Annotated in this window: 57 protein-coding genes and 1 riboswitch (1 of these 58 only partly in view); of the genes, 37 read left to right on the top strand and 20 right to left on the bottom strand. The window is 71.0% G+C overall.

Annotated elements, in window-relative coordinates; all coding sequences use genetic code 11:
• Positions 1-157: the end of a hypothetical protein gene (locus ITP53_RS13925; RefSeq protein WP_195895789.1), read on the top strand. The gene continues 209 nt to the left of window position 1, outside the view; the window shows 157 of its 366 coding nt (coding positions 210-366); its start codon lies beyond the left edge, outside the window; it ends in the stop codon at positions 155-157.
• 3 nt (positions 158-160) lie between these two features.
• On the top strand, positions 161-2,275 hold the full coding sequence (locus ITP53_RS13920) for a carbon starvation CstA family protein (protein WP_195895788.1): 2,115 nt from the start codon (positions 161-163) through the stop codon (positions 2,273-2,275).
• Here the strand turns inward: ITP53_RS13920 and ITP53_RS13915 are convergent.
• On the bottom strand, positions 2,272-2,949 hold the full coding sequence (locus ITP53_RS13915) for a TenA family protein (protein WP_195895787.1): 678 nt from the start codon (positions 2,947-2,949) through the stop codon (positions 2,272-2,274). The genes ITP53_RS13920 and ITP53_RS13915 overlap by 4 nt on opposite strands.
• Entirely contained in the window at positions 2,936-3,763 is an 828-nt protein-coding gene (gene thiD / locus ITP53_RS13910; protein WP_195895786.1) for a bifunctional hydroxymethylpyrimidine kinase/phosphomethylpyrimidine kinase, read from the bottom strand. Before thiD ends, ITP53_RS13915 begins: the two co-directional genes overlap by 14 nt.
• A riboswitch (TPP riboswitch) is annotated at positions 3,755-3,850 on the bottom strand. It overlaps the preceding gene by 9 nt.
• A gap of 52 nt (positions 3,851-3,902) precedes the next feature.
• Here thiD and ITP53_RS13905 point away from each other — a divergent pair.
• Positions 3,903-4,889, top strand: coding sequence for a DNA polymerase domain-containing protein (locus ITP53_RS13905; protein WP_236050786.1), 987 nt, complete (start codon positions 3,903-3,905; stop codon positions 4,887-4,889).
• 7 nt (positions 4,890-4,896) lie between these two features.
• Here the strand turns inward: ITP53_RS13905 and ITP53_RS13900 are convergent, their stop codons facing one another.
• A complete protein-coding gene (locus tag ITP53_RS13900) occupies positions 4,897-5,502 on the bottom strand; it encodes a hypothetical protein (protein ID WP_195895785.1) in 606 nt (201 codons plus the stop codon).
• Between the two features lie 112 nt (positions 5,503-5,614).
• On the opposite strand from ITP53_RS13900, the gene ITP53_RS13895 reads away from it, so the two are divergent.
• The 6 genes from ITP53_RS13895 to ITP53_RS13870 all read left to right on the top strand — a co-directional run bounded on the left by ITP53_RS13895 (position 5,615) and on the right by ITP53_RS13870 (position 10,825).
• Positions 5,615-6,850, top strand: a complete 1,236-nt coding sequence (locus ITP53_RS13895) for an MFS transporter (RefSeq protein ID WP_328814404.1) — start codon at positions 5,615-5,617, stop codon at positions 6,848-6,850.
• Positions 6,851-7,060: 210 nt separating this feature from the next.
• A complete protein-coding gene (locus ITP53_RS13890; protein ID WP_195895783.1) occupies positions 7,061-8,311 on the top strand; it encodes a hypothetical protein in 1,251 nt (416 codons plus the stop codon).
• Between the two features lie 21 nt (positions 8,312-8,332).
• Positions 8,333-8,476 carry a hypothetical protein gene (locus ITP53_RS13885; protein WP_195895782.1) on the top strand — a complete coding sequence of 48 codons (144 nt, stop codon included), beginning with the start codon at positions 8,333-8,335 and terminating at the stop codon, positions 8,474-8,476.
• A gap of 272 nt (positions 8,477-8,748) precedes the next feature.
• A complete protein-coding gene (locus ITP53_RS13880; protein WP_407941239.1) occupies positions 8,749-9,261 on the top strand; it encodes a sigma-70 family RNA polymerase sigma factor in 513 nt (170 codons plus the stop codon).
• Positions 9,258-9,953 (top strand): anti-sigma factor family protein, encoded by a 696-nt coding sequence (locus ITP53_RS13875; protein ID WP_195895781.1) that lies wholly within the window; start codon positions 9,258-9,260, stop codon positions 9,951-9,953. The genes ITP53_RS13880 and ITP53_RS13875 overlap by 4 nt, the downstream gene beginning before the upstream one ends.
• 17 nt (positions 9,954-9,970) lie before the next feature.
• Positions 9,971-10,825: a PHP domain-containing protein gene (locus tag ITP53_RS13870; protein ID WP_195895780.1), complete on the top strand. Its 855-nt coding sequence runs from the start codon at positions 9,971-9,973 to the stop codon at positions 10,823-10,825.
• Here the strand turns inward: ITP53_RS13870 and ITP53_RS13865 are convergent.
• The 5 genes from ITP53_RS13865 to ITP53_RS13845 form a co-directional block, all read right to left on the bottom strand.
• Positions 10,811-13,090 (bottom strand): hypothetical protein, encoded by a 2,280-nt coding sequence (locus tag ITP53_RS13865; RefSeq protein ID WP_195895779.1) that lies wholly within the window; start codon positions 13,088-13,090, stop codon positions 10,811-10,813. The two genes, ITP53_RS13870 and ITP53_RS13865, sit on opposite strands and share 15 nt — an antisense overlap.
• Positions 13,087-14,883: an ABC transporter permease subunit gene (locus ITP53_RS13860; protein WP_195895778.1), complete on the bottom strand. Its 1,797-nt coding sequence runs from the start codon at positions 14,881-14,883 to the stop codon at positions 13,087-13,089. Before ITP53_RS13860 ends, ITP53_RS13865 begins: the two co-directional genes overlap by 4 nt.
• Positions 14,884-14,914: 31 nt before the next feature.
• Complete coding sequence (locus ITP53_RS13855; RefSeq protein ID WP_195895777.1) at positions 14,915-16,150, bottom strand: hypothetical protein; 1,236 nt, start codon at positions 16,148-16,150, stop codon at positions 14,915-14,917.
• Entirely contained in the window at positions 16,134-16,772 is a 639-nt protein-coding gene (locus ITP53_RS13850) for an ATP-binding cassette domain-containing protein (protein ID WP_195895776.1), read from the bottom strand. The genes ITP53_RS13855 and ITP53_RS13850 overlap by 17 nt, the downstream gene beginning before the upstream one ends.
• A 148-nt stretch (positions 16,773-16,920) precedes the next feature.
• Positions 16,921-17,529, bottom strand: a complete 609-nt coding sequence (locus tag ITP53_RS13845; protein WP_328814403.1) for a dienelactone hydrolase family protein — start codon at positions 17,527-17,529, stop codon at positions 16,921-16,923.
• A gap of 80 nt (positions 17,530-17,609) precedes the next feature.
• On the opposite strand from ITP53_RS13845, the gene ITP53_RS13840 reads away from it, so the two are divergent.
• Positions 17,610-18,812 (top strand): FUSC family protein, encoded by a 1,203-nt coding sequence (locus ITP53_RS13840; RefSeq protein WP_195895774.1) that lies wholly within the window; start codon positions 17,610-17,612, stop codon positions 18,810-18,812.
• Between the two features lie 266 nt (positions 18,813-19,078).
• Complete coding sequence (locus ITP53_RS13835) at positions 19,079-19,633, top strand: TetR/AcrR family transcriptional regulator (RefSeq protein ID WP_236050784.1); 555 nt, start codon at positions 19,079-19,081, stop codon at positions 19,631-19,633.
• 6 nt (positions 19,634-19,639) lie between these two features.
• Here the strand turns inward: ITP53_RS13835 and ITP53_RS13830 are convergent, their stop codons facing one another.
• Positions 19,640-20,638, bottom strand: a complete 999-nt coding sequence (locus ITP53_RS13830) for a phosphotransferase (RefSeq protein WP_195895773.1) — start codon at positions 20,636-20,638, stop codon at positions 19,640-19,642.
• A gap of 46 nt (positions 20,639-20,684) precedes the next feature.
• Here ITP53_RS13830 and ITP53_RS13825 point away from each other — a divergent pair, with 46 nt between their 5' ends.
• Positions 20,685-21,338, top strand: coding sequence for a 2'-5' RNA ligase family protein (locus ITP53_RS13825; RefSeq protein WP_195895772.1), 654 nt, complete (start codon positions 20,685-20,687; stop codon positions 21,336-21,338).
• A 239-nt stretch (positions 21,339-21,577) separates the two neighbouring features.
• On the opposite strand, the gene ITP53_RS13820 is transcribed toward ITP53_RS13825, so the two are convergent.
• The 3 genes from ITP53_RS13820 to ITP53_RS13810 all read right to left on the bottom strand — a co-directional run bounded on the left by ITP53_RS13820 (position 21,578) and on the right by ITP53_RS13810 (position 26,298).
• On the bottom strand, positions 21,578-21,937 hold the full coding sequence (locus ITP53_RS13820; protein ID WP_195895771.1) for a hypothetical protein: 360 nt from the start codon (positions 21,935-21,937) through the stop codon (positions 21,578-21,580).
• Positions 21,938-22,041: 104 nt separating this feature from the next.
• A complete protein-coding gene (locus ITP53_RS13815; protein WP_195895770.1) occupies positions 22,042-25,488 on the bottom strand; it encodes a tetratricopeptide repeat protein in 3,447 nt (1,148 codons plus the stop codon).
• Between the two features lie 117 nt (positions 25,489-25,605).
• Positions 25,606-26,298: a response regulator transcription factor gene (locus ITP53_RS13810; RefSeq protein ID WP_195895769.1), complete on the bottom strand. Its 693-nt coding sequence runs from the start codon at positions 26,296-26,298 to the stop codon at positions 25,606-25,608.
• Positions 26,299-26,473: 175 nt separating this feature from the next.
• Here ITP53_RS13810 and ITP53_RS13805 point away from each other — a divergent pair, with 175 nt between their 5' ends.
• The 12 genes from ITP53_RS13805 (at position 26,474) to ITP53_RS13755 (ending at position 33,983) form a co-directional block, all read left to right on the top strand.
• A complete protein-coding gene (locus tag ITP53_RS13805) occupies positions 26,474-26,725 on the top strand; it encodes a MoaD/ThiS family protein (RefSeq protein ID WP_195895768.1) in 252 nt (83 codons plus the stop codon).
• 70 nt (positions 26,726-26,795) lie between these two features.
• Entirely contained in the window at positions 26,796-27,461 is a 666-nt protein-coding gene (locus tag ITP53_RS13800) for an LmeA family phospholipid-binding protein (RefSeq protein ID WP_195895767.1), read from the top strand.
• Between the two features lies 1 nt (position 27,462).
• Complete coding sequence (locus tag ITP53_RS13795) at positions 27,463-28,011, top strand: sigma-70 family RNA polymerase sigma factor (protein WP_456238099.1); 549 nt, start codon at positions 27,463-27,465, stop codon at positions 28,009-28,011.
• Positions 28,011-28,802 carry an anti-sigma factor family protein gene (locus ITP53_RS13790; RefSeq protein WP_236050787.1) on the top strand — a complete coding sequence of 264 codons (792 nt, stop codon included), beginning with the start codon at positions 28,011-28,013 and terminating at the stop codon, positions 28,800-28,802. Before ITP53_RS13795 ends, ITP53_RS13790 begins: the two co-directional genes overlap by 1 nt.
• Before the next feature lie 81 nt (positions 28,803-28,883).
• Entirely contained in the window at positions 28,884-29,348 is a 465-nt protein-coding gene (locus ITP53_RS13785; protein WP_195895765.1) for a TlpA family protein disulfide reductase, read from the top strand.
• A 32-nt stretch (positions 29,349-29,380) separates the two neighbouring features.
• A complete protein-coding gene (locus tag ITP53_RS61050; RefSeq protein WP_407941240.1) occupies positions 29,381-29,464 on the top strand; it encodes a putative leader peptide in 84 nt (27 codons plus the stop codon).
• A 59-nt stretch (positions 29,465-29,523) separates the two neighbouring features.
• Complete coding sequence (locus ITP53_RS13780) at positions 29,524-29,958, top strand: DUF4395 domain-containing protein (RefSeq protein WP_195895764.1); 435 nt, start codon at positions 29,524-29,526, stop codon at positions 29,956-29,958.
• Entirely contained in the window at positions 29,955-30,794 is an 840-nt protein-coding gene (locus ITP53_RS13775) for a sulfurtransferase (protein WP_195895763.1), read from the top strand. The genes ITP53_RS13780 and ITP53_RS13775 overlap by 4 nt, the downstream gene beginning before the upstream one ends.
• Positions 30,794-31,096: a DUF1416 domain-containing protein gene (locus ITP53_RS13770; RefSeq protein ID WP_195895762.1), complete on the top strand. Its 303-nt coding sequence runs from the start codon at positions 30,794-30,796 to the stop codon at positions 31,094-31,096. The genes ITP53_RS13775 and ITP53_RS13770 overlap by 1 nt, the downstream gene beginning before the upstream one ends.
• Positions 31,097-31,186: 90 nt before the next feature.
• Complete coding sequence (locus ITP53_RS13765) at positions 31,187-31,747, top strand: RNA polymerase sigma factor (RefSeq protein WP_328814402.1); 561 nt, start codon at positions 31,187-31,189, stop codon at positions 31,745-31,747.
• Positions 31,744-32,475 carry a methylated-DNA--[protein]-cysteine S-methyltransferase gene (locus ITP53_RS13760; protein WP_195895761.1) on the top strand — a complete coding sequence of 244 codons (732 nt, stop codon included), beginning with the start codon at positions 31,744-31,746 and terminating at the stop codon, positions 32,473-32,475. Before ITP53_RS13765 ends, ITP53_RS13760 begins: the two co-directional genes overlap by 4 nt.
• 263 nt (positions 32,476-32,738) lie before the next feature.
• Positions 32,739-33,983: a hypothetical protein gene (locus ITP53_RS13755; protein WP_195895760.1), complete on the top strand. Its 1,245-nt coding sequence runs from the start codon at positions 32,739-32,741 to the stop codon at positions 33,981-33,983.
• A gap of 90 nt (positions 33,984-34,073) precedes the next feature.
• Here the strand turns inward: ITP53_RS13755 and ITP53_RS13750 are convergent, their stop codons facing one another.
• The 3 genes from ITP53_RS13750 to ITP53_RS13740 all read right to left on the bottom strand — a co-directional run bounded on the left by ITP53_RS13750 (position 34,074) and on the right by ITP53_RS13740 (position 36,989).
• Positions 34,074-34,769: a hypothetical protein gene (locus tag ITP53_RS13750; RefSeq protein ID WP_195895759.1), complete on the bottom strand. Its 696-nt coding sequence runs from the start codon at positions 34,767-34,769 to the stop codon at positions 34,074-34,076.
• A gap of 907 nt (positions 34,770-35,676) precedes the next feature.
• Positions 35,677-36,330 carry a hypothetical protein gene (locus ITP53_RS13745; protein ID WP_195895758.1) on the bottom strand — a complete coding sequence of 218 codons (654 nt, stop codon included), beginning with the start codon at positions 36,328-36,330 and terminating at the stop codon, positions 35,677-35,679.
• On the bottom strand, positions 36,327-36,989 hold the full coding sequence (locus ITP53_RS13740; RefSeq protein WP_195895757.1) for a hypothetical protein: 663 nt from the start codon (positions 36,987-36,989) through the stop codon (positions 36,327-36,329). Before ITP53_RS13740 ends, ITP53_RS13745 begins: the two co-directional genes overlap by 4 nt.
• 143 nt (positions 36,990-37,132) lie before the next feature.
• Between ITP53_RS13740 and ITP53_RS13735 the strand changes: the two genes are divergently transcribed.
• Together ITP53_RS13735 and ITP53_RS13730 are read left to right on the top strand one after the other, a co-directional pair.
• On the top strand, positions 37,133-39,100 hold the full coding sequence (locus tag ITP53_RS13735; RefSeq protein ID WP_207755940.1) for a hypothetical protein: 1,968 nt from the start codon (positions 37,133-37,135) through the stop codon (positions 39,098-39,100).
• A gap of 74 nt (positions 39,101-39,174) precedes the next feature.
• Complete coding sequence (locus ITP53_RS13730) at positions 39,175-42,150, top strand: ATP-binding protein (protein WP_195895756.1); 2,976 nt, start codon at positions 39,175-39,177, stop codon at positions 42,148-42,150.
• A gap of 83 nt (positions 42,151-42,233) precedes the next feature.
• Here the strand turns inward: ITP53_RS13730 and ITP53_RS13725 are convergent, their stop codons facing one another.
• Positions 42,234-42,659 (bottom strand): YjdF family protein, encoded by a 426-nt coding sequence (locus tag ITP53_RS13725; RefSeq protein WP_195895755.1) that lies wholly within the window; start codon positions 42,657-42,659, stop codon positions 42,234-42,236.
• A gap of 170 nt (positions 42,660-42,829) precedes the next feature.
• On the opposite strand from ITP53_RS13725, the gene ITP53_RS13720 reads away from it, so the two are divergent.
• The 3 genes from ITP53_RS13720 to ITP53_RS13710 all read left to right on the top strand — a co-directional run bounded on the left by ITP53_RS13720 (position 42,830) and on the right by ITP53_RS13710 (position 45,646).
• Positions 42,830-44,059, top strand: a complete 1,230-nt coding sequence (locus ITP53_RS13720) for a MurT ligase domain-containing protein (protein ID WP_195895754.1) — start codon at positions 42,830-42,832, stop codon at positions 44,057-44,059.
• Entirely contained in the window at positions 44,049-44,762 is a 714-nt protein-coding gene (locus tag ITP53_RS13715) for a type 1 glutamine amidotransferase (protein WP_195895753.1), read from the top strand. Before ITP53_RS13720 ends, ITP53_RS13715 begins: the two co-directional genes overlap by 11 nt.
• A gap of 95 nt (positions 44,763-44,857) precedes the next feature.
• Positions 44,858-45,646, top strand: coding sequence for an ArsR/SmtB family transcription factor (locus ITP53_RS13710; RefSeq protein WP_195895752.1), 789 nt, complete (start codon positions 44,858-44,860; stop codon positions 45,644-45,646).
• A gap of 52 nt (positions 45,647-45,698) precedes the next feature.
• Here the strand turns inward: ITP53_RS13710 and ITP53_RS13705 are convergent, their stop codons facing one another.
• The gene (locus ITP53_RS13705; protein ID WP_195895751.1) at positions 45,699-46,061 is read right to left on the bottom strand and encodes a DsrE family protein; all 363 of its coding nucleotides are present in this window, start codon (positions 46,059-46,061) and stop codon (positions 45,699-45,701) included.
• Positions 46,062-46,313: 252 nt separating this feature from the next.
• Here ITP53_RS13705 and ITP53_RS13700 point away from each other — a divergent pair, with 252 nt between their 5' ends.
• The 6 genes from ITP53_RS13700 to ygfZ all read left to right on the top strand — a co-directional run bounded on the left by ITP53_RS13700 (position 46,314) and on the right by ygfZ (position 50,448).
• Entirely contained in the window at positions 46,314-46,673 is a 360-nt protein-coding gene (locus tag ITP53_RS13700) for a transposase (RefSeq protein WP_195895750.1), read from the top strand.
• A 13-nt stretch (positions 46,674-46,686) separates the two neighbouring features.
• Entirely contained in the window at positions 46,687-47,850 is a 1,164-nt protein-coding gene (locus ITP53_RS13695; RefSeq protein ID WP_207755939.1) for an RNA-guided endonuclease InsQ/TnpB family protein, read from the top strand.
• A 50-nt stretch (positions 47,851-47,900) separates the two neighbouring features.
• On the top strand, positions 47,901-48,389 hold the full coding sequence (locus ITP53_RS13690) for an FABP family protein (RefSeq protein WP_195895748.1): 489 nt from the start codon (positions 47,901-47,903) through the stop codon (positions 48,387-48,389).
• Positions 48,386-48,682 carry a DUF2470 domain-containing protein gene (locus ITP53_RS13685; protein ID WP_195895747.1) on the top strand — a complete coding sequence of 99 codons (297 nt, stop codon included), beginning with the start codon at positions 48,386-48,388 and terminating at the stop codon, positions 48,680-48,682. Before ITP53_RS13690 ends, ITP53_RS13685 begins: the two co-directional genes overlap by 4 nt.
• A gap of 403 nt (positions 48,683-49,085) precedes the next feature.
• Positions 49,086-49,499 (top strand): Fur family transcriptional regulator, encoded by a 414-nt coding sequence (locus ITP53_RS13680; protein WP_195895746.1) that lies wholly within the window; start codon positions 49,086-49,088, stop codon positions 49,497-49,499.
• Positions 49,500-49,509: 10 nt separating this feature from the next.
• Positions 49,510-50,448: a CAF17-like 4Fe-4S cluster assembly/insertion protein YgfZ gene (ygfZ, locus tag ITP53_RS13675; RefSeq protein WP_195895745.1), complete on the top strand. Its 939-nt coding sequence runs from the start codon at positions 49,510-49,512 to the stop codon at positions 50,446-50,448.
• A 128-nt stretch (positions 50,449-50,576) separates the two neighbouring features.
• Here ygfZ and dtd read toward each other — a convergent pair whose 3' ends face one another.
• Positions 50,577-51,002 carry a D-aminoacyl-tRNA deacylase gene (gene dtd / locus ITP53_RS13670; RefSeq protein ID WP_195895744.1) on the bottom strand — a complete coding sequence of 142 codons (426 nt, stop codon included), beginning with the start codon at positions 51,000-51,002 and terminating at the stop codon, positions 50,577-50,579.
• A 60-nt stretch (positions 51,003-51,062) separates the two neighbouring features.
• Between dtd and ITP53_RS13665 the strand changes: the two genes are divergently transcribed.
• Positions 51,063-51,971, top strand: coding sequence for an asparaginase (locus ITP53_RS13665; protein WP_195895743.1), 909 nt, complete (start codon positions 51,063-51,065; stop codon positions 51,969-51,971).
• 14 nt (positions 51,972-51,985) lie between these two features.
• Here the strand turns inward: ITP53_RS13665 and ITP53_RS13660 are convergent, their stop codons facing one another.
• Positions 51,986-53,593 carry a DUF2207 domain-containing protein gene (locus ITP53_RS13660; protein ID WP_195895742.1) on the bottom strand — a complete coding sequence of 536 codons (1,608 nt, stop codon included), beginning with the start codon at positions 53,591-53,593 and terminating at the stop codon, positions 51,986-51,988.
• A 28-nt stretch (positions 53,594-53,621) separates the two neighbouring features.
• Positions 53,622-54,719 (bottom strand): FAD-dependent monooxygenase, encoded by a 1,098-nt coding sequence (locus ITP53_RS13655; RefSeq protein ID WP_207755938.1) that lies wholly within the window; start codon positions 54,717-54,719, stop codon positions 53,622-53,624.
• On the opposite strand from ITP53_RS13655, the gene ITP53_RS61045 reads away from it, so the two are divergent.
• The coding region (locus ITP53_RS61045; protein WP_407941238.1) for a GntR family transcriptional regulator at positions 54,691-55,218 on the top strand (528 nt) is incomplete at its 3' end. The genes ITP53_RS13655 and ITP53_RS61045 overlap by 29 nt on opposite strands.

The following is a 55,218-nucleotide window of genomic DNA, read 5'->3' as shown; positions in this document are numbered from 1 at the left end:
GGCCGAGCTCCCGGTCACGATCGACTGCCGTCCGCTGTGGCGCTGGCGGCGCTTCACCACCGATCTGCCGCCGGACGCCGGGCTCCGCTGCTGCCTCGGGCGCCCACTCAGCGGCCCCGCCTCTGACTCCGTATCTGGCCCTGTACCTGGGAGGTAACCGGTGAAGGTGCGTTCCATCATCATCTGGACGGCGGTGGCCCTGGTCGGTGCTGTGGGGTGGGGGGTGCTCGCCCTGTCCAGGGGTGAGAACGTCAACGCGGTGTGGCTCCTGTGCGCCGCCCTCGGCTCGTACGCCATCGCCTACCGGTTCTACGCCCGTTTCATCGTGCGCAAAGTCCTGCGCGTCGACGACCGCAGGGCCACGCCGGCCGAGCGGCTGAACAACGGCATCGACTACCACCCGACCGATCGGCGGATCCTGTTCGGCCACCACTTCGCCGCCATCGCCGGCGCCGGGCCGTTGGTGGGGCCGGTGCTGGCCGCCCAGATGGGCTACCTGCCCGGCACCATCTGGATCATCGCTGGCGTGATCTTCGCCGGGGCCGTGCAGGACATGGTGGTCCTGTTCTTCTCCATGCGGCGCAACGGCCGCAGCCTCGGCCAGATGGCCCGCGAGGAGATCGGCCCCGTCGGCGGGGCGGCGGCGCTCATCGCGGTCTTCGCCATCATGATCATTCTGCTGGCCGTGCTGGCGCTGGTCGTGGTCGGCGCGCTGGCGCAGTCGCCGTGGGGTGTCTTCTCCATCGCGATGACCATCCCGATCGCCCTGTTCATGGGCTTCTACATGCGGGTGATCCGGCCGGGCAAGGTCGTCGAGACCACGGTGATCGGGGTGGCGCTGCTGATCCTGGCGATCGTGGCCGGCGGCTGGGTGCAGGAGTCGAGTCTGGCGCCGTTCTTCACGCTGAGCCAGTCGACACTGGCGCTGTGGCTGATCGCGTACGGGTTCGTCGCCGCGGTGCTGCCCGTGTGGATGCTGCTGGCGCCGCGCGACTACCTCTCGACCTTCATGAAGATCGGGACGATCGCGCTGATCGCGATCGGCATCGCCGTCACGATGCCGCCGATGCAGACGACCGCGTTCACCGACTTCGCCTTCAGTGGGGACGGGCCGGTGTTCGCCGGGTCGCTGTTCCCGTTCGTGTTCATCATCATCGCGTGCGGGGCGTTGTCGGGGTTCCACTCGCTGATCTCCTCGGGCACGACGCCCAAGATGATCCAGAAGGAGTCGCAGGTCCGGATGATCGGCTACGGCTCCATGCTGATGGAGTCGTTCGTCGCCGTCATGGCCATCACCGCGGCCTGCGTGCTGAGCCCCGGACTCTACTTCGCGATGAACTCCCCGGCGGGCGTCGTCGGCGCCACCGTCCAGACCGCCGCTGAGGCGGTCACCAACATGGGCTTCGTGATCACGCCCGAGCAGTTGCAGGCCGCGACGACGGCCGTGCAGGAAGAGACGCTGATCGCCCGTACGGGAGGCGCGCCCACGCTGGCCGTGGGCATCTCGCAGATCTTCTCCGGCTTCCTCGGAGGAGCGGGGCTGCAGGCGTTCTGGTACCACTTCGCGATCATGTTCGAGGCGCTGTTCATCCTCACCACGGTCGACGCGGGGACGCGGGTGGGCAGGTTCATGCTCCAGGACACACTGGGCAACCTGTGGAAGCCGATCGCCCGGGTGAGCTGGTGGCCTGGGCTGCTCGCCTCGAGCGCGGTCGTCGTGGCGGCCTGGGGATACTTCCTCTACCAGGGCGTCAACGACCCGCTCGGCGGCATCAACCAGCTCTTCCCGCTCTTCGGCATCGCCAACCAGCTGCTCGCCGCCGTGGCGCTCACCGTGGCCACGACCCTGCTGATCAAGAGCGGCCGGCTGAAATGGGCCTGGGTCACGGCGGTGCCGCTGGCCTGGGACGTCGCGGTCACGCTGACGGCCAGCTACCAGAAGGTGTTCTCGCCCGACCCGGTGCTCGGCTTCTTCGCCCAGCGCGACCTCTACCAGGCGGCGCTGGACCAGGGGCGGATCCTCGGGCAGGCCGAGACCGAGGACGAGATGCGGCAGGTCGTGCTCAACTCGACCGTGGACGGCATCCTGGCCGCGCTCTTCGCGATTCTGATCATCATCGTGATCGTGGACGCCGCGCGGGTGTGGATCAAGGCGATCAGGATGCGCGAGCCGCTGCCGAGCACCGAGGCGCCGTTCGAGGAGTCGCAGATCCATGCGCCGGCCGGGCTCATCGCCACCCGCGAGGAGCGGGACCTGATGGCGAAGAGCCCCTAGGACGCCGCCAGCCACCGCGTGGTCGGCCAGCTCTCGCGGTGCCAGGCGCTGTCCCAGAACATCCACTCGTACGCCGCCGCCCGGCAGTAGGCCTCACCCATGGCCGCCCGGATCGCCGGGCCTGCCGCGGCGGCGAGCCGGTCGGCGATCGCCTTGGCCTGCTCGACGGAGGCCGCGAAGGCCGGATCGGAGTAGGTGGAGATCCACTTCCTGTAGGGGTGGCCGGGCACGTCGCCGGTGCGCCGCAGCAGCGCCAGGCCGACGTCCTGGTAGATCCAGAAGCACGGCAGCACCGCGGCCACCAGCACGGGGTAGGGCGCGGTCAGCGCCGTGGCCTGCAGGTAGGACGCGTACGCCAGGCACGTCGGCGAGGTGGTGATGCCCGCCGTGTCCGCGCCCAGCTCCTCGACGTAACCGGCGTGCAGCAGGCGTTCCGCGGCCAGCGCGGTGTGCGCGCTCTGCGCGAAGAACGCCGCATCCGCGGGGTCGCCGGCCCGCGCCGACGCCGTGGCCAGCGCCTTGGAGAACGCCTCCAGGTAGCGGCCGTCCTGCACGATGTAGAAGGCGAACCTGTCGCGGTCCAGCGTGCCGTCGCCGAGCGCGACGTTGAACGGGTGCTCGTGGATCGCGGTCATCAGCTCGGCCGTGCGCAGCCACATGTCATCGCAGAACATCGGCGTCCTTTCCCCAGACGGCGTGGAAGTGGTGCACCGGGCCGTGGCCGTGCCCGACCCCCAGCGTGTCGGCCGCGCGCAGCGCCTCGGTCAGGTAGTCCTTGGCCGCGCGTACGGCGTCCGGCCAGTCGTCGTGGCGCGGCCGCAGCGCCGCGATGGCCGACGACAGCGTGCAGCCGGTGCCGTGGGTGTTGCGGGTGGCGACGCGCGGCGCGCTCAGCTCGATCGAGCCGTCGGGGGTGGCCAGCACGTCCACGCAGGTGTCGCCGTCGAGGTGGCCGCCCTTGAGCAGCACCTGGCGGGCGCCGAGCGCGCGCAGCCGGAGCGCCTGCGCGTGCATCTCGCTCAGGGTCTCCGCGGGCGGCTCGCCGAGCAGGTCCGCCGCCTCAGGCAGGTTGGGAGTGATCAGGTCCGCGCGCGGCAGCAGCTCCTCACGCAGCGCGGTCACCGCGTCGGCCGGGAGCAGCCGATCACCGCTCTTGGCCACCATCACCGGGTCCAGCACGACGTACGGCGGCCGGTACGTGTCCAGCGCGGCGGCGACCGCCTTGATCAGCGCCGCGTCACCGAGCATGCCGATCTTCACGGCGTCGGCCGGCACGTCGGTCAGCAGCGTGTCGAGCTGGCTGGTGACGAACGCCGCCGGAACCTCGTGGATGCCGGTCACGCCCGTGGTCGTCTGCGCCACCAGCGCCGTGACGACCGTCATGCCGTACGCGCCGAGCGCGGAGAAGGTCTTCAGATCGCCCTGGATGCCCGCGCCGCCGCTGGGGTCGGTGCCGGCGATGGACAGGACCTTGGGTACACCGCTCAACGATGACGTCCCTTCGCTAGTCCGAACTAGATCAGGTTCGACGGGTGTGATCTCAGCCCGGCCTTCCAGGCACCCCGCGTCGCCGCCCACTGTAACAGGGCACCCCGACCAGAGACGCAGCCCCGGGTGGTTGTGTCCGATGTTGACCTGGTGGGCTGCGATGGGCATCGTGGGGCGGGTGGGCGGCGATGAGATGATTGACGGGGTGGCGTTGTCCAACCTCGACCAGCCGTTGTTCGACGGGGCGGGCGCCACCAAGCGCGACCTGGTCGGCTATCTCGACGCGGTCAGTGACCGCATCCTGCCGGTCCTGCGCGGCCGCGCGCTGTCCGTCATGCGGATCCGCCCAGGACAGCCCGCCTTCATGCAGAAGAACCTGCCCAAGTACGCCCCGGACTGGGTGAAGTCGATCTCCGTCTGGGCCGAGTCGTCACAACGGCAGGTGACGTACGCGCTGTGCGACGACCGGCGGACGCTGCTGTGGTTCGCCAACCAGCGGGCGGTGGAGTACCACCCGTCGCTGTTCGCCGGCGACCGGCCCACGCACATGGTGCTCGACCTCGACCCGCCCGCCGACGACGGCGCGTTCGAGCTGGCCGTGCGCGCGGCGTTCCTGGTCAGGCAGGCGCTCGACGACGCCGGGCTGACCGGCGCGGTGAAGACCAGCGGGGCGAAGGGCGTGCACGTGTTCGTGCCGGTGGTGGAGGGGACCGCGGTGGACGACCTGGCCGCGGCCACCCGGGCCGTGGCCGCCCGCGCCGAGCGGGTGGACCCGGCGCTCACCACCACGGCGTTCATCCGCGAGGACCGGGCGGGCAAGGTCTTCATCGACTCCACCCGGGCGGGCGGCGCCACGGTGGTGGCCGCCTACAGCCCCCGCGTACGCCCAGGGGTCCCGGTCTCCTTCCCGGTGGCCTGGGAGGAGCTGGACCGGGTGGCGCCGGGCGACTTCACCGTGCACACCGCGCCCGGCCTGCTCAAGGGCGCCGATCCGTGGGCCGGGCAGATGCCGGAGCCGCAGCGGTTGCCCGACGACCTGGTGGCGGAGGGACACACGATCCCGGTCGCCCGCGTACAGGCGATGCACGAGGGCAAACGCCGCGCCCGCGCCCGCCGGGAGGGGTGATCCGCGCTCACTCCGCCGCCGAGGGTGCCAGGCGGGCGGCCAGGAGCGCCTTCGGGTCGTCGGCGAAGAAACGGATCGAGGTGGCCTCCGCCCTGGCGCCGAACGGCCGGACGAAGGTGATCGGCTCGGTCAGCTCGATCGTCACGTTGGTCCGCGAGGAGACCGCCACGCTGACCCGGCCGTCCTTGAGGGTGACCATGCTGCCGTCGTGGTAGCCGTCGCTCGTGCGTACGGACGCGATCTGGTCGAGGGGCACGCGCAGGTCGAAGTAGGCGGCGTACCTGATGCGCAGTTCGTCGGAGGTGAGGACGTGGGGGCGGGTGACGGAGGCGGCGGCGAGCATGACGGCGAACAGCAGCCCGTAGAGGTCGGCGATCAGCACCGTGAAGCGCACCCAGTCCGGCACGCCGAGCCCCACCAGCAACAGGTCCACGACGATGGTCTCGACCGTCATCGCGAACAACATCAGCGAGAGCACGAACGTCTGCTCCTTGGTGTACGTCACGACTGTCGCGCCCGGGGGCACGCCGTGGCGGCGGCGCACGATCCACAGACCGATGCTCGCCAGGCCCTTCAGCTCGAATCCCAGCACCCGAAGCGCGGCACGGACCATGGGGCTCCTTCCCTCTGCTTGATCGCCTCCCAGTAGACACGTTGACGTCGCGTCAAGGTCAAGCCGGTATTGGGCCCGATATTTCCTTCGCCCGAAATCGGCGAACCAGGTAGTGTGCCCGCTCGTGGCCATTGGACAAAAGAGAGATCTCGCCCCCCGACTCTGGTCCCCGGATTTCACTCGGTTCTTTGTCGCACGTACGACGTCGACCATCGGCGACATGATGCTTCCGGTGGCGCTCACCGCCGCCATGCTGGAATCCGGGTACGGGGCCAGCGGCGTCGGTTATGCGCTGGCCGCCCATATCACGCCGCTGGCGATTTTCGTGGTATTCGGCGGCGTTCTTTCTGACCGATTCGGCGCGCGGCGGATGATGATCGGCGCCGACGCCGGCCGCCTCGTCTTCCAGGGCCTGCTGGCCACCGCCTTCTTCGTGACCACGCCACCCCTCTGGGTCGTGCTCGTCCTGCTGATGTCCGTCGGCCTCGGTACGGCCGCGTTCCAGCCCGGCGTGGCCACGGTCATCCCGCAGATCGCCAAGGACGTGCAGGCGGCCAACGCGACGCTGCGGGTGTCCGAGTCGATGATGACCGTGCTCGGCCCGGCGTTCGCCGGACTGCTGCTCGCCGTGTCGTCCCCGGCCGTCGTCCTCGCCGTCGACGCGGCGACCTTCGGCATCAGCGGCATCTGCCTGCTGGGGCTGCGCGGCATCGTGCACACCCGTCCGGAGGTGCGGACGTCGCTGCGCAGGCAACTCGTCGAAGGCTGGCAGGAGTTCCGGTCCCGTACGTGGCTCTGGGGCGTCATCGCGATCTGGATGCTGGGCGCGCTGACGGTGTTCGGCCCCAACCAGACCCTCGGCTTCAGCACGATCGCGGCCCAGCACGGCTCCTTCGTGTTCGGTCTGGTCATGTCCGCGATGGGCGTCGGCAGCGTCGTCGGCGGCCTGCTGGCCACCCGGGTCCGGCCCCGCCACCCCTTACGCGCCGGCTCCTTGAGCATGTCCATGTTCCTGTTCGCGCCGCTCACGGTCGCCCTCGACCTGCCGGCGCCGCTGATCGCGACCGGCTACGCGTTGATGGGCGCGGGGATGGCCTTCTGGCTCGTCATGTTCCACACAAGCGTGCAGACGCACATCCCCGCGGCGCTGCTCGGCCGGGTGCACGCCTACGACGTGGCGGGCTCGTTCGTCATGCAGCCCGTCGGCCGGGCCATGGCGGGGCCGGTCGGCGAGCAGGTCGGCGCCCGGCCGTATCTCTTCTTCGCCTCGGCGATGCTGCTGGTCTGCTGCGCTCTGATGCTGTCGGTCCGCGCCATTCGCGACCTGCGGCGATCGGACGCTTCCTGACCTTTTTCCTGCGGCCGGTGGAATTTTCCTGAATCGAATTGAACCGTGAGCCCGCGGGCGGCGTACAACCTGACGGAAAACCGGCGGACGTGTATCAGCTGATCGGCTGTCATGGGGTTGGCTATGGAATTTCAGGGATGGAGTGCCGGGCTGGCTCTGAGGCCGCACGATTACCTGGGAGAAGGCCGGCCACTGGCGGAGGTCGTGAGGGTGGCCGGGCCATTCAGGGACGAGGCCCTTTATCTGCTCGCGCTGGGCAGCGCCACCACCATGGCGAGGCTGCACATGGCCGGGATCGCGGGGCTGCGGCTCAACCCCGGCAACGTCATGATCGGGCCGCGGGGGCGGGCGTTCTTCGCTCCCGGGCCGCGCGACAGCGAGTTCCCGTCGAACGACGTGCGCGACTGGGCCGGCGTGATCGTGTTCGCGGCGACCGGGTGCCAGGTGGACGAGGAGCCCGACTTCGACCGGCTGCCGCCGGCGTTGCGCGTCGTCGTCGACGAGTGCCGCCGCTCCGATCCCGCCGCCCGGCCCACCTCCGTCGACCTGGTACGCATCCTGCTCGGCCACTCCACGGCGGCCACCGCCGCCACCGTGGACGACCTGCTGTGCGAGGCCGAACACCGGACCAGCCCGGACGAGCCGGCGCCCTACGAGGAGGCGCTCGTGTCCATGCCGGTCTGGCGTAAGCCCGCGCCCTACGAGGAGGGGCTCGTGTCCGCGCCGGTCTGGCGCGAGCCGGCGCCGTACGCGGAGACGCTCGTGTCCACGCCGGTCTGGCGTAAGCCGGCGTACCTGGGCGGGGTCGCGATCGGTGTGCTGGTCGTCGCGGTGGCGGCGGGCGGGATCACGATGGTCTCCGCCCAGGCGGCGCGGCCGGACACGGGGGGCGTGCTCGAAGCCGTCGGCCGCCGCACCGCCGCCTTCCACCAGGAGGGCGAGTCGCCGAAGACGGGGGAGAGGTTCGCCGCCGACGGGCGGCTGAGCTTCGACGGGAACGCCGCGACGTCGTACGAGATGAAGATCGTCTGTGGGAACGCTCCAGATCCCGTCGACGTGTCGCTCGCGGGGAACGACGGCGTGGCCGACGGGGTGCCGTTCGCCGCCGACCGGCCGGACATCCAGGCGTGCGCGCAGTACCACGCGCCGTCGGTCAGGCGGTTCAGCTCGCCGTACACGATCAAGGCGCTGCTCGACGCGGCCGGGACGGGCGTGCGCGCGTCGGGGGACGGGCGGACGCTCACCGGGACCGCGCTGGCGCACCGGATCAGGGGCGCGGAGAGCGCCGACGGCGGGACGGCGGCGGAGGGGCCGATCCGGTTCTCGCTGCTGCTGGACGACGCCGGCCTGCCGGTACGGCTGCGGCTCGACATGACCAGCCGGGCGCACGGGCCGATGGTCGCCGACACGGTCTATCGGGATTGGCGCGCTCCAGCGGCCGGGGAGGTGCCGAATGGCTGACGAATCTGCCGGGGGTGCGTGATGAAGGCGCTCGGCCTCGGTGTGCTCACCGGCATCCTGCTCGCGACGATCGCGGCGTCGCTGTTCTTCTCCCTGACGGACACCGGGCAACCCGTCCCCGCGCCACCCGCCGTGGAGTCCGGCGTCTACCAGGCGCGCTCATGACCACCTCGCCGGGGGCGGGTACGACGCCCGGCGATCTTGCGCTCGTCGAATGCGCTGCCGCCGATCGTCAACCGAATGATCATAATCCCCTCTTCGGGACGACTGAAGCAGGATTTATCCATTAAATCTAGCTGGACGGTGAAGGCGGCAAAGTACCTTACCCTGGCCCCCGCAGGTAGCTAGAGTAACAATTCCAATCTGAGCGTCCAATCTGAGCGCGATATTTGATGATATCCGCAGCGCGCGCGAGGAGCCGCGAGGTGAATCACCGCGTGACCGACGAAGCCATGGTCCGAGCCCTCTACCGCGAATACGGCGCCTCCCTGATGGCCTTCGCCGTCAGGTTGACGGGCGGCGATCGCCGCTGGGCCGAGGACGTCGTACAGGAGACCCTGGTACGCGCCTGGCGCAACCTCCACGACCTGCGTACCGACTCGGGGTCCCTGATGCCCTGGCTGGCGACCGTGGCCCGCCGCGTCGTCATCGACGACCACCGCCGCTCCGGTGCGCGGCCCCTCGACACCATGGAAGAGGTGCCCGAGCGCGTCCAGCCGGCTCCGGCCGAGGACGAGCGACTGCTGCGCGAGATCGTGGTGACCGACGCGATGCTCTCCCTGTCGGCGGCCCATCGTCAGGTCCTCACCGAGACGTTCCTGCTCGACCGCACGGTCCAGCAGGCGGCGGAGACGATCGGCGTGCCGGTGGGCACGGTGAAGTCCCGCGTGTACTACGCGATGCGCGCGTTACGCGTCGCGCTGGAGGAAAGGGGGGTGACGCTGCCGTGACCGAGGTGCACCACGAGGACGTGGCCGCGTACGCGCTCGGCCTGCTCAGCGAGGATGAACGGGCCGAGTTCGAACACCATCTGGACGGCTGCGCCGTCTGCGCCGCCGAGGTGGGCTCGTTCGCGGCGATGGGGGAGCTGATCAAGGGTGTGCACCCGGACGACCTCCTGCCCAGCCCGCCAGAACCCCAGGTCGAATCCCTGCTGGTACGCCGCGCCGCCGCCGAACGCCGGCGCCGCCGCTTCCACCGTACGTTCATGACCGCCGCCGCCTGCCTCCTGGTCGCGGCCGGCGTCTTCCTCGGCGTCAACTCCCTGACCGGCGACCCGAACCCGGACAGCATCCACAGCCCGGCCCGCGCCCTGCTCATGACCGGCCGCACCTACAACGTCACCGACCCCGCGTCCGGCGTGTCCGGCGTCGTCGGCCTGGAGGACAAGGGCTGGGGCACCCACGTCGCGCTGGAGCTCAAGGGCGTCAAGGGCCCGCTGCAGTGCCGCCTGACGGCGGTGGGCGACGACGGCCGCTCCGAGGTGGTGGCGAGCTGGGGCGTACCGGAAAAGGGGTACGGCGTTCCTGGCTCCCCCGACCCCCTGCTGCTGCACGGCGGCACCAGCCTCCCTCAGTCCGACCTGAACCACTTCACGATCGAGACCCTCGACGGCAGGAGCCTGGCCACCGTGGCGGTGTGACGGCCTACCATCGGGCGATGCGCATAGACCTGCACAGCCACAGCACCGCATCTGACGGCACGCAGCCCCCGGCCGACGTGGTGCGCAGGGCCCGCGAGCGGGGGCTCGACGTGCTCGCGCTGACCGACCACGACACCGTCGCCGGGCACCGCGCGGCGATCGACGCGCTGCCCGACGGGCTGACGCTGGTGCCCGGCATGGAGCTGTCGTGCCGGCGCGGCGGGCAGAGCATCCACCTGCTGGCCTACCTCTTCGACCCGCTCGAACCCGAGCTCCAGGCCGAGTGCGCGCGCATCAGGCAGGCCCGCGAGGTGCGGGGCCGGCTGACCGTCGAGCGGCTGGTCGAGCTGGGCGTGCCGGTCACCTGGGAGCAGGTGGCCGCGCTGGCCGCGGGCGGGCCGGTCGGGCGGCCGCACATCGCCCGCGCCATGGTCGCGGCAGGCGCGATCGCCGAGCCTGCGCTCGCGTTCACCCCGGAGTGGATCGGCGCGGGCGGCCGCGCTCACGTCACCCGCTACGCCCTCGACCCCGAGCGAGCCGTACGCCTGGTACGGGCTGCAGGCGGGGCCCCGGTGCTGGCCCACCCGAAGGCGGCCAAGCGCGGCGAGGTCGTGCCCGACGAGTGGATCGCCGAGCTGGCGCGGGCCGGGCTCTTCGGCGTGGAGGCCGAGCACATGGACCACGACGCAGCGGCCCGTGCGCACCTGCACGGGCTGGCCGGCGACCTGGGGCTGGCCGTCACCGGCTCCAGCGACGACCACGGCGACCTGACCGGCCACCGGCTGGGCTGCGAGACGACGGCCCCCGAGGTCTACGAGCGCCTGACCACCACCGCCACCGGCGCCACCCCCATCACCTCAGAGGGTCGCTAAGCGGGTTCGTAGCTCGCTGACCTGCCGGGGCTCCGCGATGCCGTCCCAGGGGGCGAGCGCCGCCAGGCCGGCGTCCCGGTGCTCGCCGGCCCGTTCAGGCCGTAGCCGCCCCAGGTGGAGGTGCGCCAGCGCGGTGCTCACCCCCGCGGGCGGCAGGCCGGGCAGCGCGTCGTCCAGCAGCTTCGCCACCTCCTCGGTGTCCTGTCCCGGATCCTCCAGCAGGGCGCCGGCCCGCTGCACGAGGCAGCGCGCGCGGCCGATCTCGTCGGCGTTCTCCGCGTAGAGCCGCTCGGCCCGCTCCAGGTGCGAGCGGGCGTCGTAGGCCAGGTCGAGGTAGTGGTGCGTGAGCGCGAGCAGCTCTTCCGCGTGCGCCTCCGCCCCGGGGTCGCCGGCCCGCCCCGCCAGGTCGAGCGCCTGGAAGAGCACGGCGCGGGCGTCGGCGTACAGGCGGCGGGCCTCGGGGCCGTGCCCGTCGTGATCGAGCGTCTGCCCCTTGCGTACGAGCAGCGCGGCCACGTTGATCAGCCGCAGCGCGTGCCCCGCGACGTCGCCGCCGGACAGCGCCTGCCCGTAGCGGACCAGCGCGGACTCGACGGCGGTGAACTCGTCCCCGTCGGCCAGCAGGATCGCCGCGTGTTCCAGGTGCAGCTCGGCGGGCCACGACTCCACCCTGACCCGCAGGTCGGCCGCCTCGTTGAAGTGCCGCCGCGCCGCGCGCGGATCGCCGGCGATGAGCAGGACCGCGCACTGGCGCAGCTCGGCCGTGGCCTGCACGTGCTCGTCGCCGAGCGCCTTGGCGGCCCTGGCCAGCGCCTTCGCGGCGCGCAGCCGGTCCTCGTGCCGCTGTTCCAGCCGGAACCAGGTCTCCAGCCCGTCCGCGATCCGCCCGAGCGCGCGACCGGTCTTGGGCGCGGGCTCGGGGCGGGCCAGCACCTGCAGCAGCGCCCGGTCCTCGATCGCGAACCAGGTGCGCGCCTCGGCGGCGGGCAGTCGCGCGGCGAACACGTCGGCCTGGCCGGCGAAGTGCTCCACCAGACGCCGCCAGGCCGCGTCCACGCGCGGCGTCCGCTCCTCCGCACCGCCGCCGCGGAACGCGCTGGTCACTCTGACGCGCGTCATCCGTACGTTCTCCACGAGGCCGAGGCCGGCCAATTCCCTGATCGCGTCCTCGGCGGACGGCAACCCGAGCAGGGCCGCGGCGGCCTGGTGGTCGACCTCGGCGATCGGCAGCCCGGCCAGCAGGACGAACAGCTCCTTGGCCGTCGGCCTGAGCTGCCTGATGCTCAGGTCGAGCAGGAATCCGAGCTTCTCGTCGATGGACAGCATCCGCAGGTCGTCGACGAGCGACTTCAGGGGGATGCCCGGGTTGCGGGCCAGCCAGCGGCCGATCCTGACGATCTCCAACGGGCTGCCCAGGCAGGCGTCGACCAGCAGCCCCGTGGCGCGGGGGTCGCGGGCGGCGCGGTCGTCGCCGATGTGGCGGGCCAGCAGGTCGCGTCCCGCCTCGGGGCCGAGCGGGCCGAGCTGGACCGGCTCGATGCGCTGCGGCGGCTCCTCGGTGAACGTCCCCGCCACCACGATGTGCGCGCCAGGCACCCGGGGCGGCAGCCAGGCGACCTGGCTCCACGTGCTGACGTTGTCGAGCAGGAGCACCCGGCCGGTGCCGGTGAGGGCGTCGATCACCTGCGGGGCCGCGTCCGCCGCCTCCTGGATGACGCCGGGCGGCCGGTCGAGTGTACGCAGCACGCGCTGGGCCACGCTCAGCGGCGTTTCCGGACGGTCTCTGTCGGGGCCGCGTACGTCGGCGTACCGCTGCATGCGGGCCTCGGGGGCCAGCTCCCACGTGGCGCGGATCGCCAGGGCGGACGTGCCCATCCCCATCGGGCCGCGCACCACGACGATGCCGCTCTCCTTCGCCCGGTCCCTGACCTGCTGGAGCTCGGTCTCCCTGCCGATGAGCAGGTCGATCCTGTCGGGGAAGGGCAGGCGGCCGTTCGGCGGCTGGGGCGTCGCCTTGCGGGAGCGGCGGCGTACGGCGTGGGTGAGCCAGGCGGTCGCGACGGGCAGCGGAATCGCGAGGAGTGCGAGCTGCCAGAGCTCGAGCCCGCCCGCCACCTTCTTGACCAGCTCCTCCTGCAGCAGCAGGAACAACCCGCCGATCGTCACCATGCCGGTGAGCCCCAGCTCAGGCAGGTGCGCGCCGGTCCGCTGGGACAACCGCGACAACCTGAACCGCACCCGGTCCCGCCGCGAGATGTCGGTCATCGGCGAACCCCCTGCGTCAGCCCCCGATACAGCCACCGGCTCGTGGCGACGACCAGCAGCACGGGCACCGCGGTGGCGATCGCCGCCTGCGCCGCCAGCGTGCCCGCGGAGCTCGTGAAGTGGCGCGAATGCTCCAGCAGCATCAGCGGCAGATGGTCGCCCGACGGCCAGTTGAGCAGCAGCACCACGACGGTGTCGTTCCACACGAGGACGAACGCCAGCACGCCGGCCAGCACCACGGCCGGACGCGCCTCGCGTACGACGTGGAACAGCTCCCAGCGGTGCCGCGTCAGCATCGGCGTCGCCACCCGGGTGAACGCGGCGTGCAGCACCAGCACCGCCAGCGGGATCACCAGCGCCGCGTGCACGATGGCCAGCGCGGGCGCGATGCCCACGAGACTGAGCCACTCCTGCAGCGGCACGGCGAACGCCTGCGGCGGCAACGCGGCCAGGGCCACCGCGACCAGCAGGACGGGCCGCCAGGATCGGCGCGGCAGCAGGTGCTCGTGGGCCATGACGTACGCGGTGGGCACGGCGGCCAGCAGGACCAGCCCGACGACCACGGCGGCCCGCAGGAAGGTGGTGCCCAGCGCGTTCACGTAGGCACGGTCGCCCAGCACCTCCGCGTAGGAGCCGAGCGTCCACGGCCCGCCGTGCCACCACCCGGTCAGCGCCGCGTCGGTCGGGTCGCGCAGCGAGGTGAGCACGAGCGCCGCGAACGGCAGCAACCACAGCACCGACACGACCAGGCACAACACCCAAAGCCGCCACCCGCGCCGAACCACGGCGGCCCTCCGGGGCGCCGGCCCGGACGAGCGGGCTGTGGCGGGTTGGGACGCAAGCCGGGAGGGGCGGGCGGCGGCCGCACCGGACCAGCGGGTGGCAGCCGGTTGGGGTGCCGGCTCGGACCAGCCCGCGCGCCCGCGCAGTCCCAGCAGGGCGACCGAGGCCATCACGGCCACGAGCAGCGACAACGCCACGGCCAGCGCGGCGGCCCGAGCGTCGCCGAGATCGTCGTTGTTCCGCCACCAGAACAGCCCGCCGCCCTCGACCATGGTCTGCATCGACCCGGGCGCGCCCATCAGCACGAGGTCGAACACGCGCGCCGCCGCCACCAGCGCGAACAGGTACGCCAGCGCCGCCGGCCCGGCCAGCGCGGGCACGACGACGGACCACAGCCGGTGCCGCCGGCCGACACCGAACGCCCTGGCCATCCGCAGCAGGTTGCCCGGCAGCCTGGCCAGAGCCTCGTGAAAGACCAGGAACGCGATCCCGGCCCACTGCCAGACGAACGCCAACCCGAGCACCAGCCAGATCCAGCCGGGCCCGAGGAAGGCCATGTCCGCGCCGAGCAGGGCGTTGACCAGGCCGCGCCGCCCGTTGGTGTCGAACAGCATCCGGAAGATCGCGCCCGTGGTGAGCGGTGAGACCACGGCCGGCAGCACCAGCAGGAAGCGCAGCACGCCGCCGAGCACCGGCCCGGCGTTCCTGGCCAGCCAGGCCAGGCCGAGCCCCACCGCGCACACGAGCACGGCAAGCACGAGCCACACGAACGAGTTGCCGAGCGCCTGGAGCACCTGGTCGTGGGCCAGCACGGCGTACGCGCCGAGCCCGTCGGACAGGCTGATGAACACCGTCACCATCAGCGGTGCCAGGATGACGCCGGCCGCCAGCAGCACCGCGAGCAGCAGGTAGAAGGCCGCCCGCCAGCGCCCGAGTCCGGGCCTGACGGCGGGCACGCGCGCGTCGTGGTGCGGCGCCACCTCGAACATGAACGCGTTCCGCTCGCTCATGAGCTCGTGCTCCTCACCCTGGAGGCCGCGTTCACAGGGCGCCCGCTCCGACGGCGGCGACGAGCTTGTCGCGGGCCGCGCGCGCCGCCGAGCCGGGGTCCTCGCGGTAGACGGTGACGGCGGAGAACAACTCGGTGAGTACGCGCGACAACCCGCGCCCGTCGCCGCCTTCCAGATTGCCGAGCATCCGGTCGGACAGCGCGTAGCGGCCGTTGGTCGCCTGGGCCAGCTCCCGCGCGCGCTCGCGCAGCGGCACGGGGGAGCTGTCCGGCGAGGTGAACGTCGTCAGGAAGCCGCCCTCGCCCACCCACTGCTCCAGCGGATCGGTGCGGTCACCGCCGCGTGGCCTGGTCAGCCAGGTCACGAAGTTGACCGCCCGTTGCCCGCCCACCCACATGGCCACGGCCACGTCGCCCCCGGCCACCAGCGGCAGCTCCCTGCCCGCGAGCGCGGGAAAGCGGAAGGATCGCGCGACGTCGGTGTCGCCGTAGCGGGCGATGACCGGCCAGGCGAAGTCGGGAGCGGCCACCACGTCGGCGGTGCCGTAGTGGAAGACGTTGAGTATCGAGTCGTGGAACTCCTGGGTCAGCGCGCGTCTGCCCTGCTCGGAGTCGAGGCCGCCGCGCCAGATCTCCGCGAGCAGGGTCAGCGCCTCGAGGACGGCGTCCGTCTTCCAGAGATCCGGGCTGTTCTCGCCCCAGGTGAACAGGTCGTCGTACGCGAGGGGGTCGCGGGCGAGCAGGACGTTCTCGAACCACCCGCACAACACCCAGCCGTCGGCCGCCCCGACGGACAACCTGCCCGGCGCGTCCCGCCACGCCTCCAGGCTCGCCGGGGGACGGAACGAGGCCCCCTCCCGATACCAGACGAGCGACTTGTGCGCGATCTTGAACCAGGAGCCGAGCACCCGGCCGCCGCCCGGCGAGACGAGGCCGCTCCAGAACTCCGGCGTCGAGCCGGCGGCGGGCAGCGGCTGGACGCGGGTGCGGATGTTCCCGTCGCGCAGCAGGCCCAGCCTGGGGATCACGGCCACGTCGGGGATGGCCTGCTCGGCGGGCCCGCGCAGCAGCGTGCCGATGTCGTCGCCCGCGGAGAAGACGCTGACCGGGGGTCCGTACCCCCTGACCACGCCGAGGAAGCGCCGCAGCTCGTCGCCGCTCCACACCACCGCCACCCGCAGCGGCGGCTCTCCGGCGCAGCCCGCGAGAGCCCCGGCCGATACCGCCGCCGGGATCGCCGCCAGGAACCCCCTACGGCTCAACGACATCGGCGACCTCCCAGAAGTGCGACGGGGAGGCCAGGCTGGCCACCCTGGTCCGGTCGTCGGTCACGACGAGCACCGCCAGTTCGGCGCCCAGCGCCGCGCTCACGGCCGCGTGGCAGGGCCCGGAGCCGGTACGGTCCTCGATCACCATCACCCTGACGGGCACGAACCTGCACATGGCCCGGGCCAGCGCGACGCTCAGCCGTTCGTCGTGCGCCAGTTCGTGAGGGCGGGAGCGCAGGAACCCCTGGATGCCCATCCGCCTGGCCATGAACGCGACCCGGCCCTGTGCGAACGACGGCGCCAGACCGTCACTGGCGGCCAGCGCCAGGTTCTTCTCGACGGTCAGGTGCGGCAGCAGCCCGGCGCCCGCCGGGACCAGCCCGAGCTCGCGCTCCTCGGGCGGCCGCATGGCGATCTCCTGGTCACCGATCTTGATCTGGCCGCGGACCGGCATCTCCAGACCGAGCAGGACGTCGGCGAACGCGTCGGCCTCGCAGGAGTGCCCGGCCACCACCACGGCGGTGTGCCCGGAGTCGACCGTCAGCGGATCGGGCGACAGGCCGCGCCGGCTCCCATGCGTTTCCCAGACCAGGCCAGATAGCTCCAGAAGTGGCACTTCCACAACCGCCGTCATGTTCGGATGTCGTCCGCACTTGACGTTGGCACAGATGGTGAGTCACGGCAACGTAATTGACCGCTTTCGGGACGTGCGTATTCATCGGCGGAATAGCCTCGGGGGAATTGCACCTATATGTGATTCTTTCACCTATTTACCCCGATGCGTGGGGTCCGGCGAAGTGGGTGGTGAACCACTCGCGGGCATGCCCGGCCACCGCCTCCAGCGCCCCCGCCTCCTCGAACAGGTGGGTGGCGCCGGGTACGATCGTCATCTTGCTTTCGGCCCGCAGGCGCCGCTGGGCCTCCTCGTTCAGCTCGATCACCACCGGATCGCGGCCGCCCACGATGAGCAGGGTCGGCGCGCGTACCGCCGCCAGCCGTTCCCCGGCCAGGTCGGGGCGCCCGCCGCGCGAGACGATCGCGGCGATCGCGTTGCCCGGCTCGGCGGCCGCCCACAACGCCGCCGCGGCGCCGGTGCTGGCGCCGAAGTAGCCGACCGGCAGCCCCTTCGCCTCGGGTTGCTCGCGCACCCACCCGGTACGCTGCAACAGCCGCTCGGCCAGCAGCCCGATGTCGAAGACGTTCGCCCGGTCGGCCTCCTCCTCCGGTGTGAGCAGGTCGAACAGCAGCGTGCCGAGCCCCGCCTCGTTGAGCGCGCCTGCCACGTAGCGGTTGCGCGGACTGAGCCGGCTGCTCCCGCTACCGTGCACGAACACCACCACTCCTTGAGCGGCCTCAGGAACGACCAGATCGCCAGCCACCCGCCTCACCTCCTCTTCGACCTGCCGCTACCCCCATACGCCTGGCTCTATCCGCCGCGCGGGTGGGCAGGGAGGTTGGCATGGAGAGCGAATCGGGGCGCAGGGAGCGGCCGGCCGATTCCCCGTTCGATCGCCTCGTGTCGGGCGTGACGGCGGCACTCGCGCGGGAACGGAGCCTGGGCTTCCGCGGCTGGCTGCGCATGGAGCGGGACGCGCTGGTCCAGACGGTCAAGGTCACGGGGGCCTGTGTCTTCGCCTGGTGGCTGGCGGCGTACCTGCTCAAGGTGCCCCTGCCGGTGCTCGTGCCCGTGGGGGTGCTGCTGACCGTCTCCGCGACCGCGTACGGCACCGTGGTGCGGGGCCTGCAGCAGATCGTGGCCGTGGTGGTGGGCGTGGGCGCCGCCACGGCGATCACCTGGCTGGTCGGCGTCAACGCGGTGACGATGGCGGTGCTGGTGGCGGGTGGGCTGGTGCTGACCCGGCTGCTGAACCTGCCGGCCCAGAACGTCCAGCTGCCCGTCTCGGCGATGCTGGTGCTCGCGCTCGGCCACACGTACGGCTTCGCCCGGCTCACGGACGTGCTGCTCGGCGCCGCCATCGGGATCGCCGCCAACCTGCTGATCCTCCCGCCGCGCTTCGTCGAGCACGCGGCGAGCGAGTTGTGCGGCCTGTCCGGCGAGCTCTCCGACCTGGCCGCGGACATGTCCAGGGGCCTGGGCGGCGAGTGGGACGCGGACCTGGCCGGCGATTGGCTGGAGCGGGCCAGGGGCCTGTCGCAACGCCTGGAGCAGGCCAAGGAGGCCGGAGACCGGGCCGCCGAGTCGGTCCGCCTGGCACTGCGCCGCCGCCGGTACGACCGCCGCCTGCGCCAGGGCGCCGATGCCGCCACCTGCCTGGACCACGCCTGCCACCAGTTGAGGGGCATCGCGCGTGGCCTGACCGATCTGGCGGCGGGCGTACGCGGCCTGCCGGGCGAGCCTGGAGTCGTCCTCCCCGAGCCCCTGGCCGCGGAGCTGGCCGCGTTGTCCCGTGTCTTCCGTTCTTTCGGGCTGATCCAGATCGGCGGCGGCCGGGCCGAGGACGTGGCGGAGTTGCGTGCCGCGCTGGGCGAGGGCGACCTTCAGCAGCAGCGGCTGGTCACGAGGTTCGAGGACACGGAGAGCGGCGTGCTGCGGTTGCTGCTCGGCTCGCTGGTGGACGGCTGCGCGCGGATCCGCCACGAGTTCGACCCGGACCACGGCCCCCACAAGGCCGCCTACCCACGCGCCGGCGGCCTGGGATGAGGCGGTCGAAGTGTGGGACGTCGTTCGTCCGCGCCGACGGGAGCCGCTGACGGCGTCGCGGAGTCCGTCGGGCCGAAGAACTCGCTCAGCCCCATGCACCCGAGGCCGAGAGCGGAGACCTCCAGGCCCCCGCCGAGTTTGACCATACGCATGACGTGTCTCCTGTCGGAGTCCGATGGTAGAATCCGGGATGGCCGTCCCGGATACTTGCCCGAATATACGGGACGTCCATCCCGGTTGTCTATCGGTCCTGGAGCGGAATCCGGATGAGCAGGCCAATGCGCGCCGACGCCCAGCGCAACAGGGCGCGGGTCCTGGAGGTGGCGGCCGAGACGTTCGCCGCCGAGGGGCTGTCGGTGCCCGTTCACGAGATCGCCCGACGCGCGGGGGTGGGCACCGGGACCGTCAGCCGGCACTTCCCGACCAAGGAGGCGCTGTTCCAGGCGATCCTGCTCGACCGGATGGAGCAGCTCGTACGGATGGCGGAGGAGCTGGCGGAGAGCGAGGGGGAGGCGGAGGGGTTCTTCGTGTTCTTCTCGCGCATGGTCGACGAGGGCGCCGCCAACCGCGGGCTCGTCGACGCACTCGCCGGGGCCGGGTTCGACTTCGAGGCCGTGGCGGCGGACGGCAAGTACGACGTCATGGGAGCGTGGCGGAGCCTGCTCGAAGGGGCGCAGCGGGCCGGCGCGATCCGCGCCGATGCCGACATCGCCGACGTGAAGTCCCTGCTCACCGGCTGCATCGACCGCGAACGCAACACCCCGGACCCCACCGCCCGCACCCGCATGCTCACCATCATCCGCACAGGCCTGCACCCTTGAGCAGGGCTACGCGCCTGACTGGCGGAGTCGGGCCTCGAGCTGCTGGGCGAGCAGGTCGACGAGGGTCAGGTCGTGGCCGGCCACCGCGGCCTTCTTGGCGTTGAACGCGCGTACCCACAGCCCGGCCGCCCAGGCGACCTCCCGCTCCTCCCGCCCCCAGTCGGCCCCGCGCGCCTCCATGTAGCACTCCAGGAACCGCGCGCTCTCCTCCACGGTGGCCCGCGCCTCCGACGCCCCCGTCTCGGTGAACACCGCCGCGGCGGCCCCCGCCACGGCGGCCTCCGGCAGCGCCACGACGCTGTCCCAATCGTGTACGGCATGCAGCGCGCCCCCGAGCCACCGCACGTTCTGCGACTCGAAGTCCCCGTGACCGATCACGGACGGCAGCGACGTGGCCAGCAGCCGCTCCCGCACCCGTGCGCCCAGCTCGTCCAGCCGCCCTGGCCCGGGATGCGCGTTGAGGTCCACGTCCAGGTCGTCCGGCCACGGCCAGACTTCGGGCCCGCCATGGTCCCAACCGAGCCACGGCGGCGCCGGGGCAAGGGAGGAGACGGCGGCGGGCCGGGGAGCCAGCCGGACGAGCCGCGCCAGCGCCGCCGCGAACGGCCGCGCCCGATCCGTCGCGGGATCCAACTGCCCACCCCCGGGAACGTACTCCTCAGCGGTGACCAGCCACTCACCAGGAACATCCACGTCCCCGCCTGGGAGCTCCGGGGCCGGGCTGCCAGGAAGGCCGGGGGCGCCGGAGTGCCCGCCGGGGGCATCGGACTTGTCGGGAAGGACCGGAGAGGGGCCGGCCAGGGGCGCCGGGCACGGAAATCCCGCGGCGGCCAGGCGCCGCTGGACGTCCACGCAGCCGCGCACGCGGGCGACGGGCGGCCGGAACTTGAGCACAACGCGCCGGCCGTCCGACAGCTCCACCCCGCGAACGGCCGACAGATGCCCGGCCCGGAAGATCTCGCCGACCGGCGTCGCGCCCAGCCACCTTTCGCACCACTCGTTCACCACGCCACTATCGTTATCACGTGTGATCCTTTGGCATACTGCTCGGATGTCCGATTTCTCCGAGTTTCGAGCCAAAGGACGTACGGCAATCCTGGCCGGCCGGACGAGCCACGACATCCCCATGGTCGAGGGTGCGACGCGATGGGGCGCCGCGGCCGTGCTCCGCCCCACAGGAGAGATCGTGGACCGCCTGACAGAACTGGCCGCGACCATCGAGGCCCCGGGCCACTGGGTGCACGGCGGCCCGGCCCTGCACGTGACGCTCAGGTCCCTGGAGCCCTACCGCGACCGGATCCCCGAGGCCGACCCGCTGCGCCGCGCGTACGCGGAGGCACTGAAGGAGGCCGCGGCCGACCTGCCCCCCGCGCGGCTGCGGCTCGCGGGCGTCAGCCCTCATCAGGGCGGCGTCCTGGTGTGCGGCCACCCCGAGGACGACACGCTGAGCATCATGTGGAAGCGCTTCGCCCACGCGCTGGAGAGCCGCGGCATCCGAGACCTGGAGTACGGCCGGACCCGCGACCTCTGGTACGTCAGCCTCGTCCACTTCACAGGCCCGCTCACGAACCCCCACGAACTCGCCGACTGGTGCGACAGACACGCCGACACGGCCCTCGGCGTCGCCGAACTCCCCACGGCAGAGATAGTGAAGTTCACCCACACCGGCACAGGCATCCACATCGAACCACTGGAACACACGTAACCGGGACGCCCCCGGCCCAGGCGAGAACCACGGAGCCGGTGAAGGGAACGCCGTTACGGCGCCCGGCCCCGTGGCGGTCAGATGCCGTCTCCCTGGAGGCCACCAGCCACGTATGGCGGGTGGCGCCGCGCCGGCACCGCCGTACAGGAAAAAAGACGCCCGCACTCCGCCGGCCCTCAGCCATGCGCCGCAGGCCGGCACCGCCGTAGGAGAAGTGCGCCGTACGAGAAGAGCGTGGGTCAGCGTAGGAGGGATGCGAGGAAGTGGAGAAGATGCCAGGCGGCGTACGCGCCGAGCGCGCGGAAGGCCCATTCCTTGGCGCGGTCGGTGATGGAGATGCGGCGGATCTCCGACGCGGGCTCCTCGCTCCGCCGGATCGTCATGAACACGTGGCACGCCGACACCAGCCAGGCCACCCCCGACCCCGCCATCAGCAGGAACGAGAGCCCGAACAGGACATCGGAGCCGGCCGGGGCGAACGGGAGCTGCCTGACCCACGCGGCCGCCACCCCGGCCAGCACGGCCACGGTGATCCATCGGTCCTTACGCGCCTGTCGCTTGAGCGATCGCAGGTCTCGACGCAGATGACTCTTGAGCATCCGGATCACCTCCATGTGGTGTGGCTGGCTGCACCCAGCTAAGGAGAAAGTCCGGAAAAGATCTGCGACCTCACAACCGAGATTTCACGACTTTTAGCGGCATTTCATCCGTACTCCCGAAGTTCCTCCGCCACCCGCTGCACCTCGAACACGTCCCCGACCTCTTCGAGCGTCCGCACGGCCTCCGCGAGATAACGGGCCGCCGCGCCACGACGCCCGAGCCGGGCCGAGACCAGCCCGAGCGCCCGCAGCGCGCAGCCGAGATCCCGCCGCGTCCCGCACTCCAGGTGCACGTCCCTGGCCTGCCGCGCGTACACCAGGGCCTCCTCGGCGAGGTCCAGGTCGAGCAGCACCATGGCCAGCGTCGTCAGCGCCGCCGCCCAGCGGTCCCTGGTGCCGGTCTCGTTCTGCAGCTCGACCGTCTCCCTGGCCGGCTCCAGCGCCTCCGCCGCCTTGCCCGCCCGGTGCAGCGCCTGCGCGATCGACAGCAGCGCGCTGGCGCGGTTGTCCCGCAGCTCCTCTCTGAACGCCAGCGACGCCTCAGCCGCCCGCAGTGCCAGCTCGTGCTGGTTCAGCGACAGATACGTGTACGCCAGCGTCTCCTGAACGTCCGCCTCCGCCCGCCGGTTCCCCATGCCCTGCACGATGTCCAGGGCCTCCAGCGCGTACACGAAACCGACCTGTGGCAATCCCTGCCGCCGCCGCACCCGCGCGAGCCGGTTGAGCATGCGGGCCTCGACCGGCTCGTCGTGGATCACCCGGCTGATGGTCAGCGCCTGGTTGAGGTAGTCGTCGGCCCGCAGGTAGTCGGACAGCCGCCAGTGCACCAGCCCGATGTCGCCGAGCGTCTCGGCCTTGCCCTGCTCGTGGTGCAGCTCGACCTGCACGGTCAGCGCCTGCTCGTAGAACGCCAGCGCCTCGTCGTACCGTGAGCCGTTGCGGGCGATCCGCCCGAGCGCGCACAGGGCGCGCCCGCAGCCGTGCTGGTCACCGGTCGCCGTGTAGCCGGCCAGGGCGCGCTCGGCGTCGCGCCGCGCGTCGTGCTGCAGCCGCAGCAGGTCGTAGATCTCGGCAAGGCACAGCAGCGTCTCGGCCTCGGCGTGCTCGTCGCCCAGCTCGTGGCAGATCGACAACGCCTCCAGACCCTCGGACAGGGCGGCGTTCGGCTCGCCCAGGTTCTGCTGCACCCGGGCCAGGATGATCAGGCTCCGCGCGGTGCCCCGTCGGTCGCCGAGCTCCTCGCGTACGTCCAGCGCCTGGCCCGCGTAGTGCAGCGCCAGGTCGTACCGCTCCTGGGACAGGTGCAGCCGCGACAGCGTGTGCAGGCAGCTCGCCACCCCGGCCAGGTCGTCGATCTCCCTGTAGAGGTCGAGCGCCTCGCTCGCGCACTTCAGCCCTTCCTCGCTGTTGCCCGCGATGCCGTGCACCTCGGCCAGGTCGTTCAGCGCGCGGGCCCGCCCGACGCGGTCGCCGAGCGCGGTGAAGTCGGCCAGCGCCTCGCCGATGAACCTGGCCGCCAGCGTGGACGGCCCGATGTCCCGGTGGATCCTGCCCAGGTGGCCGCGCATGAGCGCGATCGCCCGCCGGTTGCCCACCTGCATCGCCGAGGTCAGCCCGGCCTGCTGGACCTCCAGGTTGTTCTCGTAGTAGCGCAGCCTGCTGAACGGCTCGAACACCGCCTCGGCGAGCCGGCAGGCCATCCCGTACGCGCCGTTCTCCTCCGCCAGCCGCACGGCCGACACCAGCGAGCGCCGCTCCGCCTCGAACCACTCGCGCGGCGTGCCGGGGTCCGTCGCGACGGTCAGGTAGTGGTCGAGCAGGCGCACCCTGGCCTCGCGTACGCCCGCCTCCGCGTACCTGCCCAGCTCCCTGGCCAGCCGCTTGACCAGGTCGTGCACCCGGTACCGCGACCCGGGCAGCGGCTCGACGAGGTACGCCCGGTGCAGCCCCTGCATCGCGACCACGGCCTCGTTCACCGGCACGCCGAGCGCCGCGGCCAGTACCTCCGGCGTGAAGTCCCGCCCCGGCAGCAGCCCGACGTGCCGGAACGCCCGCCGCTGCCCCGGGCTCAGCGACTCGTACGCCAGGTCGAGCGCCGACCGGAACGCCTCCTCCGGATCGCCCATCAGCAGCCGCTCCGGCCTGCGCAACTCCCGTACCCGCGACTGCACGCTCAGCCCGGGGTTCTCGGCCAGCTTGGCCGCCGAGATCCGCAACGCGAACGGATGGTACGAGCACACCCGGGCCAGCTCGGCCAGCGTGTCCCGGTCGGCGGCCCGCGGCGAGCCCGCACCGAGCACCGCCACCAGCAGCGCCACCGAGTTGCCCGGGTCGAGCACCGGCAGGTCCATGAGGTCGGCGTGCCCGGTCGCCCGCAGCGGCCCCATCCGCGTCCTGCTGGTCACCAGCACCACGCAGTCCTTGCTGCCCGGCAGCAGCGCCCGCACCTGCGCGGGGTCGGCGGCGTTGTCCAGGATGAGCAGCAGCCGGCGCCCCGCGATCCTGGTCCGGTAGAGCAACATCAGCTCGGCCTCGTCGGAGGCGGGCATGTGCTCGCCGACGCCGAGTGAGCGCAGGATCTGCCCGAGCGCCTCGGCGGGGCTCATCGCGGGCTGGCTGGGCGACTGCCCGCGCAGGTCGATCACGATCTGCCCGTCGGGGAACCGGTCGGCGTGCAGGTGCCCCCAATGCGTCACCAGCGCGGTCTTGCCCACCCCTGGCAGGCCCTGCACGACCATGGTGTTCGTCCGCCGGGGCCGTTCCAGCCAGGCGGTGAGCAGGTCGAGGCTCTGCTGGCGGCCGGTGAAGTCAGGCACGTCGGCGGGCAGTTGCCGGGGCTTGGGCACCTCGCCGATCGGCCGCGCCTCGTCCGGCGCGCCAGGACGGGTCAGGAACGGCGTCACGCGCCCCTGCCAGGGCGCCGACAGGTGCTCCCAGCTCCCCGCGGCGGTGCGCAGCGCGGGCGGGTCCGCGATCCGCAGCCGACGGTAGCCGGGGCGTACCAGCCAGCCGCGCTGGACCCACCGCGTGAGCTGGCGCTGCACCACGTCGGGCGAGCTGCCCACCAGGTCGGCCAGCGTCTCCATGGACAGCGGCGGCGCGGACTCCGAGGCCAGCCCGTAGCGCTCGTCCAGGTGCAGCAGCCACACGGCCAGCCGGGCCGCGACGGGGGCACGGGCCAGCGCCTCGTGCCTGCGGGCGGCCACGTTCCGCGCGAACAGCTCCTGCACCAGCGCGGTCGCCACGGCGGGGCTGGAGGAGGCGTGCTCGCGCAGCCGCCGCATGTCGATGGGCCAGGCCCGCACCTCGGTCAGTGCGTCGACCTTGACCCGCTCGCCCGCGTTCCAGAAGGCCAGCTCGCCGACGAGATCGCCGTCGCCGCGCAGGTCGTGGATGGCCTCGCGCTCCCCGGCCGGGGTGTATTCGCGGGCGTAGCCGTCGTCGATCAGGTAAACCCGGTTGGCTGGCCGCAACGGCGAGCACAAGGTCTCGTTGCGGCGGAAGACACGCGGCCGGGCGCCCTCGTCCACCAGCGACCCGAACAGACCCATCCCGACACCACCCAATCCCGGGACGGCGGTGTCCTCGCTATGACAGGTCCTGAACCCTTCAACGACGACCTGTCACAACAGTGGACGTCAGCGGGCAGCCACCTGTCAATCGGGGGATCAGACGTTGGCGGTCTCCGCGCGGTCGGGGACGAAGCGGTAGCCGACGTTGCGGACCGTGCCGATGAGCGACTCGTACTCGGTGCCGAGCTTGGCGCGCAGGCGCCGCACGTGGACGTCGACCGTCCTGGTGCCGCCGAAGTAGTCGTAGCCCCAGACCTCCTGCAGCAGCTGGGCGCGGGTGAAGACCCTGCCGGGGTGCTGCGCGAGGTATTTGAGCAGCTCGAACTCCTTGAACGTCAGGTCCAGCACCCGCCCGCGCAGTCTGGCGGTGTAGGTGGCCTCGTCGATCGACAGGTCGCCGCTGCGGATCTCGTCGGGCGCGTCCTCCTCGGCGGCCTGCGAGATCCGGCCCGTCGCCATGCGCAGGCGCGCCTCGACCTCGGCCGGACCGGCGCTGTCGAGCAGCACGTCGTCGGCGCCCCACTCGGCGGTCATGGCGGCGAGCCCGCCCTCGGTCACGATCACCAGCAGCGGGCAGTCGATCCCGGTGGTGCGGATGAGCCGGCACAGGCTCTTGGCCTGCACGAGCTCCTTGCGCGCGTCGACGAGGACGGCGTCGGCCGGGGGCGTGTCGATGAGCGCGGCCGCCTCGGCCGGCGACACCCGGACCGAGTGGAGCAGCAGTCCCAGCGCCGGAAGCACCTCGGCGGACGGCTCGAGGGCGTTGGTCAGCAGGAGCAGGTTGCTCATTACGGCCTCCTCAAACACGCAAGGACCCGGAGGCTACGTCGCCCAGGTCCTGTAGGTGAGGATATCCCACGAGTCAGTCGCGTCCATTACGCGTCCGCCAGATGAACAGCGCGTCTCCTGAAACAACCTCGTTAAGGAAGACGCACAATGGATCAGAAACGATTGTGAGGTACGCATGGCCACGGGAAAAGTGCGTTATTGGGCCGCGGCCAAGGAGGCGGCCGGAGTGGCGGAGGAATCCTTCGAAGCGGTCACCCTTGGCGAACTCATGACGAAAATCACACAAAACAGGGCCGAGCTGGCCCGGGTGGTGAGCCGTTCGTCGTTCCTCGTGGACGGTTCGCCGGTCGGCAGGCGGCCGCATGACGAGGTCATTCTCGGCGACGGCGCGACCGTGGAGGTGCTGCCGCCGTTCGCCGGTGGGTGATCGGCCGCTTTACCGGGGAAGGAGTCTTCCCGATCGATAGGCTCTTGCCCCCGTACAGACAGGGAGCCACATGCGCAAACTGATCGTTTTCCTGATCGTGCTGGTCGTTCTCCTCGTCGCCGTCGACCGGGTCGCCGCGGCGGGCGTGGAGCGCGACCTGGCGAACAGGATCGCGGCCGCGTCCGACCTCTCAGGCACGCCGACGGTGACGATCGAGGGCATCCCCTTTCTCACGCAGGCCGTTTCAGGGAGATATCCAGAGGTACGCTTCGATCTCGGCACGCTGACCTACGGCGGCGTACCGGTCGAGAACCTCCGGGGCGCCGCCTATGACGTCACCGCGCCGCTGGCGGACGTACTCCAGAACAGACCCAACGTCGAGGCCGGGCGCGTGACCGTGAGCGGCACCCTGACCAGGGCCACCATCGACAAGTTCGCCCCGCGCGGCGTCAAGATCGGCGGCAACGGGCAGCGGCTGACCGCGTCCGGTGAGGTGATGGTGGGGGCGAACAAGGTGGAGTTCAACGCCGAGCTACGGGTCGAGGTGGCCGACGGGGGCATCAGGCTCCAGGCCGAGAAGATCGAGGGCGTGCCCGACCAACTCGCGCAGTTCGCCTCCTACACGATCCCGTTCAAGGGCGGGCTGCCCTTCGACGTGAAGGTGACCCGGGTCAAGAGTGTGGCCGAAGGATTGGAGTTCTCGGCCGAAGCGTCTGACGTGCCGATTCGTGGATGAGATTGAACCGGCCCGCCCGGTCGTACGTGATGAGGGGGTGAGCGCAGCGGGCACCGCCGACGAGGAACTCGTGAGAACCCTCTTCGACGAGCACGCGGGGCCACTCTACGGATACGTGCTGCGACTGACCGGTGACTCGGGACGGGCGGAGGATGTCGTGCAGGAGACGCTGTTGCGGGCCTGGCGGCATCCCGAGGCGCTCTCCGACCGGCCGATCCGCGCGTGGCTGTTCACGGTGGCCCGCAACCTCGTCTTCGACCAGCATCGTGCGAAGAAGTCCAGGCCACCGGAGACCAGCGACGACGCGCTGGCGGTCCTGCCGGCCGAGGACGAGCTGGAGCGCGCGGTCGAGTCGTGGGCGGTGGCCGAGGCGCTGGCCGCGCTGCGGCCGGAGCACCGCGAGGTGCTGTTGGAGGTCTACTACCGGGGGCGATCGGTGAAGGAGGCGTCGGCGACGCTGGGCATACCGCCGGGCACGGTCAAGTCACGTACCTACTACGCGTTGCGGGCGCTCAAGCTGGCCCTCGAGGAGCGGGGGTTGGCACCGTGATGACGTGCGAGGAGGTACGCCTGGCCCTGGGCGCGCAGGCTCTGGGCGCGCTGGAACCCGACGAGGCGCTGGAGGTCGACACGCATCTGGCGACGTGCGAGGCGTGCGGCGCCGAGCTGGTCGAGCTGGAGGGGGTGGCCGCGTTCCTGGGGAAGGTGTCGGAGCGAGACGTCGAGCTGGTGACCAGCCCGCCGCGCCAGGTCCTCGACCGGCTGCTGAACGCCCGCGTCAAGCGGACCAGGCGCGGCCGGATGCTGCTGGCCGTGGCGGCGTCCGTCGCGGTGCTGGCCGTGGGCGGCACGGTCTGGACGACGGTCGCGCAGACCGGCGGTCAGGAGGCGGCGTCCTCGGCGCAGGCCCCACGGTCGGCCGCCGACCGGGCGCCTGCCCAGGAGTCCGACCAGGAAGCCAGCATCAAAATGGACGACGGCCAGGGCAAGCCGCCCGTGAGCAAGTCCGCCAAGCCGCAGCGGGCGGTGGAAGACCGCGAGTTCCCCGGCGAGAACAAGGCCGAGGACTACCGCGCCACCGTGTCGGTCACGCCCGGCGACGGCGGCACCGAGCTGCGCGTCCACGTCACCGGCGTGCCGGTCGGCACGACCTGCGGCATCGTCGTGATCGACGTGGACGGGCGGCGCGTGCCCACCGGGACCTGGGTGCTCAGTCGCGACGTCTACCAGGACGACGCCACGTTCACCCGGAGGACGACGTTGAGCATGACGGAGATCGCCAGGTTCGAGCTCGTCGACGAGACGGGCAAGGTCCTCGTCGACATCCCGGTACGGAAGTGAGTCCTGGGAGGAAGTGACGGCGCCCGCGTACCGGATGGCCGGACGGGAAGTAATCGCGGGTCCGCGCGGTTGGACCAAGGGATGACGGGTCTGTGGGTCGCGCTGGCCACGCTGGCGCTGGGCACTTTGATCGGGGTGGTACACCTGCGCCGCGACGGACGGGTGCGCGAGAACTCCGGCGACCGGCTGTCCGAGTCGGACCTCGGCGCCGGGCTGGGGGAGCGGGCGACGCTGGTGCAGTTCTCGACCGCGTTCTGCCAGCCGTGCCGGGCGACCAGGCGGATCCTCGCCGACGTGAGCGCGCTGGTGCCAGGGGTTCGTCATGTCGAGGTCGACGCCGAGTCCCGGCTCGACCTGGTGCGGCGGCTGGACGTCACCAGGACGCCCACGGTTCTCGTGCTGGATCCCGAGGGTAACGTCACGAAGAAGGCCACCGGGCAGCCCCGCAAGGCCGACGTACTTGCTGCGCTGGCCGCGGTCGTGCCCGCGTCAGGACCGGCATCCGGGTGGTCCCGAAACGTGTCTCAGCAACCGGACGAGATGTGACAGATGACGAGACGCAGAGTAGTGTCTTCGCCATGGACCCATCGACGGAGCTGCTCACGAAGCGGCGCGCGGTTGATTTCTGCCGCGTGGCCACTGCGCTCTGTCGCGCTGCCTGAGGACGATCCAGCGGACATTTCCGGTCCGCCCCAATCGACCCCTTCAGGAGCATCCCACGATGCGTGCCGACCCTAGAGCTCTGCGCTTCGGCGCGGCGATCACTACCCTGGTTCTCGTCCTCGTCCTGGTGACGGGGAGCGCTTGGCTGCTCGCCGGCCAGGCGGTGGTCTTCGCGCTCGGGGCAGCGTGGCGCTCGCCGTACACGATGCTCTTCAAGGCGCTCCTGACGCTCTTCAAGACGCTCGTCAGGAGCGCGCCGAAGGAGACCGAGGACGCCCGCCCGCCGCGCTTCGCGCAGGGGGTGGGGCTGGCCTTCGCGGTCGCGGGCCTGGCCGGATACGTCGCCGGGATCACGCCGCTGGCCCTCGTGGCCACGGCCGCGGCTCTCCTCGCCGCCTTCCTCAACGCAGCCTTCGGATTCTGCCTTGGCTGCGAAACGTACCTGCTTGTTCGCCGACTACTGCCCGCTGCCAAAATGGAGGTTTCCCAATGAGCCGCTCCGCCGCCCTGGTGGACGCCGACTGGGTCGAGGCCAACCTCGACACCCCTGGCGTCGTACTCGTCGAGGTCGACGAGGACGTCAGCGCCTACGACAAAGGCCACATCCGTGGCGCCGTGAAGGTCGACTGGCGGGAGGACCTGCAGGACCCGGTTCGCCGCGACTTCGTGGACAAGACCGGTTTCGAGGCCCTGCTGTCCGACCGCGGCATCTCCAACGACGACACGGTCGTGCTCTACGGGGGCAACAACAACTGGTTCGCCGCGTACGCCTACTGGTACTTCAAGCTCTACGGCCACGGTGACGTCAAGCTGCTCGACGGCGGACGCAAGAAGTGGGAGCTCGACTCGCGTGAGCTGGTGCGCGACGTGCCCCAGCGGCCCAGGACTCAGTACGCCGCCCAGGAGCAGGACGCCGCGATCCGCGCCTTCCGCGACGACGTGGTCGGCGCGATCGGCAAGCTCAACCTGGTCGACGTGCGCTCGCCCGACGAGTTCACCGGCAAGCTGCTCGCACCCGCCCACCTGCCGCAGGAGCAGGCGCAGCGCGGTGGCCACGTGCCCACCGCGCGCAACATCCCGTGGTCCAAGGCGGCCAACGACGACGGCACGTTCAAGACCGACGACGACCTGCGGACGCTCTACGGCGAGGCCGGAGTCGACTTCGGCAAGGACACCATCGCCTACTGCCGCATCGGCGAGCGCTCCGCGCACACCTGGTTCGTGCTGCACGAGCTGCTCGGCCAGGCCAATGTGAAGAACTACGACGGTTCGTGGACCGAATACGGCTCGCTCGTGGGCGTGCCGATCGAGCTGGGGGAGGCCCGCTGATGACGACTCCACAGGGTTGCGGAGCACCGGAGCAGACGATCGCGCTGCCCGCCGGCGTTGATCTGACCAACCAGGCGGTGATCCAGGGTGTGGTGACCGGCGCGGGCACCGCGTACGCGCGGCTGCTCGACGGCTCCGGTGAGTTCACCGGTGAGGTCGTGGTGTCCGAGGAAGGCGTCTTCCGTTTCTTCGCCGCTCCCGGCGACTGGACCGTCCGCATCATCGCGGGCGGCGGCGTCACCAGGGACGTCCAGGTGGAGGCCAAGCTGGGCGAGGTCGCCCAGCTCGCCGTCGCCGTCTGACACACGCCTGACGTGTAAGGCCCGCGTCCTTCACCGGACGCGGGCCTTTTCGCGTGCAACGGATGCCGGTCCGGCGGTGTTGTAGCGAGTGTGAGGGAAATCGACTGTCTCGACCCGGTGCGCAAGGCGCTGCTCGACGACCTCGACGAGGGGTTCGCCGAGCTGTACGCCGCCTACGGCAACCTGGCCTTCTCGACCGCGCTGCGGCTGAGCGGGCGCTGGGCGGACGCCGAGGATCTCACCGCGGAGGCGTTCCTGCGGGCCTACCGGGCGCTGGCCGGATACGATCGCGACCGCATCGCCGAGCTCCAGCCGCGGGCCTGGCTGATGACGATCCTGATGAACGTCTGGCGCAACTGCGTACGCACCAGGTCAAGAAAGCCGCCGCCCGACCTGCGTGACGAGCCGGTCGACGCGGTCGACCCCGGCGAGGACGTCGAGGAGGCGGCGGTGCGCAGGGAGACCGGCGACGAGCTGGCCGAGCTGCTGAGTCTGCTGCCCGAGGAGCAGCGGGCCGCGGTGGTGCTCAGGCACGTCGTGGACCTGCCGGTCAGCGAGATCGCCCTCATGCTGAAGATCCCGCAGGGCACGGTGAAGTCACACGTGTCGCGCGGGTTGCGGCGGCTACGCGCACTTGGAGGTGCCCGATGACCCAGGATCCCCTGCTGACCGGACTGGCGGCGCTGACCGCCGAGGCGCCCGGCGGCCTGCTCGATCGGATCGCCGCCCGCTGGGTGGGCGTCGAGGGCCCCATGGGCGCGCTGCGGGTCGCGTTCACCGATCAGGGCGTCAGATACGTGCATCCGGCCGAGGGGTTCGCGGAGACGTTCAGGAAGCGGTTCGGGCGGCCGTTGCTGGCCGCCGACCGGCCGCCTGCGGGGCTGCTGCCCGCGCTGCGCACCGGACGGGCGTCCGGGGTGCGGCTGGACCTGCGCGGGCTGAGCGACTTCCAGCGTGAGGTGCTGGAGGCGGCGCGGACGATCCCGCGCGGCGAGGTACGGCCCTACTCGTGGATCGCCGCGCGGATCGGCCGGCCCAAGGCGGTCCGCGCGGTCGGTACGGCGCTCGGCCACAACCCGGTGCCCCTGCTGGTCCCCTGCCACCGGGTGACCAGGTCCGACGGCGTCGCGGGCGACTACGTGTTCGGCCCGGCGGCCAAGGAACTGCTGCTGCGGGCCGAGGGCGCCGACCTGGACCGGATCAGGGAGTTGTCGGCCGCGCGCGTCTTCTACCTGGCCAGCGACACCACGGGGGTGGTGTGCTTCCCGACGTGCCACAACGCCAGGCGCATCACGCCGAGGCACCGGCACGGGTTCCGCAGCCTCCCCCAGGCCACGGCCGCCGGCTACCGCCCGTGCCGCACCTGCCAACCTGTCTAGGACCTCGTGCCGCGACGGCCTGCCCGATCATTCTTCTGTCCCCGCCGCGGGATGATCATGCTCGCACGCCCGGAAAGGCCTGCCTGGCCGGTGATCCGGGGCCCGGTCCGGCACACCGGACGCCCCTGTCCGACCCGCCGGCCACAGTGTGCTTTCTGGAGTTGCGGCTGCGCTAAGAGTGACAGACCTATACGATTCATAAAATGTCCGGTTCGACAGGTGTGACGGCACCGCACCGACCTGGGCCTGCGCCGGCTCAGCGGATGCCATCGCCGTACTCACTGCCCCTGCACACGCTACGACTGACGGGCAAGTGCGCCCTGCCGCTGATCCTCTGGTTCGCCGCCGGCGAGCTGGTGCGCTTCGGCCTGCTGTACGCCGCCACCGAGGTCCCCTACGGCGACTGGCGACAGGTCCGCCTGGTGGCGACGATGACGCTGCTCACGCTCATCGTCCTGGCCGCGATGACGGTCACCACCGGCATGCTCTACAGCTTGCGCGGCGCGTTGTGGGAGATGCGTGCCAGAGCCGACGAGGGCGTGGCGACGCGGGAAAGCTTCTTCAGGGTGCTGGACCGGATGGCCCCGGCCTTCGCGGTGCTCTATCTGGCGTGGGGATTCCAGACGGAGGACGCCAGAGACGTCTACCAGATGGACCTGTTCCACCACTACTTCGAGATGACGGAGAAGGCGTGGTTCGGCGAGGAGTCGAACGTCGGCCGGGGGCTCATCGACCTCGACTGGCGGGTGTCGCTCGGCGCGATGGTCGTCACCTTCGGGCTTAAAACCCTGTTCGCCAAGTTCGTCGAGCGGAACAAGGGCAAGTTCTACGGCTTCCTCGCGGCCTTCTCCGAGTTCGCCTTCGTCTTCTACGGGCTGAACGCGACCATTGCCTTCGCCGACGCGCGCACCGAGTGGATGGAGCACCGCAACGTCGTGGCCGGCACGGAGGAGGTCTGGACCGAGACCCTGCAGAAGGTGCCGCTGTGGGACTCCATCACCGGCGTCTTCGGCGAGGTCTGGCCGGTGGCGCTCGACGCCATCGCGATTCCGCTGGCCTGGCTCACCGTGGCGATGCTGGTCTTCGGCGCCTACTCCGACGAGACCCGGACGCTGCTCAAGGGCACCCGCCTGGAGCAGGGGGTGGATCGCCTGGAAGGCAGCCACGACCTCACCCAGAGGTCGTTCGACCAGGTCACCGGCGGGTTCCGGGACCGCTGGGTGCCGCTGGCGAACTCCCTGCGAGTGATCTTCAAGGGTGGTCTGCCGCTCTTCGGGATGATGTGCCTGTGCTGGGCGGTCATCACGGTGGGCGGGGAGTACCTCCACAAGATGCTGGTGCTGTTCATCGGCGCGCGGGAGGAGTGGGTGTGGATCTACCAGGACGTGCCGCTGTCGTTCCTGCGCCAGATGGTGGTCGAAGTGCTCACGATGGCGCTGCTGGCGGCCGCGTACGACATCGCGGCCACCAGGGCCCGCCTCGGCGGCAAGCCGCTCAGCGACGTCTGACACGCCCGTCTCACGAGCCGCTCGGCTGGCGTCTGACGCCGGAGCCCGCGCTCAGCGGAGTCAGGAGTCCCTCCTCGGCGGTGAGCCCGCTCAGCGACGTTTGAACCGCAGTACGTCCACGTCCGGGAGCAGCTTCGCCGCGCCCTCCCGCGTGAAGAGGTCCTCCGTGGGGGTGTCGGACTTGTAGTTGCTCGGCCGGAAGGAGAGCTCGACCTCGTTCGCCACCGGGGTGGGCACGATGGCCAGGCCCTGGATCTTGTACTCCCTGCCCACGACCAACCGGTCGATGGGCGTGTCGCCCACCCACTGGGTCTCCACGGTCCAGGTACGGCCCGCGCGGTCCTCCAGCTTGACCTCGGCGGGCTCGGCGGTCATGGTGGCGCTGCTCGCGTCGAGGGCCTTCTTCGAGATGTCCACCCGCAGCCAGGTCACCTCGGCGCCGTGCTTGCTGTCCGGCGGGGCCTTCGTGGGCGCGACCGCGGCCTTCCACTCGATGTTGTGGACCTTGCCCGTCTGGCCGGCCGCGACGGTGGTCAGCCTGGTCTCATCCTCGGTGACCGTTTTGTAGAACAGGTGGTTGTCGTAGGCGTTGGCGGCCGTGGTGACGAGGCATGCCAGGACGGCGCCTGCGGCGACCAGCAGCGTACGCCGCCGCCGGGAGCCCGGAGCCGCCCGCCGCGAGCCGCCTCCCGAGGGGCGTGGCGCGTCCTGCGGGTTACCGGGCGAAGGGCTCTGACCGTCCGCGGGCATCGGGGAGCTTGCCAGGTCGTCGGGTGAAGGGGGCACCGGGGGGACGGCGTGCCGTGCCTGACTGCCTGCAGCGGCCGGGTCACCGGAGGGGGAGGCCGGCTGTTGCGGGGATGGGGATCCCGGAACGGCCGGCAGGGGCTGGGTGGCGCCGCCAAGGTCACGGTAGGAGGGGGGCCAGACCTGCTGGTCGGGATGGCTGTGCCGGCCACGTACCGGTGGGATCTCCGGCCGTTGCCCTGGCCTGTACCCCGGGCCGGGCCTGTGCTCCTGGCCGGGACCGCCCATGCCGAAACCGCCCGTGCCGGGCCCGTATCCCTGACCATGCTGCGGACCGGAGCCATGCGCCGGGCCGGGACCATGCCCAGGCTCGGGACCGTAGCCCAGCCCGTGCTCTGACTGGGTGCCATGTGCTGCGCCGGGACCGGGTGGCATGTCCGGAGTGGTGGGCGGCATCCCACGGCTGCGGCGCCTGCTCGGGCGGACCGGCCTCCCCTGACGAGGCGGGATGCCGGAGTCTCCGGGAGCTTCCCCGCCCTGGGGCGCCCCGGGCCCGCCGGACACGGCCTGGCCGGGCATGGGCTGGCCAGGCTGCATGGGCTGGCCGGGCATGGGCTGGCCGGGCCTAGGTTGGCTGCGGTGCATGGGTTGGCCGGGCGTGGGTTGGCCGGGCATGGGCTGATCAGGCTGCATGGAGTGGCGGGGTATGGGCTGGGTAGGGGGAGCGCCGGGATCGTACGGGAGGCCCTGGGCGGGACCGGGCGCGGGAGCCTGAGGCATCCCCTGGCCAGGAGGGGTTTCCTGCCAGGGAGAGACCCCCTGATCCGCGGGTGCGCCGGGCCCCGGTTGCATCCCCTGGTCGGGGGGTGTGGGTGGGGGGTCCTGTTCGGGGCGGTTGTCGTCCCGTGGTGCGAACCAGTCACGTTCGTTCGTGCTCATGCGGCCATCACTTCTTAACGGCTGAGTAGACGTCCTGCGCCGAGTCCGCGAGCTTGCGCGCGCCCGCCTCGTCCAGTCCGAGATCGATCTCGACCTCCGGCTGGAACGGCTCCTGCGGCCCCGCCTGCGGCGGCAGCCCTATCACCACCCGGGCGCCGGGCAGCACCGCCGCCGGCACCTCGAAGACGTACCGGCCGCTCACCCAGATGTCCGGCTGCACCCACACGTTGGACATCGTGTAGCTGGCGGCCACCCGGTCCGTTGCGGTGAACTTCCTGCCGTCGGCCGTCAGCAGCGTGGCCTGGCCCAGGTGGTACGGCTTGAGCGCCGACTTGGCCGAGGTGCTGACGACGAGGAAGAGGTGGTCGGTCTGGACGGTCTCGGAGCTCGAGAACTGGACGGCCTTGGCGGTGGTGAACGAGTCCAGTCGCACGGTGAACCGCCGGGCGTCCACCTCCTCGCCCTTGTCGCCGACATAGGTGAGCGGACCGCTGATCTCGCCGCTCGTCATGTTCATGGCCTCCACCCCCACGGCGCCGCTCAGCAGCAGCAGCCCGGCGACGACGCCGATCACCCTGGCTCCGGTGCCGCGCCGGCGGTCGCCCCGCCTGCTGCCGCGCCGGCTCGGAACGGCCGTGGTCCGTTGCTCTGTCGCGGTCACCCTGTCGCACCCTTCTTGACCGGGAGCGTCACCCGCGCCTTGATTTCGGGTAGGTAGCCCCTTTCGCCCGACTCTGTGGCGACCATCTGCCACGCCAGCAGGTCGTTGTTGAACTCCTGCTCCTCCGCGAAGGAGGCCACGTCGAGGGTGATCTGCTTGGGCGGCTGCTCGTTCTTCTCGAGCTCGTAGCGGACGAGGACCCGGCTGGGCACCCCAGGCTGGAGCTGCTCGGTCTCGCCGCCCTTGCTCAATGCGTAGGCGGCGACACTGTCCTTGCCGAATGCCGGAGTGATCTTCACGAGTGAGCCGGCGAAGGAGGTCGACAGGTAGGCCTGTTCGATCTTGTCAGGGGGTGACCCGACCTGGAGCGTCTCGTCCCCCTTGTTCGTGACGTCGAAGACCATGTCCACGAACCGTTTGTCCTCGTCCCAGGAGCCCTCGCCCTTTTGCACCGTCACGCGTGACTCGACGAACTTGGTTTCGTACAGGCCCTGATCGAGCACCGCGCCTGGGCTCAGCGGGTCGGGCTGTACCTGGGCCTCGCCGAGACCGCCCAGCAGGGCGGTGATGCCAACAGCGGTCAGGGCCGTCAAGGCGACTGCGGGCACCACTACCGGGCGTCTGTGTGCTTCCATGCTGCCGCCGGAGGGTTCCGTCATGGGTATGGATGGTAATAGGTCTCGCTTGTCCCATCTGCCGCAATGCTCCCATCGGACTGGCCGAATTGCCGAGAAAGCCTGCCCCTGCAAGGGTTGTAGCTCATACGCTGTCACGAAGCGGAAAGGGCTGAACCCTACTCCTAATGACATATCGGCGGCCGGAGGGTCACGTGGCGGACGTGCATCCCGAGCATGCCCAGCTCCAGGCGGACCGCATCTACCTGGGCTGGCAGTACATCCTGCTGCATCCCGACCCCGGCCCCCCGCCGAAGCGCCCCTCGCCCGCCGAGGAGCAGCCCGCCGCCGAGCCCGATCCCGCCGAGATCGAGTTGCTGCGCCGCGAACGGCTCCAGGAGGACATGCTCAACCGGCCCGTCCGGCTGTTCCGCCTGTTCATGCTGGTGCTGAGCGTGCTGATCCTGGCCGCGGCCGTGGCCGGCTACCTCGCCTGGGAGTTCGCGCTCGTCGGGCTGGCCGCCGCCGGCGGCGTCGCGGGCATCTGCAGCTACGCGCTGGTCCAGGGGGACAGGGCGGTCAAGTACCGCGTACTGGAGCAGCAGGCCAAGGACGAGCGCCGGCGGCAGGAACGTGACAAGGAGCTTTTCCGCGCCCAGGAGGAGCACGCCAGGCGCTACCGCGAGTGGCAGGAGTCCAAGGAACGCCACGACAGGCAGCTCACGTGGTACGCGGTCGCCGTACCCGACGAGATCGACCGCATCGACGTCGCCGGCGGCACCTTACCCGGCTGGTCGGCGCTGATCACCCTGCTCGGGGCCACGCGACTCTACAGTGGCGGCCACCTGACGGTGCTCGACCTCTCCGAGGGCGCGATCGCCAAGGACCTGATCGAGCTGGCCCGCAAGGGCGGCGACGACCCGCTGGTCTGGGTGTTACCGGTCGACCTGCCCAGACTCGACCTGGGCGCCACGCTGAAGCCCGAGGCGTTCGCGGACGTGCTGGCGCACGTGGTGAGCGTGAGCGAGGAGCACCGCACGACCCGCGACCTGAGCTTCGACAACGCGATCCTGGAGCGGGTGCTCGAAGTGCTCGGCGAGAACGCCACGATCAGCCAGGTCACCGCCGCCCTGCGGGCGCTGGCGCAGGTGGGCGATCCGCGTGACGACATGAGGTCCGGCCTGATCACGGCCACCCAGCTGGAGCGCATCGGCACGCTGTTCGGCCGTGGGGTGAGCGACCGGGTGGTGATCGAGCGGGCCTGGGCGCTGGAGTCGCAGCTGCGCAAGCTGGAGACGCTCGGCACGGAGGCCGTACGCCTGCCGCCCGCCAGGCTCCGCGTGGTGAGCATGGACCGGCAGGCGGGCGTGTTCGGCAACCGGGTGCTCGGCACGTACGTGGCCACCGCGCTCACCCACATCCTCCGCCAGTCCCCCGCCTCGGACCGGCCGTGGTACCACACGATCATCGTGGCGGGCGCGGACAAGCTCAGGGGCGACGTGCTGGACCGGCTGATGGACGCCTGCGAGACCTCCCGTACCGGACTTGTCCTGACTTATCGGTCGCTCACCCCCACCGTGCGGGAGCGGCTGGGCAGGGGGCACGCGTCGGTCGCGTTCATGAGGCTGGGCAACGCTGAGGACGCGCGGGTCGCCAGCGAGCACGTCGGCACCGAGCACCGGCTGGAGCTGGCCCAGCTCACCGAGACGATCAGCGACTCGCTGCCGGGGTTGGACGGCGGTTACACCTCCACGATCTCGCAGCTGGCGGACGCCAGGGAGGACCGCGACGAGAGCCACGCCGACCTCGCGGGAGACATCACGGAGTCCACGGAGTGGGGCAGGACCGCCGACAAGATCTCGGAGAAGGAGCGCGTACTGCAGCGTTCGCGCGAGTTCCTCGTCGAGCCGCACCAGCTCCAGCAGCTCCCCACCACGTCGGTGATCGTCACCGACGCGACGGCCCAGGGCAGGCGCGTACGCCTGGCCGACGCGAACCCGGCCATCCTCACCTTCCCCAAGACCACACTCGGCGAGCTGGAGGAGGTGCGCGAGGCCGTACTCGCGTTCGATCCCGAGGACGAGGAAGGCGACGAGGAGCCGCCACCGAACCTCGGGCCACCACCGCCACGCCTGGACTGGCGAAAGGGCAGGTAATGAGATGGTCAATGTCAAGGTGACGGACTGACGATTGGCGGAATTTAACAAAGAACCGTCTCTGGGGGAATGACATGCAGCCGAGCGCCGCGCTGAGCGGACCCTGGTATCGAATCCAGTCGATCGCCGCACCCTCGCGAAGCTCGTCAGCGGAATGGGATTTCGTCACCGTGCTGCCAGCGGTGTTGTCCGCGGCGCAGCGCGACCGGCCGTTCGTCATCGGGTGGCTGTCGCGCGGGTCCGGTGCGCCGCTCGAACTCATCACGAACGCGGGACCGCTGTCGCCGCCGCGCCAGCCGCGCCGGTCCACCGACGCGCCAGGCCGCCCGAGCGGGCCGCAGCCGTTGCTGTTCCCCGGCGGGGCGCGGGGCGTCCAGCTCGACGAGGAGTATCTCGCCGATCTGGCCGACCTCGTGTGGACGCCGTGCCCTGGCCGGCAGGCGCCGCCGCTGGGCGGCAGGGGACGCGAGTACTCGGAGCTCGATCCCGACGAGCTGAAGCGGCCGACGCTGTTCGAGTCGACGCTGGTCACGCTCATGTCCCGGCCGTTCGGCTGGCTCGTGGTGGCCGAGCCGACCGACCTGCTCGACGCCGAGGTGGCGCACCTGCGTACCCAGCTCAACGTCCTCAGGCAGTACGGCGACGCCTCCGAGCGCTCCCGCTTCGACGCCGAGCGCGCCGAGCGCCGCATGCAGGAGCTGGACGCGTTCAGGGAGGCGGGGCTCTGGAACGTACGCGTGCTGGCCGGCGGCGCCACCGCCGAGGAGTTGCGGCAGATCGCGCCCGTGCTGGTCGGGTCCGTCGAGATGAGCCATCACCCGTACCGGCTGCGCAGCTCCCACGGCGCGGTCTACGCGCTGCCCGAGGCCCTCGCCATCACCATGCAGGACCCGGCGGACGGCGCCGCGGCCCCGTTCGCCGCCACCGCGGGCGCGCTCGCCGCGCTGGCCGGACTGCCCAGGCGGGAGGTCCCCGGGGTACGCGTGCTCGATTCCGGCTTCTTCGACGTGACGTCCGAGGCCGACGGCGGCGAGCTGGAGCTGGGCGAGATCCTCGACGGGCAGGACCGGGGCGTCGGCTCGTTCCGGGTGCCGCTCGCCACGCTCAACCGGCACGCGTTCGTCACCGGCGCGACCGGCTCGGGCAAGTCGCAGACCGTCCGGCACCTGCTGGAGCAGCTCAGCAGGGCCCGCATCCCGTGGCTGGCCATCGAGCCGGCCAAGTCGGAGTACGCCGCCATGGCCGGCCGCGTCGAGGACCCAGTCACGGTCATCAACCCGTCGGCCCCCGATGGCGTGCCGTTCAGCGTCAACCCGCTCGAACCCGAGCCCGGCTACCCGGTCCAGGCGCACATCGACATGGTAAGGGCGCTGTTCATGGCGGCGTTCGACGCGGAGGAGCCGTTCCCGCAGATCATGTCGCTGGCCCTGCAGCGCGTCTACGAGGCCACCGGCTGGGACGTCGTCACCGGCGGCGCCGTGCCGGGATCCAGCGTCCCGCCCAGCGTGCCCACCCTCGAACAGCTCCAGCAGCACGCCATGGACGTCATCAAGGAGATCGGCTACGGCCGTGAGGTCCAGGCCGACGTGGAGGGCTTCATCTCGCTGCGGCTGCGGTCGCTGCGGGTCGGCTCGGCCGGCCGGTTCTTCGAGGGCGGCCACCCCGCCGACATCGGCGGCCTGCTGGAACGCGACGTCGTCCTCGCCATCGAGGACGTGGCCAACGACGAGGACAAGGCGTTCCTCATGGGCACGCTGATCATCAGGATCGTCGAGCACCTGCGGATGCGCGCCAGGAAGGAGAAGTCCCACAGGCTGCGCCACGTCATCGTGATCGAGGAGGCGCACCGGCTGCTGCGCGACCGCGGCCACGGCCGGGCCTCGACACACGCGGTGGAGCTGCTGGCCGGCCTGCTCGCGGAGATCAGGGCGTACGGCGAGGGCATCGTGGTGGCCGAGCAGATCCCGACCAAGCTCGTCTCCGACGTCGTGAAGAACACCGCGCTGAAGGTCGTGCACCGGCTGCCCGCCGAGGACGACAGGAAGCTCGTCGGCGCCGCCATGAACCTCAGTGACGAGCAGTCCCGCCAGGTCGTCTCCCTCCAGCCGGGCTCGGCCGCCGTCTTCGCCGACGGCATGGACCGGCCGCTGCGCGTACGCGTGCCGCTGGGGGAGACCCGCGAGAAGCTGATCCCCGGCCCGCCCCCGCCCATCCGGGGCCGCAGGTCGGCGGCCTGCGGCGCGCAGTGCCGCACCGGGCAGGCGTGCACGCTGGTGGAGCTGCGGGAGGCCGACGTGCTGGCCGACGGGCAGGACTGGGCCTGGCTGCGCATCTGGTGCGACACGGTCGTGCTGGCGTTCGTCAGCAACCGCCCGCTGCCCGGCGTGCCGCGCGCCCTGTCCGCCGCCTGGTCCGACCTGCCGGCGCGGCGCAGGGAGTGCCTGCTCGCCACCCTGGTCGAACGCTCGGTGCAGCGGCGCGCCTGGTCGCTGCGCAGCTGGTTCGACCCGGCGCTGCTCACCAAGAAGGCCGCGGAGTCGGCCACCCGCCTGCTCGCGGGGTACGAGAGCGGCGGGGAGCGGCCTGGCGCGTCGTGGGTCATCCCGCAGGTGCGCTGGCTGCACGAGGTCGACCGCCTCTTCCCGCACGGCCGCCCGGCCCCCGACCTGCGCAGCCCGGCGCCTCCCATGGAGTACGCCCTCTTCCGCCAGCCGAACGGCAGCGGCCCCGCCGACCTCGACCACACCGAGCTCCTGGGCCACCGGGCCAAGGCGCTGCGGCACCATCCGCTGTCGATGGAGATCGAGCACAACCGGGCGCTGGCCTGGCGGGTCATCCTGGGCGACGACGAGAACGAGAGCGTGCAGCGCGACGTCACGACGATCGCGATCGGCATCGAGGCGTCGGCCCGGGTCAGGCACGTGGGGCAGACGATGGGGGCGGGGTGGCTGGAAGGGGTGCTGTCCTGGCCGAGCCGCTTCGTCCTCCCGTTCGACCACGGCGGCGCCCCAGAGATCACCTTCGCCGATCCGCGCACCCCGGTCGCCTGACGCCTCGTACGGCCGTCGCCTGGCGCGGCCCCCGCTGGTTGCTGGCGCCTTGTGCCGTGTCCGCCTGGCGCCCGCTGCGGGGGTCAGCGGTCGCGGCGCCGTTCGATGCGCTTGCGGCGGGCCACCTCCCGCTTGTGCTCGGCGAGTTCGCGCCGCCGGTCCCGCCGTCCGGCCGCGCTCTCCTGCTTGCGGCTCTCCAGCTCCAGCCGCATGGCCTCCTGCGCGGCGGTGCTCCGGCTGGACACCTTCGCCGCGGCCCTGGCCGCCAGCTTCGCCGCCCGCTTGGGATTGACCCGCCTGCCCTCGGCGCTCCGCCCGCCGGCGACGGCGGGGGCGGCGGAGGCCTGGTCCAGCAGTGCGACGCCGTGCCGCATCAGGTAGGCGTACAGCTCGGGGTCGCTCGGCTCGGAGCCGAGCGGGAAGCGGATCGCGCGCACCCTGCCGCCCTCGACGATCTCGAGTACGCCGATCCAGAACGGCCCGTCGAGATAGACGGACAACGTCACCATGGTCACCCTCCCGTGGGTATGCCGAAATGACGGTCTGACGAGACCGCTTCCGGCACACCGGACATCCCTGGAAGGGCGGATACGTTGAAGCTTCGCCCGGGCTACCGACCGGACCGCGTTTTCGTGTGCGTCTCCAGACTATGGGCCAAGGCCGACTACTATCCATGTCCATGACCCAGCTTCCTCTGCGGGCCCAGCTTGCCAGCGCCCTGGGCCGCAGTGCCGCCACGCTGTCCAGGATGACCGGGCGCGGCGACGGCTCGGTGATCGGTGGGCGGGTCGGCCTCATGCTCGAGCCCGACCTCCTGCGCCAGCTGGCCAACGATCGCAAGCTGGCCCTGGTCAGCGCCACCAACGGCAAGACGACCACGACCAGGCTGATCACCTCGGCGCTGCTCGAGCTCGGTGAGGTGGCCACCAACGCGTTCGGCGCCAACATGCCCGCCGGCCACGTCTCGGCGCTCTCCCAGCACAAGGGCGCTCCTTACGGCGTGCTGGAGGTGGACGAGAAATACCTGCCAGAGGTGCTCGACACGACCGGCGCGGGCGTCGTCTGCCTGATGAATCTCAGCCGCGACCAGATGGACCGCGCGGGCGAGATCTGGCTGCTCGCGCAGAAGTGGCGCAGGGCGCTGTCCGGCAAGCCCACCCACGTGATCGCCAACTGCGATGACCCGCTCGTCACCTGGGGCGCCTCCACGGCTGCCAAGGTCACCTGGGTCGCCGGCGGCCAGCGGTGGAAGGAGGACTCCTGGTGCTGCCCCGAGTGCGGCGGCCCGCTCGACCGCAAGGACGCCGACTGGGCCTGTCGCGAGTGCACGTTCCACCGGCCTGAGCCGCACTGGGCGGTCGACGAGGACACGGCGATCGACCCGCGCGGGCAGCGGTGGCTGCTGGACATCCAGCTCCCCGGCCAGGCCAACCGCTCCAACGCGGTGATGGCGCTGGCGGTGGCGGAGGCGTTCGGGCTCCCGGTGGATCGGGCGTTGCCCCGGCTGCGCGAGGTCACCTCGGTCGCCGGCCGCTACACCACCGTCGAGCGGGACGGCCGCCACGCGCGGCTGCTGCTGGCGAAGAACCCGGCGGGGTGGCTGGAGGCGTTCGACGTCGCCGACCCGCAGCTGCCGATCATCCTCTCGGTCAACGCGAAGGGTCCCGACGGGCGCGACACCTCGTGGTTGTGGGACGTCGACTACCGCATCCTGCGCGGCCGTCCCGTGTTCGTCACCGGTGAGCGCCGCCTCGACATGGCGCTGCGGCTGGACGTGGCGGAGGTGCCGTTCACGTTGTGCGGCACGTTCGCCGAGGCCCTGGCCATGCAGCCGCCCGGCCGGGTGGACGTGATCGCCAACTACACCGCCTTCCAGCAGATCCGATCGGAGTTCGGTCGTGCCCTCTGACAGCGCCCTTCGCATCGTCTGGATCTATCCCGACCTGTTGAGCACGTACGGAGACCAGGGCAACGCCCTCGTCCTCGAGCGGCGTGCGCAGCTCCGGGGCATCGAGACCGAGACGATCCACGTACGCTCGGCCGATCCGGTGCCGGAGACCGGCGACATCTACCTCATCGGCGGGGGCGAGGACCGCCCCCAGATCCTGGCCGCCGGGCGCCTGCGCAAGGACGGCGGCCTCCACCGCGCCATCGCCCGTGGCGCCGTCCTGCTGGCGGTGTGCGCCGGCTACCAGATCATGGGCAGCACGTTCGGCGGCGAGGAAGGCCAGCCGGTCGACGGGATCGGCCTGCTCGACATCGCCAGCGCGCGCGGCCAGGCCCGCGCGGTGGGCGAGCTGGTGGCCGAGGTGGACGCCGCGCTCAACCTGCCCATGCTGACCGGCTTCGAGAACCACATGGGCGTCACCCAGCTCGGGCCGGGCGTCAGGCCGCTGTCCAAGACGCTCAAGGGTGTGGGCAACGGCGACGGCTACGAGGGCTGCTACGCGGGACATGTCGTCGGGACCTACCTGCACGGGCCCGCGCTGGCTCGCAACCCGGCGCTGGCGGACCTGCTGCTGTCGTGGCGGGTGGGAGACCTCGCGCCGCTCGACGACACCCGTTACGAGGCCCTCCGGCAGGAACGCCTGGCCGCCGTCCTGTCCAACTGACCTCTCGTACGGCGGATCACGGTTGACATGCAGCCTTCGGGCTGCCTATTGTCAAAACATGCAGCCGAACGGCTGCATGTTGGAGATGGCGGAAGATGGACGAGGTGTTCAAGGCGCTGGCCGACCCCAGCCGCCGCAGGCTCCTGGACAGCCTGAACGCCCGCAACGGGCAGACGCTGCGCGAACTGTGCGCGGGTCTCGACATGGCCAGGCAGTCGGTCAGCAAGCACCTGGCCGTGCTGGAGGCGGCCGACCTGGTCACCACGGTGCGGCGCGGGCGGGAGAAGCTCCACTACCTCAACGCCGCGCCGATCAACGCCATAGCCGAACGCTGGATCAACCAGTACGACCGCCGGCGGGCCGCCGCGCTCGCCGACCTCAAGACGGCATTGGAGGACCACCCCATGACCGGCCGAGAATTCGTCTACACGAGCTACATCAAGACCACCCCGGAGCGCCTCTGGCAGGCGCTGACCGAGCCCGCCTTCACCCAGCGCTACTGGGGGGTGACGCTGGAGTCCGACTGGAAGAAGGGCTCGGCGGTCACCTGGGAGGAGTTCGGGGTCACGATCGAGGATCCCGAGCAGATCGTGCTGGAGTCCGATCCGTACCGGCGGCTGGCCTACACCTGGCACACCTTCACGCCGGAGTTCGCCGAGGCCTGCGGCTTCGCCGAGGACCTGCGCGCGCGGGCGGCCGCGGAGCCCAGGTCGAAGGTGAGCTTCGAGATCGAGCCGCGCGGCGAGATGGTCAAGCTGACCGTCGTCCACGGCGGGTTCGAGGACGAGAGCATCGTCAGGGACTCGGTCAGCGAGGGCTGGCCCGCGCTGCTCTCCAGCCTCAAGACCCTGCTGGAGACGGGCGAGAGCCTGCCGGCCGAGTAGAACGCGGGCGCGCGAGGAGCCTGAGCCGCCGGGCGGCCCGCCTGTCCGCCGGTCAGTAGACCAGCGCCTGGACGCCCTCGCCCGTCACTTCCTCGACGAACGCCGGAGCGCCCGCGATGCGTACGCCGTCGATGAGGTCGTCCACGGTGATGTTCCTGCGGGCCGCGCACTGGGTGCACAACGTCACCCGGCCCGCCGCCAGCACGGCGTCCAGCAGGTCGGGCAGCGGCGCCGCCTGCGGCAGGGAGAACTCCTTGGCCCTGCCGGGCAGCGCGAACCACGACGACTCGCCGGTCAGCCACAGGGAGACGGGTACACCGCTCGCGAGCGCGGCGGCCGCGACCGTGAACGCCTGGTTGCAGCGCTCGGGGGCGTCCGCCCCGGCGGTCACCTTGATCACCAGTGATCGTGCCATATCCGTCACCCTAGTCCTTCTCGCGAAGGAAGAACCCACGATGCTCACCGAGGGGCCCTCGAGGCCGCTCCGCGCCGACGCCGTACGCGCCGCTCGCCATCAGATCCTCCCGAGGGGACTGGCGACTTCAGCCGTCGGGGGAATCGGGAGCGGGGGCCGCCACGGCCCGAGCGTGTAGTGACCTGTCAAGTTGGCGCATCAGAGCTCTCCGTTCTCCGCGCATGAGATGGGCGGCACTGTGATAATGATCGTGTGGCTTGTCAGGTGCGCACCTCCCCCGGCGCGGCGTACGACCTCGGGTACCACGTCGTGTGGTGCCCGAAGTACCGCCGCCCGGTCCTCGGCGGGCGCGTCAAGATGCTCGGCCGCGTGCACCTGGTCGTCAGGTCACACCCGAAACAGTCGCCGTCCTACGTGGCCGGCCAGTTCACCGGCTTCACCTCCCACTCCCACCACCTGCGCGCCGAGTTCCCGCACCTGTCCTCGCGGTTGCCCACGCTGTGGTCGCGGTCGTACGTCGTGGCCACGGCCGGCGCGGTCTCGGCCGAGACGGTGCCGCGCTACATCGAGATGCAGGACGAGCGCGCCCCCAAGGGCGGTGGCCGTGCGTAGGTCCTGGAAGTTCTTGCTGCGCCCCACCAGCAAGCAGGCCGCCGCACTCACCGCGTGCCTGGACGACCACCGGCAGCTCTACAACGCAGCGCTGGAGCACCGCCGCACGGCCTACCGCAAGGCAGGCGTCACGATCCGCTACGGCGACCAGTCCGCCGACCTCAAACACATCCGCGCCGACGACCCGGACGGGCAGGCACGCTGGTCGTTTTCCTCCCAGCAGGCCACCCTGCGCCGTCTGGACAAGGCGTTCGCCGCGTTCTTCACACGGGTCCGCGAAGGCCGCACCCCGGGGTTCCCTCGCTTCAAGGGGCGGGGCTGGTTCGACACGGTGGAGTGGCCCAGGGACGGCGACGGCTGCCGGTGGGACTCCCAGCCCCACCACCCGACAGCGACCTACGTGCGGCTTCAGGGCACCGGCCACGTGCAGGTCCACCAGCACCGCAGGGTGGTCGGCACCGTCAAGACGCTCAGCGTGAAGCGCGAGGGCAAGCGCTGGTTCGTCGTGCTGTCCTGCGACGACGTGCCCGCCGAATCGTTGCCCGCGACGGGTGCGGTAGCCGGGATCGACATGGGCGTGGCGTCGCTCGTGACGACCTCGGACGGGACGTTCGTGGTCAACCCGCGCCACCTTGCCGCCACAGCGGAACGGCTCGCCGATGCCCAACGGGACCTTGCCCGCAAGAAACGCCGATCCACGCGGCGTCGCACGGCCGTCGCCCGTATCGCGGCCCTGCATGCCAAGGTGCGGCGTCAGCGGCTCGACGGGGCGCACAAGGCCGCGCTTGCGCTGGTCCGCGACTACGACAAGATCGTCCACGAGGACCTGCGAATCACCAACATGACCCGGTCGGCGTCCGGCACGGTCGACGCGCCCGGCCGGAATATCGCTGCCAAGTCCGGGCTCAACCGGTCGATCTTGGATGCGGGTTGGGGGGTGTTCCTGACGATCTTGTCGTACAAGGCTGAGAGTGCCGGTCGAGAGGTTATCGCGGTGAACCCCGCCAATACCTCCCGCGCCTGTTCGCGATGCGGGCACTGCGCGAAGGAGAACCGCGTCACCCAGGCCGAGTTCCGATGTACGGCGTGCGACCACCAGGCGCACGCCGACGTCAACGCGGCGATCAACATCTTGAGGGCAGGGCTTGCCCTTCGCCAGGCTGCGGAAGCGGCTTAGCGAGAAGCCGCTCCCTTCAGGGGGCGGAGGAGTCACTACCCTTGAGAACCATGGAAGTACCTGAGGTGCACCCCAACCTGGAGCCGATCGCGTTCTTGCTGGGCAGGTGGGAAGGCGCGGGCGTGGGCGGCTACCCGACGATCGAGAGCTTCAACTTCGGCCAGGAGATCGAGTTCGGGCACAACGGGAAGCCGTTCCTGACCTACGTGAGCCGCACGTGGCTGCTCGACCAGGAGGGCAACCGGGTCAGGCCGCTGGCCACGGAGACGGGATACTGGCGGCCGCAGCCGGACCGGCAGATCGAGGTGGTGCTGGCACACCCGACCGGCATCGTCGAGATCTACGTCGGCGAGGTCGTCTTCCACAAGATCGAGCTGCGTACCGACGTGGTCGCGCGCACCGCGTCGGCGAAGGAGTACACCGCGGGCCACCGGCTGTACGGGCTGGTCAACGGCAATCTCATGTGGGCCTACGAGATGGCGGCCGTCGGCCACCCGCTCACGGACCACATGTCGGCCGAGCTGAAGAAGGTGTCATGAGCACACCCTTCACCCCTGACGTCGTCGAGGCGATCAAGCGCCACATGAACGACGACCACGCGGAAGACTCGCTGATCATCGTACGAGGGCTCGGCGGCCGGCCGGCGGTCACCTCGGCCGTGACGAGCGACGTCGACGCCGAGGGGATCGAGTTCACCGTGGACGGTGGGGAGAAGGTGCGCGTGCCGTGGGGCGAGACGCTCACCGAGCGGGCGCAGGCGCGCAAGGCCGTGGTGCGCCTCTACCGGGACGCGTGCGCCGCACTGGGCCTCTCGGCCAGGGGCGAGCACTGACTGGCGCCGAGCCGGGCGTCTCAGGCATGAGCCGGGCCTTTCACGGCATGAGCCGGGCCTCTCAAGGCATGAGCCGCGCCTCTCAAGGCGTGAAGCGCGGAGCCGGGCGTGTCAGGGCATGAAGAGGGCCCCGGGCAACACTCCGCCTGCCGAGCAGGCGGGCCGGATGGACCAACGGACGGGATCGGATCCCGCCCCTCCGGCTGCCAGGGGCCCCGGTGGTTGCCTCGTATTTCGCAGAAAACGTCACGAGACAACAGTCCGCGACGTCAGCGGACAACCACCTCGCTAGCCCGTCTATGACTATCCATTATTCGGACCACCTCCTTTCCGCGTACCCACGAAGCTATGCGGTCTTCGGCGAGCGGGGCAAGTGAATATCGCCGCGCCGTAGACTCGGGACATGACGGAGACGCAGTGGCATGAGGAACTCCGCGCCAAGGGCTACCGGGTGACTCCCCAGCGCCAGCTCGTCCTCGAGGCGGTCAAGGCGCTGGAGCACGCCACTCCGGAGGAGATCTGCGGCAAAGTGCGCCAGACGGCGCGCGGTGTGAACATCTCGACGGTCTACCGCACGCTGGAGTTGCTCGAAGAGCTCGGCATGGTCACCCACACCCACCTCGGGCACGGCGCGCCGACCTACCACCTGGCGGCCGAGGCCGACCACGTGCACCTGGTGTGCCGGGGGTGCGACGAGGTGATCGAGGTACGTCCCGAGATGGCCGAAGGGCTGGTCAAGGGGCTCGACGAGGAGCTCGGGTTCGTGGCGGACGTACACCACCTGACCGTCTTCGGGCGTTGCCGCGACTGCAGATAGCCTGGAGGGCATGCGTAGCCCTCTGCTCGACCTCCACGGCGCCGTCGCGGCCGACGCGCCGGACTCTGACGTAGCAGCGCATTACGGCGACCTGTTCGCCGAGCAGCGCGCCCTGGCCAAGGGCGAGGCGGTCGTCGACCGCAGCAACCGCGAGGTGGTCCGCGTCTCGGGCGCGGACCGGCTGAAATGGCTCAACGACCTCACCTCGCAGAAGCTCGACACGCTGCGACCCGGCGAGTGGACGCAGACGCTCGACCTCGACCTCCAGGGCCGCGTGCAGCACCACCTGACGCTGGTCGACGACGGCGAGAGCGTGCTGGCCCACGTGGAGCCCGGCACCGCGCAGAGCCTCGTCGACTATCTCGACCGGATGCGGTTCATGCTGCGGGTCGAGGTGTCGCGGGCCGGCGAACTGGCCGTGCTGTCCACGGCCACGGAAGACTTCCTGGTGCCGCGCGAGGAGCTGTCCGACCATCTCGGCCGGCCGTTGGCGGGGCTGTGGGCGTACGAGGCGCTGCGGATCGAGGCGCACCGGCCGCGGATGGGGTTCGACACCGACCACAAGACGATTCCCCATGAAGTGGGATGGGTCGGCACGGCCGTGCATTTGAGCAAGGGGTGCTACCGAGGCCAGGAGACCGTGGCCCGGGTGCACAACCTGGGGCACCCGCCGCGCCGCCTGGTGTTCCTGCACCTCGACGGGAGCGTCGACACGCTGCCCGTGCACGGCGATCCGGTGATCTTCGAGAGCCAGGAGGTCGGTGTCGTCGGCTCGGCCGCGCGGCACCACGAGCTCGGCCCGATCGCGCTGGCCGTGATCAAGCGTACGGTGCCGGTGGACGCGCCGCTGCTGGCCGGTGGGGTGGCTGCGGCACAGGAGGTCGTCGTGCCCCCGGACGCGGGCCGCAACGTCAGCATCGACCCCACACTGAGGCGCCGCATCCGCTGACACCCGCGCTCGCGCGGAGCCTGAGATGAGGCCCCGCTCGTGCGGAGCTTGAGACGCCCTGCACCCTGCTCGTCCGGGGCCTGAGGCGCCGCATCCGCTGACACCCCCACCGGTTCCCGGGCGGGGTGTCAGATGTCCAGGACGAGGGTGATCGGGCCGTCGTTGGTCAGAGACACCTTCATGTCGGCGCCGAACACACCGGTCTCCACGTGCGCGCCCAGCGCCCTCAGCTCCGCCACCACGGCGTCCACCAGTGGCTCGGCGACCGGTCCTGGGGCCGCCGCCTGCCACGTGGGCCGGCGGCCCTTGCGTGCGTCGCCGTACAGCGTGAACTGGCTGATCACCAGGAGCGGGGCGGACACGTCCGAGCAGGACTTCTCGCCGTGCAGGACGCGCAGGCCCCAGAGTTTGGCGGCGAGCCTGGCGGCCTCGGCGCGCGTGTCAGCGTGGGTGACGCCCACCAGGACCAGCAGGCCAGGCTCGTCGATCGCCCCGACCGTACGCCCCTCGACCTCGACCGACGCCGAACTGACTCGTTGTACGACTGCTCGCATGGGATCCCATTCTGGAGCAGGAAACACCCTTCGTAGACTCATGCCGGAAAGGGGTGGCAAATGTCGCTGGTTGTGGAAGTTGTCCGTTCCGGGTTCGTGGAGTCCACGCATCAGGCTCGCATGCTGACGGTGGACGCGGAAGGGCGCCCGGTCGAGGCCAGGGGCGGGGTGCACGTGCCCGCCTCGCCACGGTCGTCGATGAAGCCGCTCCAGGCGCTCGGCATGATGCGCAGCGGCCTGCGGCTGGAGAACGAGTTGCTCGCGCTCGCCTGCGCCTCGCACTCCGGCGAGCCGTTCCACGTGGAGGGCGTCAGGAAGATCCTCGCGGGGGCGGGGCTGGAGGAGTCGGCGTTGCTCTGCCCGGAGGACTATCCCTTCGACAGGACGGTGACCGAGCGGGGCCGGGTCTACATGAACTGCTCGGGCAAGCACGCCGCCATGCTGGCCACCTGCGTGCTGAACGACTGGCCGACCGCCACCTATCTGGAGCCCATGCATCCGCTCCAGCGCGCGATCAGGCAGACCGTGGAGGAGCTGACCGGTGAGCGGGTCGCGGCGTCCGGCGTGGACGGGTGCGGGGCGCCGCTGTTCTTCGTCTCGATGCTGGGCGTGACCAAGGCGTTCAGGGCGTTCCCGATGTCGTCAGCGGACTCCTACGAGCGCAGGATCTTCGAGGCGATGAGCACCTACCCCGAGTGGACGTCGGGGACCGACCGGCCCGAGGCCAGGCTCATGCGCGCGCTGCCCGGGCTCATGCTGAAGGCGGGGGCGGAGGCGTTCGACGCGTTCGCGTTCGAGGACGGACGCGCGGGCACCGTCAAGATCGAGGACGGCGGTCAGCGTGCCCGCGTCGCGGTCACCGTGGCGGCGCTGCGCTCGCTCGGGCTGGACGCGCCCGAGCTGGCCGAGCTGGCCGCGCCGCCGGTGCTCGGCGGCGGGCGGCCGGTCGGCGAGCTGCGGATCCGTTAGGAGCTGCGGATCCGTCAGAGGGTACGGAACTGCCGGGTGGCGGAGATGGCGCCCGAGGTCGTCGTGGTGAACGTGCGCATCGACCCGGCGAACTTGGACAGGTCCCACTCCGCCGGCCCGTGGTACCAGTAGAGGTTGTCCGACTGGTGGCCGTTGCCGGTGACCGAGGCCACCACGCGCGACCAGTGCTCCACCCCGTCGAAGATAACGGCATAGGGCAGGTAGCGGGAGAACAGCTCCACCCGGTGCTGCTCGGGCACCTCGCCCAGCTCGCCGGAGAACAGGTACTCACGGAAGCCCATCGTGTGCGCCAGCGCCGCCGAGCCCTTGGCGGTCTTGGCCGGCATGTACTGGCCGCCGACGGCCAGCGCGGCGCCCGCGATGATCACGGCCAGGCCGAGCAGTCCGTACGTGGTGAACCAGGCCAGCGCCGCGGTCGCCAGCAGGCCCACGCCGATCAGCGCCACGCCGATCGTGGTCCACCTGGTGCGCTCGGTGTCCGGGCGGCGGGCGAACCAGCCCTGCTTGACCACGTCCGCGTACAGCGCGTCGCGTACCTTGCCCAGGTGGGTCGCGAACGAGCCGGACAACTGCGACAGCAGCACGGCGTCGCGGCCTTCGAAGATGGCGTCGTACAGGGCGCGCTCGTACGGCAGGAGTTCCTTGACGGGCGCGTTCGGCTGGCGGACCAGGACCCAGTCCGGGGCGTCGTACGTCTGGCGGGGCTGCTCGTCGATCCGCAGATAGCCGCGTACGGCGAGGTCGACGATCGTGGCGGTCACGTCGACCACGTCGGCCTGTTCGTCCACCAGTGTGCCGATCTGGCCCGGCCGTACCCCGTCGGGTGGGGAGAAGTGGCCGTTCCGCACCGGATCGATCGCGCCCTTCTCGTGGTCGGCGACCCTGCCGTCGCGGCCCCGCGTCCAGTAGAGCAGGCCGAGGCCGCCGAGCAGCAGCAACAGCAGGGCGGCCAGGGCGCCGCCGGTGACGGTGTCGAGGGTGAAGGCGGCGGCCAGGGAGAAGCGCTTCTCCAGGATGGGGGCGCCGCTGCTGGACCCCTTGGGGTAACCGATGACGACGGTCAGGGCCTGGCCGGTCCCCAGGTCGTCCTGCTCGAAGTCCGCCTGGGTGGCCGTGTGGTCCATGGAGGCAGAGGTGCAGCCGATGGCCGAGGTCAGCTCGCCGGCGAAACAGGACAGGTTCTGCACCTGGCCCGGACCGCTCACCTTGACCGTGGCCTTGGTGACCTGCTGGTTCCAGCCGTTCACCGCGAACCAGCGCAACTCCTCGACACCGCCGGACGTCGTCACCGCTCCCTTGACGTCGTACTCGACGGTCTGGCCGGTCACGGTGAGTACGTCACCGGCGAGGGTGCCGCCCTTGACGTTCGAGATCTGGTAGAGGCGGTCGGTGTTGTCGTCGTACCGCGTCCTGGTGATGAACGTCCGCTTGAGCCCGCCCGACGCCCCCGTGATCTTCTCGACCACGTGCAGGGTGCCGTCCTTGCCGAGGGTCATCGTCACCTCGTCCGTGATCCCGGCCTCCGCCGCCAGAGCGGGGGCGGCGGTCAACGTCAGAGCGGTGACCCCCAGGGCGGCCATCGTGAGTCTGATACCCGTCATGGCGGCAAATCGTATCGGTTCGTGCTCGTCAGGGGAGCGTGATGCTGTTCGCGGCGGTCTGCACGCTCTCGGGTGCGGCGCCTTGGCCGGGGTTCTCGACGGCGAGCGCCTGGTTCAGTTCGACGAACGGGCGCATGCGCTCCTCGTAGCGGTCGTACGCCGTCGCGGGGCTCCCGCTCAGCTCCTCCGCCAGCACGTACGCCCCCACCATGGCCAGGCTCGTGCCCTGCCCGGAGAGCGGCGAGGCGCAGTAGCCCGCGTCGCCCACCAGCGCCACCCGGCCCGTCGACCAGCGCTCCATCTTGACCTGGGCCATGGAGTCGAAGTAGAAGTCGTCGGCCTTCCACATGGCCTCCAGCAGCCTGGGCCCCAGGTAGACCCCGGCGCAGTGCTGCTCGACGAGGCGCTTCTGCTGGCCGGTGTCGTGGTGGTCGTAGTCGATCGGGCCCGCTTCGAAGCCCAGGTTGACCAGCATGACGGCGGGGTCCCGGTCGTTGAGAATCCCGAAGCCGGTCGCGCCCGAGCGGTGCCACAGCTGCCAGCGGTCGAGGTCGAGGAAGTTCTCGGCGCTGAAGATGGAGACGTACGTGCCGAGGTGCTCGATGTAGCGCGCCTCTTCGCCGAAGGCCAGCCCGCGGACGTTGGAGTGCAGGCTGTCGGCGCCGATGACGTGGTCGTAGCGGTCCCGGCCGCCGCTCTCGAACGTCACGTCCACGCCCTCGCCGTCCTGGGTCAGGGTGGCGATCGAGTCGCCGTAGCGGAAGGTGGCCCGGTGGCCGGTGTCGCCCGCGCCGATGAGCAGCGTCACCAGGTCGTAGCGGACGATCTCGACGTCGGGGCTGTCGAGGCGGCCGCCGCTGATCGTCTCCTCGGTGCTGCGCATGATCTCGTTGCCGTCGCCGTCCACCATGGACATGCCGCGCATGTGCGTACGCAGGGCCCTGGCCTGCTCCAGGACGCCCATCCTGGCGGCCACGGTCAGCGCGGCGCCCCTGATGTCGACGGGCTGCCCGCCCCTGCGCGGAGCCGGGGCCCGCTCGACGACCGTCACGTCGTGCCCGTGCCGCCGCAGCCAGTAGGCCAGAACCGACCCGCCGATGCTCGCGCCGGAGACGAGGATCCTCATGATGTGCTCCCTGCTCGTTGACGTTGTACGCAAGCTGAATGTACGTCGTACATACAGGGATTCACAAGGTATGTTAGAACGGGTCTGTACTAGTACAGGAGGATTGATGACCGCTCCGCCGCACGCCCGCATCATGGCCGACCTCAAGCGCCGCATCGCCGACGGCAAGCTCAGGCCGGGGGATCGGGTGCCGTCCACCAGACAGCTCGCCAGGGACTGGGGCGTCGCCCTGGCCACGGCCGCCAAGGCGCTGACCCTGCTGGCCCAGGAGGGCGTCGTGATAGCCGAACCCCGCGTCGGGACGGTCGTCGCCGAATCCCGCCGTGGGAACGGGCGCGGTGGGAGCGGACTTCGCGGTGAGAGCGGACCTCGCGATGGGAGCGGACCTCGCGATGGGAGCGGACCTCGCGATGGGAGCGGGCCTCGCGATGGGAGCGGGCCTCGCGGTGGGAGCGGCGCCGGTCCGGGTGGGACGGGGTCTCGCGGTGGTAGTGGGGCC

The sequence above is a fragment of the Nonomuraea cypriaca genome (assembly GCF_015645445.1).
GTDB lineage: Bacteria > Actinomycetota > Actinomycetes > Streptosporangiales > Streptosporangiaceae > Nonomuraea > Nonomuraea cypriaca.
The sequence above is the reverse complement of the archived record's forward strand: the minus strand, read 5'-3'. Positions and strand labels throughout refer to the sequence as shown.

Excerpts from the sequence above, each read along its gene's own strand:
- ITP53_RS13780 (WP_195895764.1), top strand. The coding sequence starts at position 29,524 with ATGCGTGCCGACCCTAGAGCTCTGCGCTTCGGCGCGGCGATCACTACC.
- ITP53_RS13785 (WP_195895765.1), top strand. The coding sequence starts at position 28,884 with ATGACGGGTCTGTGGGTCGCGCTGGCCACGCTGGCGCTGGGCACTTTG.
- ITP53_RS13660 (WP_195895742.1), bottom strand. The coding sequence starts at position 53,593 with ATGACGGGTATCAGACTCACGATGGCCGCCCTGGGGGTCACCGCTCTG.
- ITP53_RS61050 (WP_407941240.1), top strand. The coding sequence starts at position 29,381 with ATGGACCCATCGACGGAGCTGCTCACGAAGCGGCGCGCGGTTGATTTC.
- ITP53_RS13805 (WP_195895768.1), top strand. The coding sequence starts at position 26,474 with ATGGCCACGGGAAAAGTGCGTTATTGGGCCGCGGCCAAGGAGGCGGCC.
- ITP53_RS13705 (WP_195895751.1), bottom strand. The coding sequence starts at position 46,061 with ATGGCACGATCACTGGTGATCAAGGTGACCGCCGGGGCGGACGCCCCC.
- ITP53_RS13800 (WP_195895767.1), top strand. The coding sequence starts at position 26,796 with ATGCGCAAACTGATCGTTTTCCTGATCGTGCTGGTCGTTCTCCTCGTC.
- ITP53_RS13840 (WP_195895774.1), top strand. The coding sequence starts at position 17,610 with ATGGAGAGCGAATCGGGGCGCAGGGAGCGGCCGGCCGATTCCCCGTTC.
- ITP53_RS13885 (WP_195895782.1), top strand. The coding sequence starts at position 8,333 with ATGAAGGCGCTCGGCCTCGGTGTGCTCACCGGCATCCTGCTCGCGACG.
- ITP53_RS13710 (WP_195895752.1), top strand. The coding sequence starts at position 44,858 with ATGGACGAGGTGTTCAAGGCGCTGGCCGACCCCAGCCGCCGCAGGCTC.
- ITP53_RS13915 (WP_195895787.1), bottom strand. The coding sequence starts at position 2,949 with ATGTTCTGCGATGACATGTGGCTGCGCACGGCCGAGCTGATGACCGCG.
- ITP53_RS13720 (WP_195895754.1), top strand. The coding sequence starts at position 42,830 with ATGACCCAGCTTCCTCTGCGGGCCCAGCTTGCCAGCGCCCTGGGCCGC.
- ITP53_RS13760 (WP_195895761.1), top strand. The coding sequence starts at position 31,744 with ATGACCCAGGATCCCCTGCTGACCGGACTGGCGGCGCTGACCGCCGAG.
- ITP53_RS13690 (WP_195895748.1), top strand. The coding sequence starts at position 47,901 with ATGGAAGTACCTGAGGTGCACCCCAACCTGGAGCCGATCGCGTTCTTG.
- ITP53_RS13770 (WP_195895762.1), top strand. The coding sequence starts at position 30,794 with ATGACGACTCCACAGGGTTGCGGAGCACCGGAGCAGACGATCGCGCTG.
- ITP53_RS13655 (WP_207755938.1), bottom strand. The coding sequence starts at position 54,719 with ATGAGGATCCTCGTCTCCGGCGCGAGCATCGGCGGGTCGGTTCTGGCC.
- dtd (WP_195895744.1), bottom strand. The coding sequence starts at position 51,002 with ATGCGAGCAGTCGTACAACGAGTCAGTTCGGCGTCGGTCGAGGTCGAG.
- ITP53_RS13730 (WP_195895756.1), top strand. The coding sequence starts at position 39,175 with ATGCAGCCGAGCGCCGCGCTGAGCGGACCCTGGTATCGAATCCAGTCG.
- ITP53_RS13810 (WP_195895769.1), bottom strand. The coding sequence starts at position 26,298 with ATGAGCAACCTGCTCCTGCTGACCAACGCCCTCGAGCCGTCCGCCGAG.
- ITP53_RS13815 (WP_195895770.1), bottom strand. The coding sequence starts at position 25,488 with ATGGGTCTGTTCGGGTCGCTGGTGGACGAGGGCGCCCGGCCGCGTGTC.
- ITP53_RS13775 (WP_195895763.1), top strand. The coding sequence starts at position 29,955 with ATGAGCCGCTCCGCCGCCCTGGTGGACGCCGACTGGGTCGAGGCCAAC.
- ITP53_RS13735 (WP_207755940.1), top strand. The coding sequence starts at position 37,133 with ATGACATATCGGCGGCCGGAGGGTCACGTGGCGGACGTGCATCCCGAG.
- ITP53_RS13740 (WP_195895757.1), bottom strand. The coding sequence starts at position 36,989 with ATGACGGAACCCTCCGGCGGCAGCATGGAAGCACACAGACGCCCGGTA.
- ITP53_RS13855 (WP_195895777.1), bottom strand. The coding sequence starts at position 16,150 with ATGTCGTTGAGCCGTAGGGGGTTCCTGGCGGCGATCCCGGCGGCGGTA.
- ITP53_RS13680 (WP_195895746.1), top strand. The coding sequence starts at position 49,086 with ATGACGGAGACGCAGTGGCATGAGGAACTCCGCGCCAAGGGCTACCGG.
- ITP53_RS13870 (WP_195895780.1), top strand. The coding sequence starts at position 9,971 with ATGCGCATAGACCTGCACAGCCACAGCACCGCATCTGACGGCACGCAG.
- ITP53_RS13905 (WP_236050786.1), top strand. The coding sequence starts at position 3,903 with ATGTTGACCTGGTGGGCTGCGATGGGCATCGTGGGGCGGGTGGGCGGC.
- ITP53_RS13860 (WP_195895778.1), bottom strand. The coding sequence starts at position 14,883 with ATGAGCGAGCGGAACGCGTTCATGTTCGAGGTGGCGCCGCACCACGAC.
- ITP53_RS13790 (WP_236050787.1), top strand. The coding sequence starts at position 28,011 with ATGACGTGCGAGGAGGTACGCCTGGCCCTGGGCGCGCAGGCTCTGGGC.
- ygfZ (WP_195895745.1), top strand. The coding sequence starts at position 49,510 with ATGCGTAGCCCTCTGCTCGACCTCCACGGCGCCGTCGCGGCCGACGCG.
- ITP53_RS13900 (WP_195895785.1), bottom strand. The coding sequence starts at position 5,502 with ATGGTCCGTGCCGCGCTTCGGGTGCTGGGATTCGAGCTGAAGGGCCTG.
- ITP53_RS13685 (WP_195895747.1), top strand. The coding sequence starts at position 48,386 with ATGAGCACACCCTTCACCCCTGACGTCGTCGAGGCGATCAAGCGCCAC.
- ITP53_RS13755 (WP_195895760.1), top strand. The coding sequence starts at position 32,739 with ATGCCATCGCCGTACTCACTGCCCCTGCACACGCTACGACTGACGGGC.
- ITP53_RS13835 (WP_236050784.1), top strand. The coding sequence starts at position 19,079 with ATGAGCAGGCCAATGCGCGCCGACGCCCAGCGCAACAGGGCGCGGGTC.
- ITP53_RS13665 (WP_195895743.1), top strand. The coding sequence starts at position 51,063 with ATGTCGCTGGTTGTGGAAGTTGTCCGTTCCGGGTTCGTGGAGTCCACG.
- ITP53_RS13865 (WP_195895779.1), bottom strand. The coding sequence starts at position 13,090 with ATGACCGACATCTCGCGGCGGGACCGGGTGCGGTTCAGGTTGTCGCGG.
- ITP53_RS13820 (WP_195895771.1), bottom strand. The coding sequence starts at position 21,937 with ATGCTCAAGAGTCATCTGCGTCGAGACCTGCGATCGCTCAAGCGACAG.
- ITP53_RS13725 (WP_195895755.1), bottom strand. The coding sequence starts at position 42,659 with ATGGTGACGTTGTCCGTCTATCTCGACGGGCCGTTCTGGATCGGCGTA.
- ITP53_RS13825 (WP_195895772.1), top strand. The coding sequence starts at position 20,685 with ATGTCCGATTTCTCCGAGTTTCGAGCCAAAGGACGTACGGCAATCCTG.